The 57,671-nt window shown below is 52.0% G+C and carries 49 protein-coding genes, 1 rRNA gene and 1 pseudogene (1 of these 51 running past the window's edge); 29 read left to right on the top strand and 22 right to left on the bottom strand.

Annotated elements, in window-relative coordinates:
* From Q1L85_RS11930 to Q1L85_RS11910, 5 genes are all read right to left on the bottom strand, one after another.
* A protein-coding gene (locus Q1L85_RS11930) for a hypothetical protein (protein WP_300425913.1) crosses the window boundary here: on the bottom strand, nt 1-1,975 show its 5' portion. Its footprint begins 407 nt before the window's first position; the window shows 1,975 of its 2,382 coding nt (coding positions 1-1,975); the start codon lies at nt 1,973-1,975; its stop codon lies beyond the left edge, outside the window.
* 155 nt (nt 1,976-2,130) lie between these two features.
* The gene (locus tag Q1L85_RS11925; protein ID WP_300433220.1) at nt 2,131-4,140 is read right to left on the bottom strand and encodes a TonB-dependent copper receptor; all 2,010 of its coding nucleotides are present in this window, start codon (nt 4,138-4,140) and stop codon (nt 2,131-2,133) included.
* A 77-nt stretch (nt 4,141-4,217) separates the two neighbouring features.
* Nucleotides 4,218-4,412 carry a CPXCG motif-containing cysteine-rich protein gene (locus Q1L85_RS11920; RefSeq protein WP_300425909.1) on the bottom strand — a complete coding sequence of 65 codons (195 nt, stop codon included), beginning with the start codon at nt 4,410-4,412 and terminating at the stop codon, nt 4,218-4,220.
* A gap of 4 nt (nt 4,413-4,416) precedes the next feature.
* Nucleotides 4,417-4,959: a replication protein P gene (locus Q1L85_RS11915; protein WP_300425907.1), complete on the bottom strand. Its 543-nt coding sequence runs from the start codon at nt 4,957-4,959 to the stop codon at nt 4,417-4,419.
* A 22-nt stretch (nt 4,960-4,981) separates the two neighbouring features.
* Nucleotides 4,982-6,154 (bottom strand): DnaT-like ssDNA-binding domain-containing protein, encoded by a 1,173-nt coding sequence (locus tag Q1L85_RS11910; protein WP_300425905.1) that lies wholly within the window; start codon nt 6,152-6,154, stop codon nt 4,982-4,984.
* Nucleotides 6,155-6,261: 107 nt separating this feature from the next.
* On the opposite strand from Q1L85_RS11910, the gene alr reads away from it, so the two are divergent.
* The 6 genes from alr (at nt 6,262) to Q1L85_RS11880 (ending at nt 11,408) form a co-directional block, all read left to right on the top strand.
* A complete protein-coding gene (alr, locus tag Q1L85_RS11905) occupies nt 6,262-7,332 on the top strand; it encodes an alanine racemase (RefSeq protein WP_300425903.1) in 1,071 nt (356 codons plus the stop codon).
* 125 nt (nt 7,333-7,457) lie between these two features.
* Nucleotides 7,458-8,462 (top strand): NAD(P)-dependent alcohol dehydrogenase, encoded by a 1,005-nt coding sequence (locus tag Q1L85_RS11900; RefSeq protein WP_300425901.1) that lies wholly within the window; start codon nt 7,458-7,460, stop codon nt 8,460-8,462.
* A gap of 15 nt (nt 8,463-8,477) precedes the next feature.
* Entirely contained in the window at nt 8,478-8,993 is a 516-nt protein-coding gene (locus tag Q1L85_RS11895; RefSeq protein ID WP_300425900.1) for a PaaI family thioesterase, read from the top strand.
* Nucleotides 8,974-9,831, top strand: coding sequence for a patatin family protein (locus Q1L85_RS11890; protein WP_300425899.1), 858 nt, complete (start codon nt 8,974-8,976; stop codon nt 9,829-9,831). The genes Q1L85_RS11895 and Q1L85_RS11890 overlap by 20 nt, the downstream gene beginning before the upstream one ends.
* 118 nt (nt 9,832-9,949) lie before the next feature.
* Nucleotides 9,950-10,489, top strand: coding sequence for a hypothetical protein (locus tag Q1L85_RS11885; RefSeq protein ID WP_300425897.1), 540 nt, complete (start codon nt 9,950-9,952; stop codon nt 10,487-10,489).
* 94 nt (nt 10,490-10,583) lie between these two features.
* A complete protein-coding gene (locus tag Q1L85_RS11880; protein WP_300425895.1) occupies nt 10,584-11,408 on the top strand; it encodes a hypothetical protein in 825 nt (274 codons plus the stop codon).
* Between the two features lie 3 nt (nt 11,409-11,411).
* Here Q1L85_RS11880 and Q1L85_RS11875 read toward each other — a convergent pair whose 3' ends face one another.
* On the bottom strand, nt 11,412-12,893 hold the full coding sequence (locus Q1L85_RS11875) for a protein adenylyltransferase SelO family protein (RefSeq protein WP_300425893.1): 1,482 nt from the start codon (nt 12,891-12,893) through the stop codon (nt 11,412-11,414).
* 143 nt (nt 12,894-13,036) lie between these two features.
* Between Q1L85_RS11875 and Q1L85_RS11870 the strand changes: the two genes are divergently transcribed.
* A complete protein-coding gene (locus Q1L85_RS11870; RefSeq protein ID WP_300425891.1) occupies nt 13,037-14,059 on the top strand; it encodes an asparaginase domain-containing protein in 1,023 nt (340 codons plus the stop codon).
* Here Q1L85_RS11870 and Q1L85_RS11865 read toward each other — a convergent pair whose 3' ends face one another.
* Together Q1L85_RS11865 and Q1L85_RS11860 are read right to left on the bottom strand one after the other, a co-directional pair.
* Entirely contained in the window at nt 14,060-14,638 is a 579-nt protein-coding gene (locus Q1L85_RS11865; protein WP_300425890.1) for an NnrU family protein, read from the bottom strand. It abuts the gene before it with no gap.
* A gap of 224 nt (nt 14,639-14,862) precedes the next feature.
* Nucleotides 14,863-16,383 carry an aldehyde dehydrogenase family protein gene (locus Q1L85_RS11860; protein WP_300425888.1) on the bottom strand — a complete coding sequence of 507 codons (1,521 nt, stop codon included), beginning with the start codon at nt 16,381-16,383 and terminating at the stop codon, nt 14,863-14,865.
* A 220-nt stretch (nt 16,384-16,603) separates the two neighbouring features.
* Between Q1L85_RS11860 and Q1L85_RS11855 the strand changes: the two genes are divergently transcribed.
* A complete protein-coding gene (locus Q1L85_RS11855) occupies nt 16,604-17,530 on the top strand; it encodes a helix-turn-helix domain-containing protein (RefSeq protein ID WP_300425886.1) in 927 nt (308 codons plus the stop codon).
* 98 nt (nt 17,531-17,628) lie between these two features.
* Nucleotides 17,629-18,090 carry an SRPBCC family protein gene (locus Q1L85_RS11850; RefSeq protein WP_300425884.1) on the top strand — a complete coding sequence of 154 codons (462 nt, stop codon included), beginning with the start codon at nt 17,629-17,631 and terminating at the stop codon, nt 18,088-18,090.
* Between the two features lie 11 nt (nt 18,091-18,101).
* Here the strand turns inward: Q1L85_RS11850 and Q1L85_RS11845 are convergent, their stop codons facing one another.
* Nucleotides 18,102-18,749 (bottom strand): class I SAM-dependent methyltransferase, encoded by a 648-nt coding sequence (locus tag Q1L85_RS11845; protein ID WP_300425882.1) that lies wholly within the window; start codon nt 18,747-18,749, stop codon nt 18,102-18,104.
* Nucleotides 18,750-18,869: 120 nt separating this feature from the next.
* Here Q1L85_RS11845 and Q1L85_RS11840 point away from each other — a divergent pair, with 120 nt between their 5' ends.
* Together Q1L85_RS11840 and Q1L85_RS11835 are read left to right on the top strand one after the other, a co-directional pair.
* Nucleotides 18,870-19,889 (top strand): type I glyceraldehyde-3-phosphate dehydrogenase, encoded by a 1,020-nt coding sequence (locus Q1L85_RS11840; protein WP_300425880.1) that lies wholly within the window; start codon nt 18,870-18,872, stop codon nt 19,887-19,889.
* 20 nt (nt 19,890-19,909) lie between these two features.
* Nucleotides 19,910-21,580, top strand: a complete 1,671-nt coding sequence (locus tag Q1L85_RS11835) for a hypothetical protein (protein ID WP_300425878.1) — start codon at nt 19,910-19,912, stop codon at nt 21,578-21,580.
* Here the strand turns inward: Q1L85_RS11835 and Q1L85_RS11830 are convergent.
* Nucleotides 21,577-23,310, bottom strand: a complete 1,734-nt coding sequence (locus tag Q1L85_RS11830) for an ABC transporter transmembrane domain-containing protein (RefSeq protein WP_300425877.1) — start codon at nt 23,308-23,310, stop codon at nt 21,577-21,579. The genes Q1L85_RS11835 and Q1L85_RS11830 overlap by 4 nt on opposite strands.
* Nucleotides 23,311-23,560: 250 nt before the next feature.
* On the opposite strand from Q1L85_RS11830, the gene Q1L85_RS11825 reads away from it, so the two are divergent.
* From Q1L85_RS11825 to fba, 8 genes are all read left to right on the top strand, one after another.
* Complete coding sequence (locus Q1L85_RS11825) at nt 23,561-24,721, top strand: phosphoglycerate kinase (RefSeq protein WP_300425875.1); 1,161 nt, start codon at nt 23,561-23,563, stop codon at nt 24,719-24,721.
* 230 nt (nt 24,722-24,951) lie between these two features.
* Complete coding sequence (locus Q1L85_RS11820; RefSeq protein ID WP_300433216.1) at nt 24,952-29,643, top strand: RHS repeat-associated core domain-containing protein; 4,692 nt, start codon at nt 24,952-24,954, stop codon at nt 29,641-29,643.
* A 429-nt stretch (nt 29,644-30,072) separates the two neighbouring features.
* Nucleotides 30,073-30,468: a hypothetical protein gene (locus tag Q1L85_RS11815; RefSeq protein WP_300433214.1), complete on the top strand. Its 396-nt coding sequence runs from the start codon at nt 30,073-30,075 to the stop codon at nt 30,466-30,468.
* Between the two features lie 277 nt (nt 30,469-30,745).
* Nucleotides 30,746-31,240, top strand: a complete 495-nt coding sequence (locus tag Q1L85_RS11810) for a hypothetical protein (RefSeq protein ID WP_300426830.1) — start codon at nt 30,746-30,748, stop codon at nt 31,238-31,240.
* A gap of 69 nt (nt 31,241-31,309) precedes the next feature.
* A complete protein-coding gene (locus tag Q1L85_RS11805; RefSeq protein ID WP_300426828.1) occupies nt 31,310-31,699 on the top strand; it encodes a hypothetical protein in 390 nt (129 codons plus the stop codon).
* 170 nt (nt 31,700-31,869) lie between these two features.
* On the top strand, nt 31,870-32,160 hold the full coding sequence (locus tag Q1L85_RS11800; protein ID WP_300426827.1) for an ADP-ribosylglycohydrolase family protein: 291 nt from the start codon (nt 31,870-31,872) through the stop codon (nt 32,158-32,160).
* Between the two features lie 336 nt (nt 32,161-32,496).
* Nucleotides 32,497-32,799 (top strand): immunity protein Tsi6 family protein, encoded by a 303-nt coding sequence (locus Q1L85_RS11795; protein WP_300426826.1) that lies wholly within the window; start codon nt 32,497-32,499, stop codon nt 32,797-32,799.
* A 778-nt stretch (nt 32,800-33,577) separates the two neighbouring features.
* A complete protein-coding gene (fba, locus tag Q1L85_RS11790) occupies nt 33,578-34,642 on the top strand; it encodes a class II fructose-bisphosphate aldolase (RefSeq protein ID WP_300426825.1) in 1,065 nt (354 codons plus the stop codon).
* 76 nt (nt 34,643-34,718) lie between these two features.
* On the opposite strand, the gene Q1L85_RS11785 is transcribed toward fba, so the two are convergent.
* Nucleotides 34,719-35,549 (bottom strand): SDR family oxidoreductase, encoded by an 831-nt coding sequence (locus Q1L85_RS11785; protein WP_300426824.1) that lies wholly within the window; start codon nt 35,547-35,549, stop codon nt 34,719-34,721.
* A 149-nt stretch (nt 35,550-35,698) separates the two neighbouring features.
* Between Q1L85_RS11785 and Q1L85_RS11780 the strand changes: the two genes are divergently transcribed.
* The 3 genes from Q1L85_RS11780 to Q1L85_RS11770 all read left to right on the top strand — a co-directional run bounded on the left by Q1L85_RS11780 (nt 35,699) and on the right by Q1L85_RS11770 (nt 39,014).
* On the top strand, nt 35,699-36,064 hold the full coding sequence (locus Q1L85_RS11780) for a helix-turn-helix domain-containing protein (protein ID WP_300426822.1): 366 nt from the start codon (nt 35,699-35,701) through the stop codon (nt 36,062-36,064).
* A gap of 109 nt (nt 36,065-36,173) precedes the next feature.
* Nucleotides 36,174-37,385: an EAL domain-containing protein gene (locus tag Q1L85_RS11775; protein WP_300426820.1), complete on the top strand. Its 1,212-nt coding sequence runs from the start codon at nt 36,174-36,176 to the stop codon at nt 37,383-37,385.
* A gap of 396 nt (nt 37,386-37,781) precedes the next feature.
* A complete protein-coding gene (locus Q1L85_RS11770; RefSeq protein ID WP_300426818.1) occupies nt 37,782-39,014 on the top strand; it encodes an EAL domain-containing protein in 1,233 nt (410 codons plus the stop codon).
* Between the two features lie 52 nt (nt 39,015-39,066).
* Here Q1L85_RS11770 and creD read toward each other — a convergent pair whose 3' ends face one another.
* From creD to Q1L85_RS11735, 7 genes and pseudogenes are all read right to left on the bottom strand, one after another.
* Entirely contained in the window at nt 39,067-40,455 is a 1,389-nt protein-coding gene (creD, locus tag Q1L85_RS11765; protein WP_300426816.1) for a cell envelope integrity protein CreD, read from the bottom strand.
* A gap of 83 nt (nt 40,456-40,538) precedes the next feature.
* Nucleotides 40,539-41,966, bottom strand: a complete 1,428-nt coding sequence (gene creC, locus Q1L85_RS11760) for a two-component system sensor histidine kinase CreC (RefSeq protein WP_300426814.1) — start codon at nt 41,964-41,966, stop codon at nt 40,539-40,541.
* Complete coding sequence (locus Q1L85_RS11755; RefSeq protein WP_300426831.1) at nt 41,963-42,163, bottom strand: winged helix-turn-helix domain-containing protein; 201 nt, start codon at nt 42,161-42,163, stop codon at nt 41,963-41,965. The genes creC and Q1L85_RS11755 overlap by 4 nt, the downstream gene beginning before the upstream one ends.
* 216 nt (nt 42,164-42,379) lie before the next feature.
* A pseudogene (locus tag Q1L85_RS11750) lies at nt 42,380-42,672 on the bottom strand (response regulator); the annotation flags it as partial.
* 11 nt (nt 42,673-42,683) lie between these two features.
* Nucleotides 42,684-43,121, bottom strand: a complete 438-nt coding sequence (locus Q1L85_RS11745; RefSeq protein ID WP_300426813.1) for a SufE family protein — start codon at nt 43,119-43,121, stop codon at nt 42,684-42,686.
* Between the two features lie 9 nt (nt 43,122-43,130).
* A complete protein-coding gene (dapC, locus tag Q1L85_RS11740; RefSeq protein WP_300426811.1) occupies nt 43,131-44,324 on the bottom strand; it encodes a succinyldiaminopimelate transaminase in 1,194 nt (397 codons plus the stop codon).
* Nucleotides 44,325-44,411: 87 nt separating this feature from the next.
* Nucleotides 44,412-45,044 (bottom strand): TetR/AcrR family transcriptional regulator, encoded by a 633-nt coding sequence (locus Q1L85_RS11735; RefSeq protein ID WP_300426810.1) that lies wholly within the window; start codon nt 45,042-45,044, stop codon nt 44,412-44,414.
* A 77-nt stretch (nt 45,045-45,121) separates the two neighbouring features.
* Between Q1L85_RS11735 and Q1L85_RS11730 the strand changes: the two genes are divergently transcribed.
* Complete coding sequence (locus tag Q1L85_RS11730; RefSeq protein ID WP_300426809.1) at nt 45,122-46,069, top strand: alpha/beta hydrolase; 948 nt, start codon at nt 45,122-45,124, stop codon at nt 46,067-46,069.
* Between the two features lie 351 nt (nt 46,070-46,420).
* On the opposite strand, the gene Q1L85_RS11725 is transcribed toward Q1L85_RS11730, so the two are convergent.
* From Q1L85_RS11725 to Q1L85_RS11715, 3 genes are all read right to left on the bottom strand, one after another.
* Nucleotides 46,421-47,899: a hypothetical protein gene (locus Q1L85_RS11725; RefSeq protein ID WP_300426808.1), complete on the bottom strand. Its 1,479-nt coding sequence runs from the start codon at nt 47,897-47,899 to the stop codon at nt 46,421-46,423.
* 64 nt (nt 47,900-47,963) lie between these two features.
* The gene (locus Q1L85_RS11720) at nt 47,964-48,869 is read right to left on the bottom strand and encodes a serine aminopeptidase domain-containing protein (protein ID WP_300426807.1); all 906 of its coding nucleotides are present in this window, start codon (nt 48,867-48,869) and stop codon (nt 47,964-47,966) included.
* Nucleotides 48,870-48,889: 20 nt separating this feature from the next.
* Nucleotides 48,890-49,474, bottom strand: coding sequence for a TetR/AcrR family transcriptional regulator (locus Q1L85_RS11715; RefSeq protein ID WP_300426806.1), 585 nt, complete (start codon nt 49,472-49,474; stop codon nt 48,890-48,892).
* 101 nt (nt 49,475-49,575) lie between these two features.
* Here Q1L85_RS11715 and Q1L85_RS11710 point away from each other — a divergent pair, with 101 nt between their 5' ends.
* Nucleotides 49,576-51,846, top strand: coding sequence for a molybdopterin-dependent oxidoreductase (locus Q1L85_RS11710; RefSeq protein WP_300426804.1), 2,271 nt, complete (start codon nt 49,576-49,578; stop codon nt 51,844-51,846).
* A gap of 79 nt (nt 51,847-51,925) precedes the next feature.
* Here the strand turns inward: Q1L85_RS11710 and ilvC are convergent, their stop codons facing one another.
* The gene (gene ilvC, locus Q1L85_RS11705) at nt 51,926-53,416 is read right to left on the bottom strand and encodes a ketol-acid reductoisomerase (RefSeq protein WP_300433208.1); all 1,491 of its coding nucleotides are present in this window, start codon (nt 53,414-53,416) and stop codon (nt 51,926-51,928) included.
* Between the two features lie 207 nt (nt 53,417-53,623).
* Here ilvC and ilvY point away from each other — a divergent pair, with 207 nt between their 5' ends.
* The 5 genes from ilvY to Q1L85_RS11680 all read left to right on the top strand — a co-directional run.
* Nucleotides 53,624-54,499 (top strand): HTH-type transcriptional activator IlvY, encoded by an 876-nt coding sequence (ilvY, locus tag Q1L85_RS11700; protein ID WP_300428544.1) that lies wholly within the window; start codon nt 53,624-53,626, stop codon nt 54,497-54,499.
* A 60-nt stretch (nt 54,500-54,559) separates the two neighbouring features.
* Entirely contained in the window at nt 54,560-55,345 is a 786-nt protein-coding gene (pssA, locus tag Q1L85_RS11695) for a CDP-diacylglycerol--serine O-phosphatidyltransferase (RefSeq protein ID WP_300428546.1), read from the top strand.
* Nucleotides 55,346-55,425: 80 nt separating this feature from the next.
* Nucleotides 55,426-56,430: a protein-methionine-sulfoxide reductase catalytic subunit MsrP gene (msrP, locus tag Q1L85_RS11690; RefSeq protein WP_300428548.1), complete on the top strand. Its 1,005-nt coding sequence runs from the start codon at nt 55,426-55,428 to the stop codon at nt 56,428-56,430.
* Entirely contained in the window at nt 56,421-57,014 is a 594-nt protein-coding gene (locus Q1L85_RS11685) for a protein-methionine-sulfoxide reductase heme-binding subunit MsrQ (protein WP_300433205.1), read from the top strand. The genes msrP and Q1L85_RS11685 overlap by 10 nt, the downstream gene beginning before the upstream one ends.
* A gap of 583 nt (nt 57,015-57,597) precedes the next feature.
* Nucleotides 57,598-57,671 (top strand): 16S ribosomal RNA (locus Q1L85_RS11680); the annotation flags it as partial.

Here is a 57,671-nt window from a genome sequence, read left to right as displayed (position 1 = left end):
TGATGGTGGTAGGCGTCGTCACGTTGAAAGTAATTCTCTCACTGACTGAGTCACTCTCGCCGAAGATATTTTCGCCAGTGACCTGGCAGTGCAGAGTCAGTTCGCCCGTGCCACTGGTAGCGGTCAGCGTGGTGGACATCACTTCAGAATCGTCGGCGGTTTCCTCTGCTGCAGTAAGCGTCGCACTTGCATACTGTTGCTCCTGGATCAGGCGGGTAGATGCCGTGCTCCCTTCCCCCCAGGTTCCTGGCAGAGGCTCAGAGAGTGTTCCTGCAGCATCGCCAGAGAGAATCCGGCAGCTCGCGGTAACCCGACTGTACAGTCCACTGGCAGCGATGCTGATACCGGCAGAATCCCGGGCCGCGGATGACAGCTCAGTGGCAGAGACGCTGATGTTCATGTCTGGTTTGGCGACTTCACTGCTCAGGCTATAAGTGACATACGGTGCACGCAGGGTATCTTCAGAAAGAAACTGCAGTTCATTCGACTGCCAGCGCACGTCGGAGGCGATAGATCCAATCAGTCCTGGTGAGACTGAAATCGTTTCACCGCGAAGGAACTCCTCAAGAGCGCCAGACGTTGCTACACGTACAATCTTCTCGTTCACAAGTGCGGCAAAAGCCTGAGGCGTCATATCCGGGTCAACGCCCAGAGCGCTCAGGTCGTCCGGCAGGGCAGGATAGCTGTCTGCAAGAGCCGCAGGAAGGCTGTCGAGAACGGCAGCTCTGACGGCAGGAATAAAGCCTTCAGGAGTGGTAGCCTCCAGCTGTTTAACCGCAATCTGAGACAGATAAATAAAGCGCTCGTTGTCGAGGTTATAAATCACCGGCGTTGTGACATTCAGTTCCCCACCACCTGTGTATCCAAGCGCGAGCCAGCGCTTACTTTCCCGGTTGAACCAGCCCCCGCTTTCTGTTTCCAGGTAGTCTACGTTTTTGACAAAACCGTACGGCACGCCGGACTTCAGTCTGATCGGAAGCTCTTCGAACCCCCAGTCGTAATACGGTGGGAGTGCAGCTGAATTCCGCACCAGAATTTTCTCACCGTTCACGTTGGTAAAGTCTGAAAATCCTGTCCAGCCGGAGATAAACAGGAAGGATTCCGGATCGAGGTCATAGCCGCTCAACAGGGAAAAAGAAGTCATTTCATCCGATGCGCTGTTGGTATAACCGTTGAAGTCTCCCTGCGTGGCGGTGTGATCATAGACATCTCCGATAAACAGAGGATTCAGGAACTGATGTACTGCCAGCGTGCTGCCGGTTCCGCGCAGTGTCAGCTGCGATGAGTTGCTCCCATTATAGAAAGTCGCGGTATCACTCAGTGTATCGGTAAATACAAATTTGTTGCTGGTGAAGCGACCATTCGGTGCTGACATATATTCATGGTTATCGGTGCGTACTCCCGTGCTGAACACCTGACAGGCTTCCTGTTCAGTCGCGCGCAGCATAGGGCTGAATGACTCTGTCGCGCACAGGTAAATATCTTCAGCACTGCTTACGGTTGCATCAATCAGAACCAGGTGATCGGCTGTCTGAGTCAGAACCGACTGGCGGGTAACCGGAGCAATTTCAATCCCGCTGTATTTGTTTTCGGTCAGCCATGCCTCAACGGTAGTGAGAAACTCAGCATCAGTGGAGAGTGTGGCGCCCGTCACCGCCTGATAGGCCTGAATGCCTTCTGCACTGGTGGGTGCCGCCGGATAATTTTCCAGCATGAGGGCAGCGTCTGCATCGGGAGCGCTGCTCTGAATAATACCGACCGCTGCTGCGAAGTCTGATGCGGTTGAAATATCAATGCTGATCACGGCGGTGCGTTGATCTTCAATAAGAGGAATGACCGGCATTGCCATCCGCAGATGACCAGTTTTTACCTGTTGAATATCGGTACCAGCACTGAAGCTGACAACATGTGAGGCATAAGCGGTGGGGATAAGAGTTCCGGCGAGTATGGCAAGGGCGAGAGCTGAACGCTTCATAACAGAATCCTTCTGTTTGTTATTATTGAAGCGTTAGCTTACCTGCCTGAAATTTCACTGAAACTTGCCGGAGGCGACACCTTTATTTATTTACAGAACACTTAATAAAACTGGTACTCAGGCATTAGGGGAAGGCCGCACAGGCGGCACTTCATTCAGAGCGAAGCCTGCAACTGCAGCCACCAGGTCCGCCCTGGCTCGAAGACTCTGGTGGTGGTTTCATAGCCGCTGATGTCGGCGCCGCTTCTGGAAATATGCTCTGCATAAGCCCGGTCAAACAGGTTGTCTATGCCCGCATTTATGCGAAGGTTGTCACCGGCCTGCCAACCTGAATTGACGGAGAAAACAGCAAAGCCGGGGGAGCGTCCGATGTCCTGTCCGACGATATTTCCGGTACCGGGTGCAACCCGGTTCTGATCACCGACTACGCGCAGAAGGGCACCGGCAGACCAGGTTGTTTCAACATAGTTCAGGCTGAAGGTCGCCTGAGGCGGAGCGATCTGCCCCAGCGCTGTGTTGTCAGTGTCGTTCTCACCGCGCACCCAGGCGAACGACGACTGCGTGTTCCAGTGGGGGCTCAGTTGGTAGGTTGCTTCCGCTTCCGTGCCATAGCTGATGGCGCGGATGTTACGGGCATTGCTTGCGGCGGCACTGACGTCCGGGAGTTGTTCGATCAGAATGTAGTCCTGATGCAGCGCATAAAATGCGGAGACTGAACCGGTCAATGGCCCTCTGTTGAAGAGCAGGCCGGTATCCAGCTGAGTTGTGCGTTCCGGGCGGACATCAAAGGTGCTTGCACTGCCCGTCATCATAGGTGACTGCGCTGCAGGATTTTTATTCCGCTCCCAATAATCTGCCGCACGTTCACTGTGGCCCAGGCCGGCATACAATCGTTGATCAGGGGAGATCTGCCACTCATAACGGGCAAACATGCTGTGTAACAGGTTAATGTCTTTGTCGCTGCTTGTGGTGCGGTTCGCTCTCAGGTCTTCTGCCTCATCCCGGTTAATCCGTAGGCCAGTGTGCAGGCTGCTGCCGTCTGAGTATTTGTGGTCCAGTTCGACGAAGGCGCCCTGGGTCTCGAAGCGCATGTCTTCGTTCCGGTGCAGTTGATCAGCATCGGGCGTCTGCATCATATCCATCATGTTGTTCGCATTGCGGATGCGATGCTGGTTTTTCTGATAATCAATGCCAGTGCGGACGTCGGTTGCCAGCCCCGGCGTCCAGAGGCCTGTCAGGCTTGCGCCTGTGGTTTCGCGGTCTGGATTACTGACCATTTTCATTCCTGACGTACTGCGCAGGCTGAAGTTATCCATTACGTGATCGACATACTGACGGTAGATGCGTGCCTTTACGCTGGCCAGGCTGTCACTGATATTCTGTTGTTCGAACATGAGGGCTGCGTTGCTTCTGTCGAACAGCGCACCGTCCATGGCACGATCTGCGTAGCGGGCTTCACCGTCGCTGCGCCCGCCACTGAGCTCGATGCGTGAATCTGTGTGAGGGGTCCAGCCGATGGCGGCATTGCCGCTCCAGCGGGTATAGGCGGAATGCACTTCGTCACCGTTTCCATCGCGGTAGTTATTGGCATCTGAGCGTGTGCCGCTGAGGTCGAGGTAACCGCGCTGGTTGCCGGAGAGCAGGTGCGCCATCTGATCATTACGGTCGGCACTGGCCGCTAACAGGCTGGCGTCGCCCTGAATCTTAGCAACAGAAAAATCGGGTTTGTGGCGTTCAAATAATACGGTGCCTGCGCTGCTGCCGGGTCCATGCTGAACCGACTGTGGTCCTTTCAGGACAGTGACGCTGTCGTACGCCTGTGGAAATACGTAGGCGGTTGGCGGGTCCATGCGGTTACCACAACCTCCGAGTACGGTATCACCGTCCAGCAGGATACTGAGGCGCGATCCCGCCATTCCCCGGAAAACAGGATCGCCGTCGGTACCCCCCTTACGGATAACAGCGAAGCCCGGGATATTCTTCAGCAGATCGGCGCCATCGTGAGCAGGAACGGGCTGGCGGGGCGCTTTAGGGTCGGTCGTTACCGTCAGCACGGAATCGCTTTGGGGTGCGGTAATCACCACGTTATCGAGAGTGTGTTCTGCCATGACCGGCGATGAAGATAAAACAGCAACAGCAGAGAGTAGGGATGAAGTACGTAGCATTCTGGCAGAGTCGGTTGATGAAAACCGCTGCAGATTAGCAAACCCGCTGCTCACTGGCGTGTGACAGGATGTCGCAGTCAGGCGTCGTTTTCGTGAAATGCCATGACCAGAGGTTCATCGGTCTCAGGGTCTGTCGTCACCCTCAATACAATCGGCCGGCAGCAGACCTGACAGTCTTCGATGTATTCCTGTTCCGGCTCAGACGGATCAATAAGGACCGTCAGGTGTTCGCCGCAATAAGGGCAGGCGATATCAGCTTCTGACTGAAACATAGATTCAGAGTGAACTCAGCAGATGTTCCATCCGCTTTTTCTGTTCGTCGCGACTGACCGGAATACTGACGTTTTCAGGGAGGGCAACCGGAATATCCACTTCCAGCGTTTCACCATTCTGCAGTCGGTGCAGCAGGATATCGTAGTTGCGCTTAAATACCGGAAAGACTTTTTCTTCGGGCTCATTAGCAATAAAAAACCAGTCCGTGGCGCGCCCGGCAAAATACACAGCCGGATGGCTCCAGCGGTAGTCTTTTTTCGGCGACGGGGCGCGGCAGGCTTCTACGTACGCAGCGTGGGCTGAAGGTAGCCCCAGCACCTCGGCGACATCGCAGCGCGACAGCACCTCATGAACGTTTGGCAGCCAGCTGTTTTCTTTTACTGCGCGTTCGGCGGCACGCATGATGACTTCGCCACTGTAGTCACCCAGCAGTCTCAGCCACAGGCGTTTGGCCATATTCAGGGTGTCCAGATCCGGAAAGGCTTTCAGAAACTGGTTGTGATAATTAAAGCGGAACAGCTCAAAAATCTGATTGATGGCTGCCATCTGGCCGTCAGTCGGAGTCGCGTTATTTTGCCCAGCTTGTGTCACTGAGTCGGTGGACGCTTGCCTGAGCTGTTGTGTAACCCGGTTGAGCACCTGTTTGCTGTCCATTTGCTTCTCCTGTTGGCTGATCTTTCTGAGCCAGACGTTTACCCCACTGCTGTTTTACGTACTGCAGAAAGCGGCTGTTCCAGCTGTTGTGCACCTGATTGGAATCGCGCCAGTAAAGAACAAATTCCGGCACCAGTGAACTGGCAAAATCCCGGGGGATATGGCCCATCTTAAGTATGTCGTAGCAGTCTTCAGCGGGCTGCCATTGAGCATCTATGCGCACAGGCATGGGCGAATGCTCTACCGCAGCAGTATACCGCGCCCATTGTTGACGGACATGCTGAATAAATTTGCTGTTCCAGGTTTTAAACACGTCGCCGCGCTCACTCCAGTAGAGAATAAACTCCGGAACTGCATCATCAATAAACTGTGGATCGATGCCGGCGCGGCTGAGTATCTGGTGCGCATCCGGACTCGGGCGCCAGTCGCCGGTGATGGGCCTGGCTTCGTCCTGTACCGGGTTAAAGGCCGTACGCTCCTGTTCTCTGCGGAAGCGGCTGGCATCATTCTGTGTATAAACCCATTGGTTCTTCACATGACGGAAGAAGCGGGTATTCCAGTCGTTACGGTTGCTGCCCTGTTCCTGCCCCTGCAGGACAAAAGCATCCAGCTGGGCACAACTGAATGCCCGGGGCACACCATGTTGCTCCAGGCGCTGCAGAGTGTCTTCAGCCGGTTGCCATTTCTGTGGCATCGGGGCTGGGCGTGCAGGTGCTGGCTGGGCGCTGGTCGGAGTGCCGGACTGTGATCTCGCCGGTTGCGGGGTGGTCGCCGGACGGCTTGCCGGGGTAGCCGCCTCATCACCGAAATGAAAAATAATACCGCCGGCATCCGGGAACATCGGCCCCTGAATTCTCAGCAGACCTTTATCGGTCAGGCTGCGCAGCACACGTCGGATGGTAACGTCATCCCAGAAAGGTAACTGCTGACGCAGAATATCGTTATTCAGCCTGGCCTGTGGCTGGCTCTGCAGCCGTGCAGCGTCGTTCAGAACCGTCAGTAGCACTGCTTCTTCCAGACCGATGGTGGCGGCCAGTGTCGCAGAGAGGCTGATCGTGTGGTCGCTGAACAGCGGGTGGCTGGGCATGAATGACTTCCGGCTGATGGTTTGGGCTGACATAATGACAGACAACTGCCGGGAACCGACAGAGGCCTTCCGACATTGTACTCATTTTCAGGAATCTTCCCACGCTTATGACCCGACCTGCCCGAGCTTTGCTCAAGTGGTCAAACCTGCGCCACAACTATCGCATCGCCCGTCAACGTACACGCCATGAGGCTTACGCCGTGATCAAAGCCGATGGCTATGGGCATGGTATGACGGCCTGCGCGGATGCACTGGCAGGAGAGGCGGATGGTTTCGCCGTGGCGTGTGTTGATGAAGCAGTGCGTTTGCGCGACGCGGGTATCCGCCAGCCGATTCTTGTTCTTGAAGGTGCGATGGAGCCTGCCGAGTGGCAGCTGGCGTCGCGCTACCATCTTCAGCTGGCAATTCATCATCCTCAGCAGTTGCGGGACCGTGCAGCGGTCGTGTTCGACGAGGCCGTTGCCGTCTGGCTAAAAATCAACAGCGGTATGAACCGTCTGGGGGTACGCTTCAGCGACGCACCGGAAATGATTGCCCGTATCCGTAATGATCAGGGGCTGATACTGCGGCATGTGATGAGTCATTTCTCATCGTCAGATGAGGCAGACACCGCCTGTTACGAAGCGCAGAAAACCCGCATGCTGGGGCAGGCCTGGCCTGTACCACTTAGCCTCAGTAACAGTGCCTCTGTGTTGCGTGGCGGTGTTGAAGGCGAGCGCGTTCTGCGTCCGGGAATTATGCTCTACGGCAGCTCGCCACTCGAGGGAGTTACGGCCAGAGAGGCCGGGCTGCGCCCGGTGATGACGCTGCAGTCCGCTCTGATCAGTACTCACTCCGTGCCTGCCGGAGAATCCGTTGGTTATGGTGGTAGCTGGACGGCTGCCCGCGAAACACGGGTGGGGGTAGTTGCGATCGGGTACGGTGATGGCTATCCACGACATGCACCAGCGGGGACTCCGGTAAATGTTGCTGGCGTCAGGTGTCCGCTGATTGGCCGGGTTTCAATGGACATGATTACCGTCGATATTACGGACGCGCCGGAGGCCTGCATCGGATCGCCGGTTGAATTGTGGGGTGAGCTGGTGGACATAGATGAGGTTGCCGCTCTGGCCGGCACCATCAGCTATGAACTGTATTGCCGCCTGACTCCCAGAGTTCCACGAACGAATCTTCAGTAGTAGCTTTTTAAGACAACCACTGGAACAGTGCAGTGCATGAAAAGTAATCTGCGCAGCAGCATAATGCCCGGGTGCCGGAGGTTATTCCGGCATGCCAGCGCATCAATCTGTTTACCGGAGGCTCCATGATAAAAGCTTACGCTGCCAAGGCACCGGGTGCCCAGCTCGAACCCTTTGAATACGACGCAGGCCCATTGGGCGATCACGACGTTGAAATCGACGTCGAATACTGTGGAATCTGCCACAGCGATCTCTCCATGTTAAACAACGAATGGGGGATTACCCGCTATCCATTTGTGCCCGGGCACGAGGTCGCAGGTCGGATCGCAGCCGCCGGTGCGCAGGTAAAATCTCTGAAGGTAGGTGACCGGGTCGGCCTGGGTTGGCACTCCGGTTACTGTATGGAGTGCGCCACCTGCATGGGCGGTGACCATAACCTGTGTGACCATGCGCAGGGTACGATTGTCGGCCGTCACGGTGGCTTTGCCGATAAAGTACGGGCGCAGTCTGCTGCGGTTGTAAAACTGCCGGATAATATCAGCAGCGAAGTTGCCGGCCCGCTCTTCTGTGGCGGTGTTACGGTGTTTAATCCGATTGTGCAGTTTGATGTGACGCCAACCGCCCGTGTCGGTGTGATTGGCATCGGTGGCCTCGGACACATGGCTGTGCAGTTTCTTAATAAATGGGGCTGCGAGGTAACAGCATTCACCTCATCGGAAGCGAAGCGTACTGAAGCTCTGGAGTTAGGGGCACATAAGACGCTCGATTCCCGCGACGCAGAGGCCCTTAAAGCGGCAGCGAACTCTTTCGATTTTATTATTTCGACAGTCAATGTCTCGCTTAACTGGGGCGCCTATCTGGCAACCCTGAAGCCGAAGGGGCGGCTGCATCTGGTCGGTGCAGTTCTGGAGCCAATGGCGATCAATGTGATGTCTCTGATGGGGGCGCAGCGCTCGGTTTCATCGTCTCCGGTGGGAAGCCCAGCCGTCATTGCTGACATGCTGGAATTTGCTGCGCGTCACCACATTGAACCTAAGGTCGAAGTATTTGATCTGGCTGACGTGAATAAAGCCGTTGAGCGTCTCGAACACGGCAGCCCACGTTATCGTGTTGTGTTGAAAATGAAATAAACGGAGAAAACAGACATGAGCTGGCACCCGGTCAGTAAGGCAGATCATCGTTGTTTTGGCTGTGGCACTGAGAACCCCCATGGCCTGAATCTGAACTTTGAAACCGACGGCGAGAAGGTCAGAACGGTCGTTACCATTCCCGAGCATCTCCGTGGCTGGGCCCGCCTGGCTCATGGTGGCGTAACCTCAACGATTCTCGACGAAGTTATGGGCTGGGCCAGCATGTATTTTCTGAATAAATATCCTCTTACCCGGGATCTTAATGTGACATTCCGCAAGCCTGTCTATATCGGTCAGACAGTGGTTGCAACCGGCTGGATTAAGGAGCAGAAAAATGCCCGTAAATTCCTGATGGTCGGAGAACTTCGAGATGAAAATGATGAACTTCTGGCCAGCTCATCATCAGAATTTGCGATGTTCGATAAGGCGCAGTTTCTTAAGCTGGGGTTGGTGGGGGAAGACGACCTGGATTCCATGACGATTACTTTTTCAGAATCACACGATTATGGACATGGCTACAACAAAGACTGACACCGCACTGATTGTCGAAGGTGGTGCAATGCGCGGTATATACAGTGCCGGCGTGCTCGATGAGTTTATTGCTGCGGGGTTTTATCCTTTTTATCAGGTCTACGGAGTGTCTGCAGGCGCTTCAAATGCGGCAGCGTATCTCGGTAGAAAACATGGACGGAATTATCGCGTAATCACGGATTATTGTCGTCGCCCTCAGTTTAAATCACTGCGTCGTTTCTTACGGGGTGGGCATTTAATTGATATCGACTGGCTCTGGGATATTACTGAGAAAGAACTGGATCTTGGCCTGGATCATATTGATGCCGTACACGGTCGTTTTATTGTCGTCGCGACAGATGCAGAAACTGGCCAGCCTGAGTATCTTACACCTGAAAAGAACGATATTTTTCAGGCGATAAAATGTTCCGCTGCGATGCCTATTGCGTTTCGTAATGCCGTCAGCCTGTATGGACGGCAATGGCTCGATGGTGGCGTTGCTGACTCACTGCCCGTGCGGGAGGCCTACGAGCGTGGAGCCAGAAATATTGTGGTGATCCGCTCCAACCCTGCCTCTTACCGTAAACAGGCGTACCGGATGCGGCACCTGTTTCCGGTCATCCTGCGACGTTATCCGGCGGTTGCCCGACGGCTCCAGGAGCGGCACAGTGAATACAACGAGGCGCTCGATTTCATCCGTAATCCGCCTGCTGACTGTCGTATTACCGAGCTTTGTCCGCCAGAAGCATTTTCTGCCGGCCAGTTCACCACCGACATGCAGATACTGGACGAAGCCTATCAGATGGGAGTGGTCGACGGTCAGACGTTGATGCGCACTTGGTCAGCCTCCCAGGATTGATCTGACAAAGGCACGAATTTTCCCATTACCGCACCCGTCTGGGACGTTTCTTTACACCCGCAAGCAAAGCGGGCGTGTAGAATCGCGCCTGATTCTAATTATAAACCTGGAGCAGGTCATGAACCGTAAAACATTAGTTACTATCCACCTTTATCTGGCCGCGTTTTTCGCACCGGTAATGTTAATCCTGGCGACCTCTGGTGGCCTGTACCTGTTCGGTATCAAGGGCAGTGTGGAAAAAGGTGAGACGATCACGATTGCAGGCGCTGCTCTCTCAGAAGAAGGCGACAAGGTCGCTCAGGTGAAAGCACTGCTCGAACAGGCAGGTCTCGATTCTGACTTTGAATACCTGAAAGAGCGTGGTCCTATGATGCAGACCCGCCCAACCAGCCGCGACTACTATGAAATCAAACCGGTCGCCGAGGGCATTGAAGTGACTCCGGTGTCCCCTGATCTGGTTTCGGCACTGATGGAACTGCACATGGGGCATGGCCCGGGTCTGTTCCGTATTCTTGAGCAGATCACGGCCATTGGTCTGGTTCTGCTGCTGATCACCGGACTCATCATTGGTCTTAAGTCGCCGATGCTGAAAAAGCCGACCGTGGGTATTACCGCTGCGGGTATTCTGGTCTTTGTGGTTTTCGCTGCCGTACTCTGATAAAAACTTTTGCTGATCAGGGGCAGAAAATTTCATTTTTCAGCGCCTGATCCGTCATTATCATGCGGCGTTCTTTTGTTAACTGAACGCCCGTATGAAGCTCGTTTCCTTTGATGCCACCCGGACGCTACACATTGCGGGTGCAGGTTATATCAAACCCGATCACTTCTTTGATCACACCGATACCATTACTGCGGCAGATGTCGTTCTTTTCCCTGAATACTGGCAGATCAATACGCTGCTATACGGTCTCAAAGCCCGGGTATTTCCCAGCCCTGCGAGCTATCACCTGGGGCATGACAAAATTGAAATGACACGCGCCTTCAGGCTCGTTGCTCCACACAATCTGCCTTTTACCCTGATAGAACCGAATACTCCGGAATCTGCCGCACGTGTCTGGGCGGCAATGCCGTTACCGTTTGTGGCAAAGATACCGCGCAGCAGTATGGGGGATGGGGTGTTTCTGATCGACACCCAGAAAGACTGGCAGGCGTATCTGAATCAGACGTCGGTTATCTACGCGCAGGAATATCTACCCATCGACCGTGACCTGCGAATCGTCTGGATTGGTGACCGCATCGTCGGCGGTTACTGGCGAATTCAGTCAGACCGTAGCTTTCACAATAACGTTGCGAAAGGAGGGCAGATTGAGTCCGGGATTCTGCCTGCAGAAGCCTGTGCGCTGGTGGAGCGTCTGGCAACCGCGCTGGGGATTGACCATGGCGGCTTTGATATCGCAATGGTTGGGCATCACCCGTATGTGTTCGAGTTTAATCGTCTCTTCGGAAATCAGGGGCTGGAAGGTAAAGGGAGAGTGATCAGTCAGGCGATTGTCGACTACCTGAGCCGGACGGCATGCGGAAATGACCCGGACAATCCGGATGATCTGCCACCGGTGCCGCACCCGGAGGCCGTCTGATCTTCAGGTTCCGCAGAATGTCCGCAGTACTTCCTCACCAGACCGGGGCCCCTTACTGAATTCAGGGTGTTCCTGGTACGGTGATCTGAGGGCGTCGGCAAGCGCATAAAATACGGAGAAGTCCCCCTGTTCACCTGCGTTAATCGCCTCAGCAATCCGATGATTGCGGGGAATCACGGCAGGATTCACCGAGCGCATTTTCTGTGCGGCGGTTTCTGGCGACGTCCGGTTGCTGACTTCGTCCTGCCAGCGGTTTAACCATTCTTCCAGCTGTTGCCTGGTGGCGTCACCGGGGATGGCAGGATCAATCAGCAGAAACAGCGGTGTCCGGTCGGCATCCTGTTCGGTGCACTGTGCCAGCGCATGGAAAAAGTGACTGTAATCTATGCGACCTTGTTCCAGCAGCGTGAGCAGGTCTTCCGCCAGTTGCCGGTCCTGCTCTGCTGTTGTGCCCAGCCCGAGCTTTTCACTCATTCCTGATTCCCAGGCCTGTTGATGCCACTGGGAATAGTCGTTCAGAACCTGCGTGGCCGCGGCCACTGCGTCGTCTTCATCGCCCGGAAATAACCCCAGCAGCGCCTCGGCCAGACGGGCGAGATTCCACTGACCAATCGCTGGTTGGTTCTGATAGGCGTAGCGGCCCTGCTGATCAATGGAGCTGAAGACTTTGCTGCGACTGAAATTATCCATAAACGCGCATGGGCCGTAGTCGATGGTTTCACCACTGACTGTCATATTGTCGGTATTCATTACGCCATGGATAAAGCCGAGTAACATCCAGCGTGCGATCAGTTCAGCCTGCTGGCGTACGATCTCAGTGAAGAGTTCCAGATAGCGCGATTCGGATTCCGGTGAAATGTCCGGAAAGTGGCGCGCCAGAGTGTGATCTGCCAGTGCGCGCAGGGATTCCTCATCACGACGCAGGGCAAGGTACTGAAAAGTCCCCACACGGATATGGCTGGCAGCAACCCGGGTAAATACCGCACCGGGTTCACGTCGCTCGCGGTAGACAGTATCGCCGGTGGTCACCAGTGCGAGCGCGCGGGTCGTGGGCACGCCTAACGCATGCATCGCCTCGCAGAGAAGATATTCGCGCATTGCAGGGCCAAGAGGAGAGCGACCATCACCGTTGCGGGAATACGGCGTACGGCCACTGCCTTTTAACTGGATATCACGCAGTTGGTTGCGGTTGTCGCGCACATCGCCCAGCAGAATGGCGCGGCCGTCACCGAGCTGTGGGTTCAGGTGTCCGAACTGATGGCCACTGTATGCCATGGCGAGCGGGTCTGCGTTGGCGGGTACCTGATTCCCCGAGAACACCGCGGCCAGACCTGCGTCGTGTTCGCTGGATATTCCCAGACTGTCGGCCAGCAGATGATTAAACGCAACGAGCGTCGGCTGGCTTACCGGCGTGGGTAATACGCGGGAAAAGCAGGCCTCAGGCAGCTGCGAAAATTCATTAATAAATGGGATATTGACCGACATAACAGACCCCCAGTCAGCATCAGCGGGCTACCAGAATAGGATGAACGAAAGCGATTGAACAGGGCTGGAAGTGCATAAAGCACTTTTGAAATGCCCCTTAATGTCGGAGTATGTTAAGAATCTCGGGCCGGAGGGCGTACGCCATGGATAACGATAAGAAAAATGTCTGCGTGATTTATACAGGTGGCACCATTGGTATGGTGCATTCTGAGGCCGGATTAAGACCAGAGCCGGGATTTCTTTCGGGTGTTCTGCGTGACAGTCCGGTTTTTCATAGTGAAGGCTTTCCCCGGATTGACGTCGTCGAATATGAGCCGTTGCTGGATTCTTCAGACATGGCACCTGATGACTGGAATCGCATCGCTGGGGATATCTGCAGCCGTTACCGCGATTACGATGGTTTTGTTGTCGTGCATGGCACTGACACCATGGCCTGGACCGCCTCTGCTTTGTCGTTCATGCTGCAACACCTTGGCAAGCCCGTCATCCTGACAGGGTCGCAGATCCCGCTGGTGGATGAGGGTTCCGATGCTTTTGCTAACCTCAGCGGTGCATTACGCCTGGCCAGTTGCCCGGAGTTTGCCGGCGTGACGGTTTTCTTTGATGGGCAATTGCTGCGCGGCAATCGTACGGTTAAGACCCACAGCCGGAAATTCTCAGCGTTTTCCTCTCCAGACAGTCCGGCGCTGTCGGATATCCGGGCCGATGACGCCAGCCCGGCCCCGGCGGCGGATCAACAGGCGACGGTGACGTTTACTCCAATACAGCCGGTGAAATGTGGTGTGATCACGCTCTTCCCGGGTATTTCAGTTGAGCAGATTGAAACCATGCTGACGGCGATGCCGGACGGCGCCATTCTGAGGACGTTCGGCAGTGGCAACTCTTCACAAAGCGATGATCTGATGAAGGTGCTGAGACGCTATACCCTCGCTGGAGGCATCCTCATCAATCACAGTCAGTGCCTTGGTGGTGGCGTCGACGTGGGTATCTATGCCGGCAGTTCGGCATTGCAGCAGGCCGGGGCTATCCCTGCAGGCAATATGACGCTCGAAGCCGCTATGACCAAGCTGATGTTTCTGCTCAGTCAGGAGGGCGAGCGGGAGAGCGTGATTGCCACAGCCCGCGACCGGTATGTACTGAATATCGCCGGTGAGCTGATCGCCTGATCAGCCCAAAGGCGCGACACCGATTAATAGCTGATGCAGCCAGAAGGTAAACAGCGCCCAGACACCGACTGATACGGCGAGTGTTGCCAGGTCACGCCCGAGCCCTTTGTACTCAGCCCGAATCTGCAACGCTCGGTCGCGTCGTCGTGATATCGCAAATCCAGCGATTCCCCAGATGAGGAAACTGCCGAACAGTATCAGGTCGGGCAGGGCGCCATTGGCCAGCAGGTGAGCGAACGCCCAGAGTTTTATGCCAAGGTACATCGGGTGACCGACAGCCACCTGAAGGCGGTTGCCGGGTATCTGACTGGCAAACAGAAGCAGGAGTGCTGGCAGAGTAATCAGGACGGCCAGGTGCCGTGTCCAGAGTGGAGGTGTCCAGAGCCATTGACCTGCTGATCGCGCTTCTGCGTAGCCGAAAATCATCAGTGCCAGACCTGCAGCAGCAACCAGCGAATATATTCCTTTCCAGGGGAGCAGCCCCAACGATGAGATCATGCGTTGCCGGAATTGCGGAGCAACGAGGTTGATTGAGTGTCCGCCAATAAAGAGAACAATCCCTGCCAGTAGTAATGTCATCAGTAATCCCTCACGGTTTGTGGGGTGAGATTACGGAAGCCCGCGAACGGCGGCAAGCCAGGCTGATGAGACAATCCGTTTTACAGTAGGCAAAAAAGCGCACCCCGAGCGGGGTGCGAAAAAGGACTTTCGCGATACCTGCCCTCCCAATAAAGCAGGTACCAGTCCTGAGGAGACGCGCCCGGAACAAGAGATTCCCGGGCAACAGACTTACGGAGTGAGAATCAGAAGAAGCCCAGTGGACTGGTGGCGTAGCTCACCAGCAGGTTTTTGGTCTGCTGATAGTGCTCAAGGGCCACCTTGTGTGTTTCACGCCCGATACCGGATTTCTTGTAACCACCGAACGCCGCGTGCGCAGGGTAAGCGTGGTAACAGTTGGTCCAGACACGACCGGCCTGAATACCACGCCCCATGCGGTAGGCGCGGTTCATGTCGCGGGTCCAGACGCCGGCGCCCAGGCCGAATTCAGTATCGTTGGCGATTTCCAGGGCTTCGGCTTCGTCTTTGAAGGTGGTAACACTGATCACCGGACCAAAGATTTCTTCCTGGAAAACGCGCATTTTATTGTTGCCTTTGAATACGGTCGGCTGGATATAGAAACCTGTCTGCAGATCGCCTTCGAGTTTCTCTGGCGCGCCACCGATCAGAACTTCAGCGCCTTCCTGTTTACCGATTTCAATGTACTTCATGATGCGCTCGTATTGTTCCTGCGAGGCCTGAGCACCGACCTGAACGTCCGTATCCAGTGGATTACCGCGCTTGATAGTCTGAGCACGCTCAACGACCTTGGCGATAAATTCGTCGTAAATACTTTCCTGAATCAGAGCGCGGGATGGGCAGGTACAGACTTCACCCTGGTTAAAGAAGGCGAGCACAGTGCCTTCGACCGCCTTACTCAGGTAGTCATCTTCCATCTGCATCACGTCTTCGAAATAGACGTTAGGCGACTTGCCGCCCAACTCGACGGTGCTTGGAATCAGGGTTTCTGCCGCGCAGCGCAGAATGTGCTGGCCAACCGGTGTTGAGCCAGTAAACGCCAGCTTAGCGATCCGCTTGCTGGTGGCCAGAGCCTGACCTGCTTCTTCGCCCAGGCCGTTGACGATATTCACGACACCCGCTGGCAGCAGATCACCGATCAGTTCCATCAGAACCAGAATAGAGGCAGGGGTCTGCTCTGCAGGCTTCATCACCACGCAGTTACCCGCGGCCAGTGCGGGACCGAGTTTCCAGGCGGCCATCAACAGTGGGAAGTTCCACGGGATGATCTGGCCAACAACACCCAGCGGTTCATGCACGTGGTAGGACACTGTGGTCTCGTCCAGCTCGGCCATGCTGCCTTCCTGTGCACGCAGGCAACCTGCGAAATACCGGAAATGATCAACGGCCAGCGGGATGTCTGCAGCGAGGGTTTCGCGCACGGCTTTGCCGTTGTCCCACGTCTCGGCCACGGCCAGCATCTCAAGGTTCTGCTCGATGCGGTCGGCGATTCTCAGCAGGACATTTGAGCGTTCCTGAACTGAGGTTTTTCCCCAGGCCGGTGCGGCTGCGTGAGCTGCGTCGAGGGCTTTTTCTATGTCTGCGCTGTCGGAGCGGGCAACACGACAGAATACTTCTCCGTTTACCGGGCTGACGTTGTCCATGTAATTACCGTTTACAGGGGCAGCGAATTCGCCGTTGATGTAGTTACCGTACTTCTCTTTGAAAGTGACGACAGCGCCTGGCTGTCCTGGATTTGCATAGATCATCAGGGTATCTCCGTTGTTATTCTTGCCGGCTGAATGGACGCTTTAGACTAAAGTCGAAGGCTGTCCGCTCTTCCGGTGTTTTGTGTTGTGTGACTCCAGAGTATGTGGTCTATTGGTTCGATGACTTGCACGAGAGTCCGGATCAATGTTCTCTGAGTCCCGCCATTGTCAGAATGTGTCACTGGCCTGAAACAGCACACCCCGGACACAGGCCCTGCTTATGACGACCAGTACAAAACCTCACAGTTTCGCATCGCTGGCCAGCGCACACCGTCAGAAGGTAGCGCCGGGTCAGTTGGTGGAAAACCGCACTGTCTATGCCAGTCAGCTGGCAGAACTTTCTGTGTATGACACCTATGAGCAGGCTGAGCGCGTTCGTCTTGATGCCGGTGAGCTGCTCTACTGCGGTATGATGACGGGACGTAAAGTCATGCACGGTATGGACGGTTTTTCGACCGGTTTTCTTCCTCATGAGTCATTTGTTGTAGCACCGGGTGAATACGTCGAAATCGACTTTCCTGAAGCATCAATGACCACACCGACGACCTGCATGACGCTCGAGATACCGCGCGAAACTCTGCTGAAGGTATGTGACCAGCTGAACACGGTCAGCGAGCGCCCGAGAGAGTTGGGCGAGTGGGAGGTAGAAACCCGTCAGTGGCATCTGTCGCATACGGATGCCACTCAGCAGCTACTGGAGCGTATTGTTGCCAGCCACGTACACAAAGAAGATGACTGTGACCTGGTGCTGAACTTTGGGGTTAACGAGCTGGTGGCGCGCATGTTACGCCAGCAGGGGCGTGACTTTTTACTGCGTTGTGTGCAGCAGAATCCGACTCAGTCGGGTCTGACGAATGCAGTGGCCTACATTGAAGAAAACCTTGCTCAGCCGGTAGATATTGATCATCTTGCGCGGATCGCCTGTATGTCGCGTACGAAGTTGTTTCAGCAATTCAAAAGCAGCCTGGGCTGTAGCCCCGCGCAGTATCAGCAGCAGCGTCGCCTCGAACACGCCTGCAAACTGATTCGTAGTGGGCAAAGTATCACCAGCACCTGCTATGAGTTAGGCTTTTCTAACCCCAGTCATTTTTCCCGTCGTTTTCATCAGCAATATGGAATGACGCCGAGAGAATTTGCAGCCCGCTAATCAGCGCCTCTCTTTTCTCAGTTCTGACTTGATCGACCGTTATGTATTTCTGCTCTGCAATCTGAAATTAACTCGTAATTTTTATAAGGAGGCCAGGTATGGCTAACGAAGTTTCTCTGCATCGGGTTATTAAAGCGCCTGCGCAGCGTATTTATGACGCCTTTGTTATTCCTGAAGCATTAGTGAAGTGGAATCCGCCGCATGGATTTTTTGCAAAGATATATCACATGGATTCGCGGGTAGGCGGTACCTATAAAATGTCATTTGTAAATCTTTCATGTGGAGAAGAACACAGTTTTGGTGGTACTTATCGCGAGATGATCCCGGGTGAAAAACTGGTCTTTGACGATCAGTTCGATAATCCGGATCTGCCGGGCCAGATGGTGACTACTGTGAGCTTTACCCCGGTTCTGAACGGCACTGCCTTACATATTACGCAAAGTGGTATTCCCGAAGAAATCCCTCTGGAGTTCTGTTACGTTGGCTGGCAGGAATCACTGCAGTTACTTGCGCAACTGGTTGAACCAGATATTCCATCCCAGTTTGAAGGTGGTGAATAATCATCTGATGATCATGGCTTTCTGAAAATCACGACTCGTTTTTCGTCTGAAAAAACGCAGAATAAACCGTATTTATCTGCGATGAATTCCAGTGTTTTATCGTGCAGGAAAATGACGTGAGTCGGGTCCCGGTTGTAGTGCCAGTGCATGAATTTTTCAGCAGTGCTCCAGCGGCTGGTCATCAGTGCCAGACAGCCTCCTGGGTTCAATAGCGAGACCAGTTTCTCCAGCTCTTTCTCCGGCTGATGAAAGTGTTCAAAGCATTCTGTGGCTGTGATCACGTCGTAGGGCGGTGTTAATGCTTCTGGAAAGAAGAAAGGGTCGTAGTTGTCGCAGTGAATCCCCTTTTGTTCCAGCAAAAGAGACAGCGTCGGCCCCGGCCCACAGCCATAATCCAGAGCGTTGAGTGCTTTCTTCGGCTCAATGAGGTTCAGCAGTGGCTCCAGAAGAATATTCAGAAAGCCGACGTAGCCTTCGTCTTCAATACTGTTCTTATGGGTGGCGTAGTAGGCCTTCTCGTCCTCTGCGCTCAGGTAGTCGTCAGGATGCATAAATGCCAGATGGCAGTGCCCGCAGCTCAGGTAGCGGCGCGGCATGGCGCTATTGAGATCGGTAAGTTTCGCTGTTTCCTGACATAAAGGGCAGGCTGGGGAAGTCATGTCGCGTATTCCGTTGAGTGCGTTTTGCCTACGGCCCGTAATTCCGCGACAATAGAGCACATAGTATCCAGCTTCTGAGAAGCCCGGCAATCATGAGACATCAGTGAGGCGCACCAACCCATGACAACCCGTATCGCCATCAACGGTTTTGGACGTATCGGCCGCTGTGTGCTGCGTGCGCTTTATGAAAACGGTTACCGGCAGGACATGGAAGTGGTCGTGATCAATGAACTCGCTGACATTGATTCACTGAGCTACATGCTACGTTACGACAGTACCCACGGTCGTTTTAACGGCACCGTCAGTATCGCGGATGAGCAGCACCTGATGGTCAATGGCGATCGTATCCGGGTATGCCATATCGGTGATCCGGCAGAGCTCGACTGGGCCGCGTTGGATGTCGACCTGGTGTTGGAGTGCAGTGGTCAGATCCGCTCGCGCGAAGATGCTGAGCTGCACCTCAGTCGCGGCGCGAAAAAAGTGCTTATTTCAAACCCAGCCGACAGCGCGGTCGACAATACCGTGATTTACGGTCATAACCACGATTCGCTTTCGGCAGATCAACGTATTGTGTCTAACGGCTCCTGTTCGACCAATGCGCTGATTCCGGTGCTGACGTTAATCGATCAGGCCTACGGCATTGAAGCGGGTGTGACGACCACGATTCACTCGGCCATGAATGATCAGCCCGTGATTGATGCCTACCATTCGGACATGCGCCGCACCCGTTCGGCGGTGCAGAGCATTATTCCGGTAGATACCGGCCTGCCAGCGGGGATCGAGCGTCTGATGCCGCAACTGGCCGGCAAAATAGAGAGCCTGCACGTGCGTGTGCCGACGATTAATGTCTCAGCACTGGATATCAGCCTGCAACTGACTGACGCCACCGACGCCAACGCCGTTAACGCCCTATTGGCCGGAGCGTCGAATGAGCGCTTCGACGGCATTCTGGGACTCACCCGGGAAGCCCACGCCTCTATCGATTTTAACCATGATCCTCGTTCGGCGATTGTCGATGCCACTCAGACCCGGGTCAGCGGCGGTCGCTTGCTAAAATTGTTGGTCTGGTTTGATAACGAGTGGGGCTTTGCCAACCGTATGCTGGATACGGCCAGCGAGATGCTTAACTGCTATCAGTAAAAGAGCATAAGAGGGATGACATGAGAGGTAAGGGAATCGTCGGTAATGCAGCTGTTTGGTGCCTGTCCGGTGCCGTGCTTCTGTTGACTGGGTGTGACAGTGCGCCTTCATCGTCAGATGACGGAGTTATTGTTATTGATGATCTCTTCATGTCCGTTCAGCTTAATCGTCAGGACAGTATCGAAGGCCTCGACAATATATCAGTCACGGTTGAGTTATTACGTGGTTCACAGCCCGCTACCGGTCTGGAAAGCTCACTGGAGCTTACTCTGCCAGCAGACATGACGGCGTCTGATTTTTCTGAAACTGAGGATGGTATTTACCAAACACTGCTGACGCCTTCCCGCACCGGTGAGTTTGAAATTACCGTCAGCGAGAACACCGTATTTGGAATTTCAGAAACCCTTCATCCACTGGTACTGGCCGACGTTCATGAAGACTGGGGCCAGCCCATGACGGTTGAAGGCCTGGTTAATACTGAAGGCTACGAAGACGGTATTGCGATATCGCCTGATGGCGAATATCTGTTTGTGCAATATTCGCCCGCGTACTTCAGTGGATTAATTCTCTTTAATTTTTCTCGTGGAGACGGCGGTTGCGGCGGAGATCGCCTGTCTCCTGAACGTTGCACACACCCCTGGATAGATAACACCATTGGTCCGGTCAGTGCTCCAGAACGTCCGGACTTTTACACCGCGCGTATCAGTAGTGATGGTACCTGGCGCCATAACTCTGTCTCCTGGGGAATGGGCGATGACACACTGAACCTGTTCAGCGTGTCGAATGTATTTTACGGTTTTAAACGCCAGCTCGACGGTAGCTACCGGGAGCCGTTTATGATCGCTTTTGATGATGAAGGCGATGGCATCAGCAGCCCGTTTGGATTGAGTGTCTTACCTGATTACGGCAGTTCAGATAATTACCTATTAGCCTTGTCGTTTAACGCCCCAGACGATACCGAATCAGTAGATTTTGATGACAACGGAACCGCCGATGCCGAAAGCCTGCTCGATGTCTATACGCTTCAGAGCGCTCTGGGAGACCCTGTCAATCTCGGTAATTTTAATTATTCGGGCACGCCCGGTACGCCACCCCAGCGGGACAGTAGCTTTGGTCTGACCAAAGTAGGCTTTTCTGATGTAGGCATCGAGGGCATAGCAGGAACGCAGGGAAATCCGCATTTATATCGTGAATCATCGACGGTCAGTAGTATCTGGACTGATGACGAATACGATGCGAAGGGCCCGGGCAGCGATCACGGCGAGCTTTCGGTATATGTGAATCTGACGGACAGCTACCCCTCTTCCAGCTGGCAGAAGGTGGTGCTACCTGCACCGGTTAATCTGGCTGACCCTTCGCAGGAAATACAGCCGTTTTTTACTGGCTCCGAACTGTATTTTACCCGCTCAGACGACACTGAGTTACCCGCGGTCTGGATGTCGCAATACAGCGGTACGCACACGCAAGCGGACTTCGGCAATACGGCGCTCTGGGCGACACCCGTTAAGGTACTGGCAGCGAGCTCAGATCAGGAAGTCGGGAATATCATCGCCATTGGTGAACCTACGGTGGGGACCATCGATGGCGACGAGGTGATGTTCTTTGTTTACGGGGTTGTCCGTGGTTTCGACGAAACCAGCGGCCTTGCCGACATCAATATGCAGGCGGGTTATGTTCGCAGACGCGATTAACTCCGATCACTGAACTGCAACTCGGCCAGCCGCTTATACAAGGGCGAGCACTCGAGAAGCTCTTCGTGCGTGCCGACAGCCACGATACGCCCTTGATCCATGACGACGATGCGGTCGACGTGCTTAATGGTCGACAGGCGATGCGCGATCACAAAACTGGTGCGGTTCTGCATCAGTTTATCTAACGCCTGTTGCACAAGGTATTCGCTCTGGGCGTCTAAGGCGCTGGTGGCTTCATCAAGCAGGAGTATTTTCGGATCGTGCAGAATCGCTCGTGCGATGGCTAGCCGTTGCTTCTGACCACCCGATAGTTTTACGCCGCCTTCTCCCAGATACGATTCGTATTGTTCTGGCAGCTGCTGAATGAATTCATCGGCATGTGCGGCCTGAGCAGCCGCGAGAATGTCTGCTTCGGTGGCACTAGGTTGGCCGTAGCGCAGGTTTTCCAACACGTTAGTGCTGAACAGCACCGGCTGCTGAGGCACCAGAGCAAACTGACTGCGCAGGCTTTGTAACTGCCATTCAGGTAATGGTGTGCCTTCCACCAGAATTTGCCCATGTTGCGGATCACGAAAGCGCAGCAGCATATCGAACAGTGTGGATTTGCCCGCCCCGGATGGCCCGACCAAGGCAATGCGCTCGCCAGCGCGTACCTCGAGATTGAGCTCGGTTAAAGCTGCTTTGTCGGGGCGGGAAGGGTAGTGGTAACTGACCTCTTGAAACGCAATCTGAGTATCGCTTTGCTTTATGGCAGGCGTCATATTGTTGGTGGGTGACTGTATGTCCGATTCCGCTGCCATCAGTTCACGAATACGCTCCGCCGCGCCCGCCGCGCGCTGCACTTCTCCGTAGACTTCGGTCACTGCCGCCAGCGAGCCGCCGACCATGATGGCGTAAAAAACAAACGCGGCCAGATCGCCGCCACTCAGGCTGCCGGTAATCACATCGTGACCGCCGACGTACAACATGCCAGCGACCGATCCCATCACCAGAATCATCACCAGCGCGATCATAAACGCGCGTTGGCGAATGCGCAGTAAGGCGACATCAAACGCGGATTCTGCCGCGTCGCCAAACTGTTTATTCACGCTGTCTTCACGAGTAAAGGCCTGCACGACCTTGATGTGTTGCAGGCTTTCCCCGGCCCAGGCGCCGACGCTGGCGACTTTGTCCTGGCTTTCGCGCGAGAGTTTTTTCACTTTGCGCCCGAAAAACACCATAGGAAACACCACCAGAGGCACGGCTACTAGCACGATCAGGCTGAGTTTGAGGTTGGTGATAAACATCAGGGTAATGCCGCCCACAAACGTGAGGGCATTGCGCAGAGCAAAGGAAAACGACGAGCCAATCACGGTTTGCAGCAGGGTGGTGTCGGTGGTGATGCGGCTCTGGATTTCGCCGGACAGATTGTCCTCAAAAAACGACGGTGGCAGCGTGACTAAGTGCCGGTAGAGCGTTTTACGGATATCCGCGACCACCCGCTCGCCGAGCCAGGACACCATATAAAACCGGAAGTAGGCACCGACAGACACGGCGACTACTAAAATCGAGAAGAAAACGACGGCGTCCTTCAAGCCCTCTACGGAACTTGCGGCAAAGCCCTCATCCACCATCAGGCGCACGCCCTGCCCCAGACTCAGCGTCAGCCCGGCCGTGGTGACCAGGGCAATGATGGCGATGATCAGACGAAGTTTGTAAGGGCGGATAAATTGCCAGAGCCAGCGCAGCATCAGAGATCCTCTGAACCGTAATTACACAAAAGGGTAAGCAGGCTATCGGCACTGACCGAGGTAAACAAGGTAAAGGTCAGTTCTGGGCGGTGATTGTCATGTGTGTGCCGATGAAACGCACTGTTCATGCTGGTATACTCCCGCGCGAATTTTGATCGATCTGGCTGGTTCTGGAACAGGCACCGCCAGGTCAAGAAGGCTTATCCGCAACGCCTGATAAACAAACGACTCCATTATCTGGGACATGACTATGACTGTTTTGAAAATGACCGACCTGGACCTGAAAGGAAAACGGGTTCTGATCCGCGAAGACCTGAACGTGCCGGTAAAAGACGGCAAGGTGACTTCTGATGTGCGTATCCGCGCGTCACTGCCAACCATTCAGCACGCGCTTGAAGCCGGTGCCAAAGTCATTGTGATGTCTCACCTGGGTCGTCCGACCGAAGGCGAATACGCTGAAGAATTCTCAATGCAGCCTGTGGCTGATCACCTCGCTGGCCTTCTGGGTCGCGACGTCGACGTTGTTAAAGACTTCCGCGCTGGCATCGAACTGGCTGACGGTGAACTGGCACTGCTCGATAACGTGCGCTTTAACAAAGGCGAAAAGAAAGACGAAGACGAACTGGCTAAAGCCTATGCCGAACTGTGCGATATCTTCGTGATGGACGCTTTCGGTACTGCACACCGCGCTCAGGCATCAACTCACGGTGTCGCTAAGTTCGCACCGGTTGCCTGTGCAGGTCCTCTGCTGGCGGCAGAACTCGATGCACTCGGCAAAGCACTGGATAAACCAGCTCGCCCGCTGGTCGCCATTGTGGGTGGTTCTAAAGTGTCGACCAAGCTGGAAGTACTCGAAAGCCTGTCTGACATCTGTGATCAGATCATCGTGGGCGGTGGTATCGCTAACACCTTCCTGGCGGCAGCAGGCAAGCCAGTCGGTAAGTCACTGTACGAAGAAGACCTGATTCCAGCGGCGAAAAAGCTGATGGAAAAAGTCTCTATTCCAGTACCAACCGACGTTGTGTGTGGTAAAGAATTCTCCGAAACCGCAGCAGCGACTCTGAAGTCTGCAGATGAAGTAGAAGCCGACGACATGATCTTCGACATCGGCCCGGATTCCGCCAAAGCACTGGCTGAACAGTTGAAAGAAGCGAAAACCATCATCTGGAACGGCCCGGTGGGTGTATTCGAATTCGACCAGTTCGGCGAAGGCACCAAGGCGCTGTCTCTGGCGATTGCTGCGTCTGACTCTTTCTCCATCGCAGGTGGCGGTGACACCCTCGCGGCAGTAGACAAGTACAACATCGCTGAGCAGGTGTCTTACATCTCTACCGGTGGTGGTGCATTCCTTGAATTCGTTGAAGGCAAAGTATTGCCAGCAGTAGCGATTCTGGAAGAGCGCGCGAAGTAAGAGAGGGTTCCCTTCTTAACCTCAGGAGACCCCAGCCAGGCTGGGGTTTTTTGTGCCTGACAATCAGAGTGGGAGTTCTCTCTTTGCCAGTTTGCGTCATCTACCGCCCTGATGCTGAAGTGACGCTCTGTGCAGTCGGGACCTGCTTAGCAATATCGGTAATTTCTACTTAAGTCTGAGAGGACAAATTGCTACATTAAGCACCTGTACAAATCAGGGACGAATCAGCAATGTCTGGCTATGAGTTTGAAGACGACAAAGGAAACCGCTACCGGATCACCAAAGGAGCTGGCCCCGGGTATGTTCATCCCGAGAATATCGGCGCCGGAAGCACCTTAGTCGCATCGGATATCTTCCGTGATGTTCCATTTCAATCTGTAGCCGGAGCAGGCAACCACTTCTGGTTCGATGTTCTGAGCAAAATACCTGATCTCCCTCTTCCACCCAAAGACGCACTGTCTACTGCGGTCGCCGGGTCTTATCTGACCGTTGAAAAGCTCGATACCGCGCTGGCCGTGGATGACGATGTAGCGGATACCCGACCAATCCTGCGTATTCAGATTCAACAGGCGCTTACTGAGATCATCGCGGGGGAACGCGCCGAAGCTGCTATGCACCAGCGCCAGATGGACAAAGAAGGAGCGGTCACCAAAGGCCTGATTTATACCGGTGCCTTTATGCAGGGGATCGGCAGTTCCGCTTGGGGAGCAGTGCTCTGGGCGAAAGAAGTCAGCGATCTTGTTAATCCCGTATTACTCATCAACCAGCAGGCGAAAGCCATTCAGGAAGGTTGGGAGTCCGATAGTTTCTACGACAAATACCGCGACAGTGTGCTCACAGCGCAGAAGCGTGAGTTGGTGGAGGTACTGGGCTTTGATCCAACTGCCATTACCGAACAACAGATTGACGAAGCCATCGCCATGGCGCAGCTGGTGCTCGATGATCCAACCTTGCGTGACATGCTCTATCGCTTTGTTAAAGACTACGCCGAAGCTCAGCATGCAATTGAAGTTACCGAGGTCGCGGGGTCCGGTGCATTTGAACTCATCCTCACGATAATTCTGGCAGCAGCGACCGGCGGCGTTGGTGTTGTTGCTGCTGTTGGTAGCAAGACGGCATTGATCCGTAAATTCCGCAAAGTCGGTGACTCATTAAGTGATTTCGCTAAAGTCAGCCGCAAGCTCAAATTGCAGGGTAAAAAGCGTAAGGCGAAAACCGGTAAAGCGGACTTTAAACAACTGGAACAGAGTCCAGTTGCGGTCAATAAAACAAACACCGACGGCGCAAATTCCGGAAAAAGCAGCCACGCCGATGCCGAGGCGGCGAAGTCATCCCCGGATGCCGAAGGCGCAAGCCATACCGAAGCCAGTAAAACCTGCACCAATGGCTGTCCGATCAGCATGGTTAACGGTGAAGAATTACTGGAACTGGTCGACTTCGAAATGGCAGGCCCGATTCCTTTCACCTGGAAACGTGTCTACCGCAGCAGCAATCTCAAACAGAATAATGGCCTCGGCTATGGCTGGAGCTCACCATTAAATCGCCGCTTATTTGTAGGCCAACAGGATATTCAGTACTTCGATGACCAGGGTCGATCCATTAATTTCAACCCGGTAAATGTCGGCGGCAGTTGTCGCAACAGAACTGAAAAGTTAATCCTGACCCGCACTGCAGAAGATGAATATCAGGTAGCCAATGCCAACGGCCAGGGCATTACTTACCACTTTGCCTCAGGCGCTGCGCGCGCTACCTATCGCGTGACGCGCTGGACGGATAATAGCGGCCATCAGGTGAATTTTGAATATCAGAATAATCTGGTTAAGCGCATCACGACCTCTGAAGGCGAAGAGTTACAGCTGACCCACGATAACAAAGGTCATGTAACGGCCGTAGATCGCGTATTCCGCCCTGAAAGCCGCCCACAATATGTGAGCCGTCAGGTTGCCTATGAGTTTAATGAAAGCTCAGATCTGATTACCTCATTTGATGAAATGGGGCATACCCAGCACTTCCGCTACGAGCAGCACCTGATTCAACAGCGTACGCTTAAGTCTGGCTTCAGTTATTACTTCGAATGGACGCATATCGGTCCGGATGCACGCTGCCTGCGTAACTGGGGCGACAAAATTAATGGCGAGCACGTCTACGACTATAAATTCGAGTGGGATCTGGATAACCGCACCAGCCATGCGACCGACTCCCGTGGTGGCCGCCTTTCTTACAAATTTAACCGCTTGGGTTTGCCTGTCTGGATTCGTCAGCCAGAAGGCGACGAAACACGTTACGAATACGACCGCAGCGGTAACCTGATCAAACTGACTGATCCGGCCGGCAACACAGAGCTGTTCCAGTACAACCACAATGGTCACCTGATCAGCCACACCAATAAACTGGGTTACACGCAGAATTTCCGCGTTAATGGTACTGGCCAATTAATCGAAGCCAAAGATCCGACCGGAGCAACATGGCAGCGTAAATACGACGCGCAAGGCCGTCTGATCAGTACCGCTGATCCAGCCGGGCGCTCCGTGCGAATGGATTACACCCCAGAAGGGCTTCTTGCGGGTGTCACAGATGCTGACGGCAATAAAACCAGTTATGTCTGGGATAACCACCGCCGTATTACTGCCGTGCGCAATCCATTGGGTTCGCATACCCGTTACTCCTACAACGAACGTGGACAGGTTACGCGGGTGGTTTACCCGAACCAGCAATCGCAGAACTTTGAATATAACGATGCAGGTCAGTGCATTGCGGTAACTAACAGCGACGGCAGCCAGACCAATTACCAGTACACGCCACATGGCCAGCTCGCGGCTGTGTCAGATCATACGGGTCGAACCACCCGCTACGAATACGACTGGCTATCTCAGGTCAGCCGTCGTGTAGACGCCAGCGGCCAGGCATTTAATTACCACTACGATGCTGAGCGGAACCTTGTTGGTTTAACTAACGAAAATGGCGAACGTTACCAGCTGAAATACGATGGCAACGAACGCCTGATCGAAGAAATTGGCTTCGATGGCCGGGTACAGCGTTACCAATACAATATTGCGGGTCACCTGATTCAGAGCGAAGAATACCGCTACATTAACAGCGAAATTCTGCCGGTAACCCGTATTGCCTACCGTCGTGATGCCGAAGGTAAATTGCTGTCTCAATGGCAGGAGCTGGGCCGAGGAAAAGAAGTAAACGAGCTGATTGCCGAATACGGCTACGACCCGGTAGGCCGACTGCTCAGCGCCAATAACCCGCACCGTCAGCTTAGCTGGGCGTATAGCCCGACGGGGCAGGTGATCAGTGCGATGCAGGACAAGCACGAGCTGATTCATAATTACGACAGCTCCGGTCGTCGCAGTGCGACGCAATTGCCGGGTGGTGATGCCATCCATTACGGCTTTAATCCGTTAGGTCAGACCGCATCGGTTCACTGGAATGACCAGCTGATCGCCAGCTTCACTCACGACGATGCGGGCCGCGAAGCGCTGCGTCAGTTAGGTAATGGCTTACAGCAAACTCAGAGTTTTGATCCGCAGGGGCGTTTACAACAACAGACCCTGATGAAAGCGGGCGCCACCGACGGTCACCAGCAACCACTGAACAAACGTAGCTACCACTACAGTGCAGCAGGGCAGATCAGCCAGATCGATGATCAATTGCGCGGCAGCACCCAATATCACTACGATCAGATTGATCGCCTGATAGAGGTCAGTGGCCCGCAGCCAGAACAGTTTGTACACGACCCGGCGGGCAACCTGCTTGGCTCACCGGACGAAGTAAATGGCCAGAACCGTAGTGGGCAGGTCACTGGTAACCGCCTTAATTTTCAGGGAGACCGCCATTACAGCTACGACGACCAGGGCAACCGCGTTGAAGAACGCCGTGGTAAAGACGGCCGCCAGACCACGCGTTACCGCTACGACCATCAGAACCGACTAACCGGCGTAGCCAAAACCATTGGCGACACCATGCGCATTACTGAATATCAGTACGACGCACTGGGCCGCCGTATCCGTAAGGTAAATAAAGACGAATCAGGCAACGTCACCGGCGGTACTGAATTCTACTGGAATGACGACGTACTCCTGAGTGAACAACCGGCAGGCATCAGTGCTGAACAGCAAGGCACCACCAAGGTGTACGTTTTCGAGCCTGGCACCTTTAAGCCGCTGGCGTTTGTTCAAGGTAGTAAGATCAACCACTACCACCTTGACCACCTGGGCACACCACAGGAAATCACCAACGCCAATGGCGAACTGGTCTGGACCGCACAATACAAAGCCTACGGCTCGTTAGCGCTTGCCGCCGTGCAGCAGGTAGAGAACAACCTCCGATTCCAGGGGCAGTACTACGACGAAGAAAGTGGCCTGCACTACAACCGCCACCGTTACTACGACCCGGAATGCGGCCGGTTTATCAACCAGGACCCGATTGGGCTGTTGGGTGGGGATAATAACTACCTGTATGTGCCTAACCCAGTGACTTGGGTGGATCCGCTAGGGTTGAGTTGTAAGGAGATGCCGATTACTGATCCGTCCAGGTTGCTTCCGGCGCCAAACTCATTGACCCCCGAGATGCCAGGTGCGGAAATTGTTAGTGATATTCTTCCTGAAGGATTTACCTTCAATCAAGCTGTATCTCCAGGGCAAAAAGCCCCCGGAAAATTCGGTACGACAGACAATATACCAAATGTTGACTATGTTCGAAACGAACTAGCTGTTATTCCCGATTTTAAAGCGGAGATATCTGGTGTGCGGACGGTTAGGGTTAAGCGCCCAGTTCGAGCTCAAATGAGTACAGTTGGCCCGCAAGTTCAAGATGGTGTTGTATATCCGGGCGGCGGATCTCAGATTGATGTTCTGGAGTATGATCGGAATAATCCATTTGTTGAGTTTGTAGGTGATGAAACTCCAATTAAATAGGGTGTGAATATGATAGATAACTGTATTTCTACTGACTCAGGCAAGACTATCGAGTGGGAGTTTAACTCTCGTAAGATTGTAAAAAAATACGACTACCAAGTTTATTTTGAGATTGGAGGGGCCGGGGATTATATTGTGGTTGTTGAACCTGATAATGAATTTAGCCCAAATAATGCGATAATATTCAACCCGGATGGGACGGAGCGAAAGAGAATAATTAATCCATTGTCGAATGACGGTGCTATATGTTTTGGTGACGTATATCGTGAGCGAGGATCAATTGTTCTTGTGTCTATATGTCCTCGTGCAAATTATGTTTGCGTTATAGATAGTGATGGTGGAATTACGAGCTTTCACGAGACGAGATAGTAACTACAGGGAATATTCCTTTCCCTTGTTTACACGTTGTGGATGTGAGTCCTATTTGAAATGACGAAGATTACTTATCCGAAGTATTCAGATGATTATGATCCTATCTCAGTTGCTTGGAGTTGTGATGAATCGGAGGTTGAGATTGATTTTTACAAGCCTATTTCTGCAGTTTTTTCAGAGTCAATGAACAAGGTTGTAGTGGAAGTTTTCGATGATGGGGTTATAAATTTCTATGATTTAAATGGGATTCTTAGTAACTCATTTTCTATTCCAGAGTTGGATGGATACAAATACAGAGGGATAAATAAGAATCTTAAGTCTAAAACGGGTGTTTCACTTCTTTTTTACCCGGTCAGGAAAGATGTTGGCAGTGAATGGCGGGAGATTGAGCAGTACGAGTTGGTGCCTGTAGAGGAGACGTTGCTGGGAAGTTATCTAGGAATTTACCGATAAATCTGAAATCCGGAAGATAACTGCTAAGGCATATATGGACGCTCCACCGGAAACTACTAAGCGAGTTACAGTTAGATCTTGGCTCGTTCTCGAGTAAGATGTTGAATATTACCTTTGATAATCTCGTTTTTGTTGTTGAAAGTAATCCGTCTTTTAAGGTTACTCCTAGTTTCTAGATGCATGTAGCAGTCGTTGCGAGTTTTTTAGTGAGTTTTGGAGCGTTATGGGGCTTTTAAAGGATATTGAGGATACGTTCGAACTTTGGAGGAGATCATCCTTGGTTTATAAGATTTTATCTTTCTCTTTCGCTATGGCACCTTTGGCATCTATTTCTGATTCTGTTTTTCAATGGAAAGGTTTTATTTTATCAGGAGTTGAGTTTTATCGGACAGGCGTACAATTTTGGTTTCGAGAGGCTCTTTTTTATGTTGGTTTTGAAAGAAGTGTTCAAGTTGTTGATTACTTGATTTTTATTGGTGTTTTATACTTATCCTCAATTTATTCTGTTTTTATGATTTCTGAAATTTCTGTTAAAAGTAGATTGCTTTTGTCTATTAATTATATTTCCGCATTTTTTGTTTTGTTGCTTTTGACCTCTTCATCTTCGGGTGTTGCGTGGCTTCAATGGTTAGTCCCTATTGTTATGTATATTTCAATTCCGATTATTTTAGATTATCCGTATAAAATATCATGGTATGCGCCATTCATTTTTGCGATCGCCTCAGTTCCCATCTTGGCAGCTGTGAATATTGGGCTGACGCGTACCTCTTGAAGGGAAGTGGCAACTATTAAGACATATATAGATGTCTCCAGTGGTGCTGCAAAGCGGAGGATAACGTGTATGGGATATGAACCGCCAAAGCCTGTGCCTGCAAACGAGGTAATATTTGAAGCGACAAAGGAGCATCAAGGCGAACCTGTCTCGACAGGATCAATGTTTCATTTAAGCCCTCAGCAGTTGTTGGCTTGCCGGGATAGGGCATTGCAAGGTGACGTAGATAGTGCTGTGAAATTGTATGAATTCTATACATTCTCGGAAGTTAATAATAATGAACGATTATTTTGGATGAAAATATCTTCTGAGCTTGGTAATGCTACCTTGCAATACAACTACTCATTGTATCTATTAGAAGAAGGTGATCGAGAGGAAGCGATTAAGTGGGCCAATATCTCATCCTCAAACGGGCATGTAAAATCTAAAGAAATGCTTGATGATCTGACATTGAAATGAAGCTGCGTTGTATCTATCTTGAGAGTAATTACAAATATTTAAAATAAACAGGATTGGTTTTGTCGAACGTCAGTATCCAAGAAAGAATCACGCACCTCGCTAATCAAGGCCTATGGTTTCCTCATTCGTCTGAAAATATAGTGGGTAGTGAAGTCGGCCAGGGGACTCTGTTGGATAGAGCCCGAGGGGCAATGATCGGCTGTGCGGTTGGCGACGCCTTAGGGACGACTCTCGAATTTACACAGCCAGGCACATTCGATCCTATCAGCGATATCGTCGGTGGTGGCCCATTCAATTTGCAGCCCGGAGAGTGGACTGACGATTCCAGTATGCTTCTATGTCTGGCCCACAGTCTGACGAGAAGTCGTGGGTTTAATTTGCAGGATCAGATTGAACTCTACGTAAAATGGTGGAAGGAAGGCGCATTCAGGAAACTACTGGAACTACTGAGACAGTCATAGTAAGAGAGAATGGCTGGTTTCTGAAGCGTAAAACTTACCGATAGAAAATAGTTTATGGAAAACTAAAGTGCTGGCAACTTTTTGTGTTGTTTTGAACAGAAATTACGAATAGGAAGCGAGTAAAATTCTCAGAGTATCTGATGATGTTGCGGCTTAGGTTTTTTGCTTCAGGAAAGACGCAATTTACAGGCGGCAATGCCAGCAGCCCGCCTGCGTTCTCGTTAGTCGTCCCAGAATTTTGTGATTTTAGATTTTACTTCGTGAGCGGCACCGACAATACCTTTGAACTCCGATTCGAAATTTTGGCTAGTTTACAGCTGGCATTGTGAGATCTATATGAGTGATTACAATGAAAAGTACGATTTACTGGTATCCTCTGCGGTAGCTGCCCTAGAAGAACTAAAGAAATTTGAGAATCAAGGTTCTTCTTACCCTTGGGTTGAATCTATAAAGAATCAGATCGAATTCATTAAGACCCATGCCGAAAATAGAAAGAACCCCGTAAAAGAATTGGGTAATGGTAAAACCTTCAATTACGGTATTGTGTCTTCCCGGAATTTGACCTCGCCAGATGAGGAGGTCTTGAAAGACAAGTTGGATGATGTGACCGAAAATTTGCAAAATGTATGGGACGATTAGAGTGGTATCATTCTGACGGCAGCGGAAGACGGGCAATGTTAAGTATAGAGAAGCTTAAGCTTGAAGCGAAAACTTTAGAGAAGATGCTCTTGGCAAGTAAAAGTAGCTTTGCGCCCGAAGCATATGAATCACTCAAGCCATATTTTTCAAAAATTCAATCTATGGATCATTATGAGCCACTAGGAAGAGTAAGATTAGTCAGACTATTCATGGAAACCGATCTTAGTGACGATAAGAATCTTTTTGAATGCTACGGGAGGTTTGCGAATCTAGTAGAGGGGGTTAGTGTTTAAGTATCATATTATCCATATATTTAAAGGAAATTATTCAATAGCCTTGGTCAGGCGAGCGAATACCATAGTTATTTTCATGGGGAAGCATGTCGCAGAAGATAGCCATAGTTAGGCTGTTAGCGAGCGTGACCGGCTTCTGTAACCTAACACTTACCGAGAACAAATTGATTGTTGAACATTCAACTGCTGTCGGCGTTTTGTGTCTTCCCAGCGGAAATCTCGAATTGGAAGCGAGTAAACGTCTCAGACTCACCTGATGATCATACGGAGTGAGGGATTACTTCAGTACAGGCGTATTTCGCGGGCCGCAATATCAGCAGCTCTCGTCGATCTTAAAAGAACGGTCAGATTCAATGACTCTGTGTCACAGTAGCGCTTCCGCTCTTTGACCACCTTGCCGCCCGACATTCCTCCCCTGAGGTTTCTATCCCATCCTTTAGTGGTTAGAATACGCCCAGATTTCAAAACCGGTTAAGGTAACTCTCATGGCATTAATCAGTATGCGTCAGATGCTGGATCACGCAGCCGAGTTCGGCTACGGCGTACCAGCGTTCAACGTAAACAACCTCGAACAGATGCGCGCCATCATGGAAGCGGCAGACAAAACGGACTCTCCTGTAATCGTACAGGCCTCTGCAGGTGCTCGTAAGTACGCAGGTGCTCCGTTTCTGCGCCACCTGATTCTGGCTGCCATCGAAGAATTCCCGCATATCCCGGTATGTATGCACCAGGATCACGGCACCTCTCCGGCGGTATGTCAGCGCTCTATCCAGCTGGGCTTCAGCTCGGTAATGATGGACGGTTCTCTGGGTGAAGACGGTAAAACTCCGACTTCCTACGAGTACAACGTTGATGTGACTAAGCGCACTGTGGATATGGCTCACGCGTGTGGCGTATCGGTAGAAGGTGAGCTGGGTTGTCTGGGTTCTCTGGAAACCGGTCAGGCCGGTGAGGAAGACGGTATCGGTGCGGAAGGTATCCTGTCTCACGACCAGATGCTGACTGACCCTGAAGAAGCGGCTGACTTTGTTAAGAAAACTGGCGTTGATGCGCTGGCGATTGCTTGCGGTACGTCTCACGGTGCCTATAAGTTCACTCGTCCACCAACGGGTGACATTCTGGCTATTGACCGTATCAAAGAGATCCACAAGCGTATTCCGGGTACTCACCTGGTGATGCACGGTTCTTCTTCTGTGCCTCAGGAGTGGCTGGCGGTGATCAACGAGTTTGGTGGTGAGATTCCAGAAACTTACGGTGTGCCGGTTGAGCAGATTGTTGAAGGTATTAAGTACGGCGTTCGTAAAGTGAACATCGACACCGACCTGCGCCTGGCGTCTACTGGTGCGATCCGTCGCTTTATGGCTCAGAACCCATCTGAGTTTGACCCACGTAAGTACCTGAAAGAATCTGTGAAAGCGATGACTGAGATCTGTATCGCACGTTACGAAGCGTTCGGTACTGCGGGCAACGCTTCTAAGATCAAAGCGATCTCTCTCGACGATATGTTTGAGAAGTACCAGAGCGGTGCACTGGATCCAAAGATCGGTTAATCCGGCTTTCGATCTGAACTGAAAGAGGCGCCTCGGCGCCTTTTTTATTGCTTGGTCTAAAGCTCTGGTACGAGCGTTACAACGCAGTTTTATGATCTGCGAGGTACTGTGCCAGTGAACGTGGCGCATTGCCTGTGACCTTTTCAACAGCATCGGTTACGGTTGCCGTCCAGCCTTCACGGACCGGATAGAAGATTGAGGTCAGGAATTCGGCGTAATCCTTCGGCAGTCCGGCATCGACCATGCCGTCGATAAAGTCTGCATCGCTGATGGCGTTGTAGCTGACGGCTTTGCCGGTTGCTTCACTAATCATGCTTGCCGATTCCGCGTAAGACAGTGCTTCGGGCCCGGTGAGATCCAGCGCCTGGTTATCGAAGGCATCGCTGGTGAGGGCTCGAGCTGCGACCGCTGCGATATCGCGTACATCAATAAAGGCTGATTTGCCTTCACCTGCGGGCAACGCAATGACGCCCTGATCAATGCCAGCTTTCCAGAAGGTATGGAAGTTATCCATAAACCAGTTCGGACGCAGGATCACGTAAGGAATACCTGCGGCTTCTAAGGCCAGTTCAACTTTACGGTATGGGATGCTGTCGTCGGCGTTCACGCCGAAGGCGGTCTGAAGCACGACTTTCACACCATGTTCTTTTGCCGCGGCAATGACGGGTAGCAGCAGTGTGTCGGCACCGGTATAGCCGCCAGCGAGCATGACGTAAGCAGCGTCAATGCCTTCGAAGGCCGGACCAATCGTTGCCGGATCGAAATAATCAAACACGACGCCCTTTGCTGCACCGATATCTCTACCTGAGCGTGAAGCCGCTTTAACAGTGACGCCCTTCTCCAGCAGTGCGCTGACCAATGGCTGGCCAACATGGCCGGTTGCGCCGAGTACGAGTACGTTTGTCATAGAAGTATCCTCTATTGGTTAAGTAAGTATCTAAAAGAAACCATATGAGTAATGTATACTCATGCAGACTCGAACGTAAGAAGGCACTTTTACGTAACATGGTTTCCTCTGGGTAACCCAGGGTGAGATGCAGACTGAGGAGTTATCACTTGGAATTTGCTTACGATATATACGAAAACCGCTGCCCAACGCGGTTAGTACTGGACCGGCTTGCGGATAAATGGGCATTGCTGATTCTCGACCGGCTCCAGTCAGGCCCGGTGCGCTTCAATCAATTGAAGCGAGATATCAAAGGAATCTCACAGAAGGTATTGTCGCAGACACTTAAAAAGCTGGAGCGGGATGGACTGTTGGTACGGGAGGTATTTCCAACCGTTCCAGTGACCGTTGAGTATTCGCTGTCGGAACTCGGGACCACCCTGAACGAGAGTGTCTCTGCGCTGGCTCACTGGGCCGAACATAATATGGATGCGGTGCTCGCAGCTCAGTCAGAGTACGATAACCGAGCACCATGATAGCTGGCAGGTAATAACTAAGAAAAGAAATGCCAGTTTGAGGTTTGTCTGGTTTTCCTATCGGGACAGCGTGCTATATTTCAGTAAAGTCTGATCTGGAGCCATTCGGATGGCGTCGCTAAACGATGATTCGGTTAATCTGGCGGATTTGCTGGATGCCAGTCTTGCTCTCAAAGGTGAGCAGGCTATTGCTGTGGTGATTACCAGTCTGATTCGTTCAGCGCGAGAAAAGCTCCGGATGGAAGTCGGTTTTGTTTCGCAGCTGGTCAGTGGTATGCGCGTATTCCGTTATGTCGACGCTGCTATGTCAGTGTCTGTGATTCATCCCGGAGACGCTAACTTTCTGGAAGAAAGCTTCTGTCAGCGGGTCATCGACGGCCGGCTTCCTCAGCTTATGCCCGATGCCAGAGCACATCCTGCCGCATCTAAACTGAAAGCGACGCAGGAGATGCCTGTCGGAGCACATATCAGTGTTCCTGTAACTCTGTCAGATGGGTCAGTTTTCGGGACCTTCTGTCTGTTCAGCCGTTATGCGATTCCCGGATTGAATCATCGCAGTCTGGCGATGGTAAGGATATTTGCCGACATTATTGCTGAGCTGGTCGATAAAGCCTCGAACAGTGACCCTCAATCGGTACACCTCAGGCATGAAATTACAGGGTTATTTGCAGAGAAAGCGCTCACTTTTGAGCCGCAGGCAATACTCGACCTGAATACCAGGAAGGTACTGGGCTACGAGCTGAAGCCGGTGCTGAGCCACAGTGGCGGGAGTCTGCGCTGTGCAGAGCTCATGATTCGTGAGGCGGACCGGCTTGGGTTATCCAGCATGACCGGCGTTGTTCTGATGGAAAGCATGTCAGCGGAGATCGCGCGCCTAGAGAGCTCTGCGTATTTCGTGATCAATATTACACCGGCCATGCTGCTGAAGTTTGATTTTACAGAATGGCTTTCCCCTGAAGTGAGCCGAAGGGTAGTTCTTGAGTTTTCGGAGCATGATCAGATATCCGGGTACCTGGAAATTAATCAGCGACTTCAGGAACTTCGTGATGCGGGGATGCGGGTTTCTGTCGATGGTGCAGGGGCTGGATATGCGAGCCTTCGTCATATATTACAACTGCGTCCCGAGTTCATTAAGCTTGATTCCAGTCTGATCAGGGGAGTATCAGAAAATCGTGATCAACAGGCGCTTGTTGAGGCGGTACTGCTTTTTGCGAGGAGTCAGGGGTGTGAACTTCTCGCTGAGGGTATTGACGATAATAGGGATTTAGAATACCTGATTCACGCCGGACTCAGCACTGGGCAGGGACCTTATTTCTCCTGAGCCAGAAAGTTCCGTTCAGATGGGGAATTATCCGGTCATTTATGTGGTATTTTGCGACAAGATGATATCTGTGGCGCTTTTTTGTTATTGCTGTATGGGCATGAGGGATGTTTCTCTGGCCGGTCCTAGTCGGCTTATGTGACAACAAAATGACGCGAATATGTCACGACAACCCCCTACTTCAGTCGTATTCGGACACTATGCCATCCACAGTCTGAGCAATTTCTCTCTAATGTCGTGATTTGTAGCCCTTTTAGCCTCATCGGCTGACTCTTTGCGCCATCCACCATTTTTTGATCTGACTTCGTCTCGGTAAGAATTGGGCGCTTGTGGCACATGTTTAATTACGACAGAGTGCTATAGTTCTCCAGTAACACAGTCCGAGGGCAACGTAAGATGGACAGACACCCCGATGTCGCGAGGCAACTCGCGGAGGTGATCAATGACCAGTCTCCACAGAGTGCGGAGACTTTGAAAACGGCAATATCGAGCCTGATACGCTCGGTACGTGACCGTCTGGATATGGAAGTCGGTTTCCTTTCAGAATTCAATGAAGACCAGCGGGTTTTCAGGTTTGTTGATTGCGCGCGGGATGCCAACCTGGTGTCTGCGGGCAGCTGTGGACCGCTGAAAGACAGTTTCTGCGAGATGATTGCCGACGGCCGCCTCAGTCAGTTAGTGCCTGACACCGCAGCCAGCGGTGAGATGGATCTCGTGCCAGAATTTTCTTTGATTCCTGTGAAATCTCATGTGAGCGTGCCCGTCGTATTATCTGATGGTCACACGTTCGGAACTTTCTGTATTTTCAGCCGCGAAGTAAAACCTGAGTTAAACAATAAAAGCCTGTTGCTGGTGCGGGTCTTTGCCGATGTCATCGCTGCGCTGATAGAAGATGCGCGGAAGGGCAGTGAAGAGAACCGCAAGCGTCAGGATATGATTCTTGGGCTGCTGGAGCGCGATGAATTACTACTGCATGCCCAACCCATCTGTGGCTTGCATGATAAGGGTATCCAGGGGTTTGAGCTTCTGGCCCGCCTCTCAACGGATCTGGATCTTTCTCCCGCTCAGCTATTTATTGATGCTGACCGTCTCGGTTTGTCAGCAGCCATTGGAATGCGGGTGATTGAGAAATCCCGCCATGCTCTTGCTGTTCTGCCCGAAGATGCGTATGTCTCAATCAATGTCACGCCAGCGTTTCTCGAGGCATGCGATATTACCGGGATATATTCCCCAGAAGAGAGTCAGCGCATTGTTCTTGAGCTGACAGAGCACGAAGAAATCGCAGATTACGATCTGCTCAATGAGAAGCTCCGCCCATTACGGGAATCCGGTATGCGTCTGGCGATTGACGATGCGGGTGCTGGCTACGCAAGTATGCGTCACATCCTGCTTCTCAGTCCGGATATGCTTAAGCTTGATATGAGCCTGATCCGGGACATCGATCAGGACAGAGACAAACAATCGCTTGTTGCAGCACTTCGTGGGTTTGCTCAGGTGCAGGGTTATAAGGTGGTGGCAGAGGGAATCGAAACCGAAGCCGAACTGGCCGAGCTCGAAACCCTTAATGTCTGCTGTGGCCAGGGTTACCTTCTGTCACGGCCTCAGCCTTTAGATACATTCCGTAAGTAGTACCTGCCCCGAAGTTGATTGCACTGCGCCTCAACTTCGGGAGCACTTTTTCTTAATTTCGCCCTGAATGTGCGTCGCAGATCAGTTGAGATTTACTTTGAGTCTGTTTCAGCGAGATCGTATCTCCTATCTCATACCAGTCAATCCGCCTTGTCATAATCATAAACACACTAAGCATCATAAAGAGAAGTATACTTCCCATAAGTAACGCATAGTCCTCTGCGGATATGATCCCGTACAGCAATCCATACAAGATTGTGATCATTGTGGTGAAACTAACAACTCCCTTCCAACTTGCGAGTAATGATGACAGGTAGCTTGAAATGAGCAGGGTTGATGCCAGCGAAGCAAGCAGGTAAGAAAAGGCGAAACCAAAGTGTTCAGATAGTGACAGAAGCAGAAGATAGAACACCGCCAGTGCCAGCCCTACGAGAACGTATTGCACCGGATGTATCTGGATGCTTTTAAGCACTTCAAACAAAAAGAAGCCAGTAAATATCAACACAATAAAAAGAACAGCGTATTTAGTTGCACGTTCGGTTTTTACATACTCATCTACTGGTTCAATAAAGCTGACACTGAGATTATTTGATTTAAATGCCTCGCAGGTCTCGTGGATAAAGCATTTATCAAATGTATCTTGATAACTATTCGAAAGGTAGCTGGTTGCCCAGTCAGCGGAGAAACCATCCGGGGAAACATCTGACGCTCTTGGTAATAGTTGTCCCTGAAAGCTTGGATGTGGCCAGTCTGATGTCATAGACACGTGGGTTTCTTTTCCTGTCGGTGAAATACTTAGGCTGGATGTGCCCTGTAATTTAAGTGGAATTAGTATATCCAGAGTCTGGGATGCGCTGTCACTGTTCAGTGGCAATATGGAGTGCACTCCTTCTGATAGCTGTGGCAGATGGCTGCCAGGGATGATAGCCAGTGACTTGCTGTTAACCGTGAGGCCGGGGAGGCTTTCGATTCCACGGACATCGCTTATACCCAAAGATACGATAGCGGTTTTGAACTGATAGTCATCCAGCTCTTCTGTAATTCCGAAGTTAGCAGGAATGACGAACTTTGCTCTTATTGTGTTATCGGAGTGGTACAGTCGTGCTGAGTAGATTCCCCGGTAACGCTCTTCTGTCCAGAGGGCTGACTCGATTTCCAGGTCGTCGGGAGAAAAATAAAGCTGACCGTCGGTGTAGGTGTAAGAGATCTGTTTACCACCATCTTTGTTGAAGTAAGTCGTGCTGGACCTCTTTACATACGGGACGACTACTATCGGTCCCGTAATAATCTGAGCTTCGCTTGAGCTTTGGGAAATGTTGTGAAGTACAGATGCCTTGAAGGTCTGGCGCTCGTAAACCTTACTATTGATCATGCTTATTGGCAGCATGAGAAACAAAGATATAGCCGCGATGGTCAGTATCTTAATCGTTAATGTACGCATGGAGTTCTCCTCTTTCATTGTTAAGAGGATAGTGCCAGTAGAACGTGAGGTTTATATGAGGGTTGTGTGGAGAATTAATGAGCTTATGTCAGGTGAAATCTAAGTGTCGCGATTACCCCCTCACTGGTGTTCTCTACGGTCACATCCCCCCTATGCAGCGCCATAATTTCAGCGACAAAATTGAGACCTAACCCTGTACTTTTTTTGCTTGTGCCGGGGCGTGGCAGTGAGTAAAAACGCTCGGTAAGACGTTTAAGTGCATAGTCGGGGATGTTCTCACCTTCGTTGAATACAGTTACACACTTTCTGTCAGGATTGATAGTTACCACTATTTTCCGGTATGGAGGGGTAAACTCGATGGCATTATCCAGCAGGTTACTCAGGCACTGTTCCAGAAGAAATTCTTCTCCTTTCACATAAAGATCACCCATGTAGGCTTTCTTTATGCTGATGTTTCCCAGCGTGGTACGCGATGAATAGCTACGTATCAGACGATCTGCTACATCGTTGATAAGAACGTCCTTCGCATTTTCCAGATGTTGCTGCTGCTCAAGCTGAGATAACCTGAGCAGCTTTCCGATCAGATGTTCGAGCCTGATCGTTTCGCTGTTAATGTTTCTGATAAATTTTATCTGCTTCTCACGTGGCATGGGCTCCTGCAAGAGTTCAGATGCTGCGTGAATACCTGCCAGGGGACTTTTCAGTTCATGGGTCAGTGTTTGTATGTAGCGCTCGATATAGGCTTTGCCATCGAGCTCTATTCTCATTGACTCAAGAGCACCTGCGAGTTTTCTAAGTTCGTTGCTATGCACTTTAGAGGCCGCCAGAGATACTTTCTGACCACTGGCAACCTGATGAGCGTATGAGGTCAGCCTTTTGAGTTCTTTGCTAAGCCAGAGTGAAAACACCCAGCCAAATGTTATTCCAAGCGCAATAATGAATACGCCTGTGGTCATCAGACGTTTCTCTGCTTTATCGATATATGGCTGTAGTGTGCGGGTTGGCTTTCCTACACTGACGACACCTATGATTTTATCGTCATCTTTAATTGGTGCGCCTACATACATCACGCTGGACGTATCGTCATCAGGATTATCCCGCGTAGATCTAGCTCCGTACTTCCCCTGAAGCGTTAAATAAACGTCATTCCACTGAGAGTAGTCTTCCCCGACTGCCGTGTTTGCTGAATCGAGCAAGACGATGCCATGCGCGTCAGTGACATAAATACGATGGTTGACCTGTGATTTCGCGACGCCCCAGATGGATGCTCCGGGTTGTCTCATTCCGTATTTCTTGAGAAGGGCGGTTAACTGCTCAGAGGCGATACTACCGTTGCTGACTGGCTCTTTCAGAAATTCAGCCAGGAGGTTTGCGGTATCTACGAGAGTTTCTTCCGTCGACTGACGGACTCCTGGTTCGATTTCTTTCTGTATGGTATGTAGCACAAAATACCCACAGACAATGATAAAGACGACATAGCAAGCAAAGATGCGCGATGTCAGAGATTTCATCTCTCGCTTTCCTGATACATGTATCCAAAACCCCGTTGGGTTTTGATCGGCGACAGCTCAGGATTAATGGTTCGTAGTTTCGAGCGAATCTCTTTAATGTGAGTGTCGATACTTCTCTCGTAGTTTACGTCGCAAGGAATATTGAGCGTGTTGAGTAGCTTTTGCCGGCTAAACACTCTGCCCGGATGAGCGAGCAACGTATGCAGTATTTCATATTCGGAGCGGGTGAGCGGGACTGTCTGCTGACAGAAAGAGATGCTTTTATTGGCATCATTGATCTCGAATTTCGCCTTAGCTTCAGTGTCATCCGTCAGAGTTGGCGGGGCGATAGTGACACGCTTCAGGATTGTCTTAACTCTTGCGGCAACTTCACGAGGACTGAAAGGCTTAACTACATAGTCGTCTGCCCCAACTTCCAGACCGACGATTCGGTCTATTTCATCGGATCTGGCAGTCAGGAAAATTACCGGAACATCTGAGGTCTTGCGCAGCTGTTTCAGAGCCTCAAGCCCACTGATGTCTGGCAGCCAATATCTAAAATTACAAGCGCTACCGGATGTTGGAGAAGATATTTTAGTGCGGCTTCTGCCAGGTTAACCCAGTGGGTAGAAAACCCCTCGTTCTGGAGTACAAACTCAAGGCTTTCCGCGATCGAAGCCTCATCTTCGACGATCAGAATCTGGAGTTTCGAGTGGTAACCCTTCACCAGTTCTGTACTCACTCGTGAGAGGCCGCTGCCGCAGTATCTTTAATCTTCTGTACCATCGCCCGTAAGCCATTGCCCCGCGTCGGACTAAGGTGCTTGACGAGATCAACCTGAGAGAAATATTCGTCGACATCAAAGGCAATAATCTCGGCAGGAGTCTTATAGTTAAAGGCCGCTAACACCATGCCGAGCAGTCCCCGCACAATGTGGGCATCCGAATCAGCTTCAAACACCAGTGCTCCGTTCTCTGCTGATGAGTCGATCCAGACCTGACTCTGACAACCGCGTAGCAGGTAGTCATCCGTCTTTTTGGCGTCATCCATTGCTGGTAATTCTTTGCCAAGATCGATGATGTATTTGTATCTCTCTTCCCAGTCGTCGAAGAAGCTGAGGGTATCTACGATATCTTCGCTGGTAATGCTTTTACCAAAAGGACTTTCGAAGGACATGTTGGCTCCTTACAGCGTTTCGATGAATGAGCGGATACGGCGGGCGGCCTCGATGCACTCGGATGTTTCTGCAACCAGAGCCATCCGGATGCGATCAGCGCCCGGATTAATACCGTCAACCGTCCGGGACAGGTATGAGCCCGGTAATACAGTCACGTTCTGCTGCGCAAACAGTTGTTGTGCAAACGTTTCTTCGTTGATTGGTGTTCGCGGCCACAGGTAGAAGCTGGCTTCAGTCTGTTTTACATCCAGTACAGGGCTGAGGATTTCCAGTACGGAGCGGAATTTCTGGGTGTACTCAACGCGGTTAGCGATGACATGTTCTTCATCGTTCCAGGCAGTGATGCTCGCCAGTTGGGTGTGAACCGGCATAGCACAGCCATGATAGGTACGGTACAGGAGGAAGGGCTTCAGCAGATCTGCATCCCCCGCTATAAACCCGGAGCGCAGACCTGGCAGGTTCGAGCGTTTCGACAACGAGTGGAAAACGACGCAGCGCTTATAATCATGGCGGCCGAGCTGTTCGCAAGCTTCCAGCAGGCCCATCGGTGCATCTGCGCCATCCACATAAATTTCTGAATAGCATTCATCGCTGGCAAGGATAAAGTCATGCTCGTCGGCCAGCTCAATCAGTTTTTTGAAATCATCCAGCTTCAGAGTCGAGCCCGTTGGGTTGCCTGGTGTGCAGACAAACAGCAACTGACAGCGTTGCCAGACATCGGTGGGCACGGCATCAAAGTCGGGGTTAAAGCCATTCTCTTCGAGACAAGGAAGAAAGTGGGGTTCAGCGCCGGACAGGTAGGCAGCTCCTTCGTAGATCTGATAGAAGGGATTCGGAGAAACAACCAATGGGCGGTACTCGCTACGGTTAACGGCTGCCTGGGTGAACGCGAATATAGCTTCGCGGGTGCCGTTGACGGGGATGACCTGAGATACCGGATCCACGTGCTCCAGCGAGAAGCGACGCTCCAGCCAGCTGGCGATCGTTGAGTTCAGCTCAGGCAGACCCTTTGTCGTTGGGTAGTTTTCGACGCGCTGAAGCTCGGTGCGCAGGGTATTGAGTACAAACTCAGGCGCGGGGTGTTTGGGCTCACCAATCGACAAGGCAATATGCTCAAGATCTGCCGGTGGGGTGACTGCGCCTTTCAGTTTAGCCAGTTTTTCAAAGGGGTAGGGCTGGAGTTTGCTCAGATTTGGGTTCATGCCGCGTCCGGAGTACCTGTTATTCAGAGAGCGCGCATTATACCCCCTTTGGAACGACAGCGGACAGGCCTCACTAAGTGCCCGGTCTCACTGGCCTGAGAGGTAGTTTGTGAACAATCTGATGAGGTGTCTGCGAAGTGAGGCGTTCGATATCCACTCATTTTGTTGTGGATCGGTTGATGCAATGGCTCTGTGAGTCAGCGTTTCGAGTGAGTGTACGAGTATAAAGCTGGCCAGTTTCAGGTCATCACAGCAGATCTCTGCTGAGCGCTGATTCAGATAGCCCAGCACCAAGTCGGTATACAGGTTTTCAAGTCGATTCTGTTCTTCTCTGGGGAGTATCTGCGATGCATGCTCCGTCAGCACCGCATGCAGGGCTGGGTCCAGTGCATGTGCGTCCAGCATGACGTCCACCATGCTGGCGATGGCTTCGGGTACGGGCATAGAAAGGCTATCACTCAGTCGAACGGCAATCTGCTGCTGCATTTCACTAAGATGCTTTTCCGTCAGTGCCCGAAGCAGAGCCTGCTTGTTGGGAAAATACTGATACAGGCTGCCAATGCTGACTCCAGCGCGTTCTGCAATGTGGTTGGTGGTGGCTTTTCTGAAACCTTCGCTTCTCAGAATGTGAGCAGTAGCTTCCAGGATGCAATTTACTGTGTCCTGTGAGCGCGCTTGAGATGGGCGTCGGCGGGGCTTTGAGTGTGTGCTTCCGGTCATCTGGATCTTCCATAAAATGCGAGTAAACCGCTTCCGGGGCGGACGTTAATATGTTCTCCACTTTGAGGGGAACGAACGTGAAAGAACTAACTTACCGCAATCATTCATATTGGAAAAACTATCTGAAGTATTTTCCGGAAGCTTTGAGGCGCATGGACGCTGAAAAGATTCAGGAAGAATGGTGGCGCTGGGGGAGATCAGATATTCATCTGGACCGCTATGTGCCTACTAACGATGTTCAGAGTCCAGTAAAAGCGATCCTGCTTCATGGTGGGGGAGGTTACAGCCGCTTACTTGCACCGTATGCGCAATCCTTGTGTGAAGAAGGTCATGAAGTCGTGGTCCCTGATCTGCCCGGGTTTGGCCTGACGCGGGCAGATGTCGATGATATCGATTACCGTCGATGGGTTGCGCTTGTCATCGACCTGATAAAACGTGAAGCAGAGCTAAGTGAAGCGCCGGTTTTTGTGATGGGCGCCAGCCTCGGAGGCATGGTGGCATACGCCGTTTCGCGAAATAACCCTGATGTCCGCGGAGTTATTGCGACAACCTTATGTAATCCTGAAATGCATGACGTCCGTGAAGCGTTCGTAAGGTCGCCATGGATTGCCCGATATCTATGGCCCCTCTCTCGCCTGATTCCAGGCTGTGTAGCGCAGCGGATAAAACTGCCGATAAAGTGGTTCGGTAAAATGAAAGCTATCGCCAATAATCCGGATCTTTCTCTGATGGTGAGCAAGGATAAACTCGGTGGTGGCCGCTGCCTCCCATTGTCATTCCTTGACTCTATTTTTCGCTTACAGCCGCCTTCGTCGTTATCAGGCGATGCCCCTGTTCTTCTGATTCACCCTGCAGAAGACGTGTGGACGCCCGTTGCATTAAGTGATCATTTCTTTGCTGGGATTCCGGGACGGAAGTTCCGGGTCATTCTGCCGGAATGTGGTCATTACCCAATAGAAGAAGAGGGCCTCTCAGTTATGAAAACAACCATACTTAAATTTATCAGGAGCGAATGTGAAAGCTGAAAATATTATTGTTTATTTATGGATGTGTGGATTTATAGGCTCAGCGTGCATTCAGCTCATATTTCCGGAACCGTTCGCAAGCTATTCTACCTGGGACTACAATTCCGGATGGCAGTCTGAGCTCGCCATTTGGAACATAGGGATAATTTCCGTTCTGGTAGCATTAATACGAGTAGGTGTAACTCTGTCGCCCGTACTCCCCGGCCTTGCTTTCATGTCATTCCTTTTTGGTATGAATCACCTGGTCGCGCTTGTTGGTAACCCTGGTGCCTGTAGTCACTGGGCTGGAGTAATCGCCAACTTTGCGATAACCGGTATATACCTTATCTGGCGAATGAGCTCGTATGTCCCTCAGCGCAAATGAATCAGAACTGTTTCGAGGCGCGCCACCTGAATGTCACTGAGATTGAGGAGCAGTTCATCGCTGTTATTGCTCACAGTGACACCGATAGGCGTCGTTAAATCTCTGGCATACAGAGTGGCGCCGACGACCTCCCGGTGGGCGAACTGGTCCTGTATATCCTGAGGCAATTCGAGGTGTGTCAGGGTCTGGCTGTTTTCGGAAAATACGGACGCCAGTACAAACACCTCTGCGCCACTGTCTGTGGTGATGGCAAAGCTGCGTACTTCCGTCGTGTCGTCCGGTGTCAGAGTTCCTTGATATATGATGTCCCGGCCTCCGGTGAGGCTATAGAGGCTCGCCATTGCGTCACTGATTCTGTGATCTTCATTGCCTGCCTGAGTGCCGTAGTAAAACCAGCGTGACTGCTGTGGAGAGAGCTGCCGGTCGGCGATCCATTCCAGGTAGCGACCTGCGATTGCGAGAGCAGCGCCTGCCCCCAGTCCCCCGGAGGCAAGGTTGATCCCCACTTCTTCTGTGGTCCAGACTCCGAGGATGTTTGAGTGTACCCAACGATCATAAAGCCCTTCGAGCGTTGATTTCCAGTGATCAGGCGTGTTGGCATCGTAAGCGTGTGCGAGGTAATGAATGGTGATCAGATCGATGATTTCGTGCACCTGCTTCCCGGCGAGGTCCGGTGCATACGTCCCCTCAATTTCGTACGTAAGCAGGTCATCAAGAAACGCCTGTGAAGAGGGGGCGGAAAAAGCGGATACAGATCCCAGCGCGACGTTTACCCTATCACCGGTGGCGTTTTCTGCTTCCTGGAATGCCTGAACTGTTGGCGCGAGAAAGTACTCAACGTACGTCTGCATAGCAAATTCTGAATCACTCAGCCCATTGGTATCGCCATCAAAGTAATAAACGGCATTACGGGTGTAGCTGGAAGCATTTACTTCGTTACCTACTTGCCAGAAAAACTGGCTTTCTTCTCCCAGAGACGCGATGACTTCAGTGGCCCTCTCCCGCACCGCGGCCCGCCACTGTGTTCCGTGGTCTGCAATGATACTGTCCATGTAGTCTGAAAACTGATCGCTCGCCTGTGTCGCGTCAGGAGCAAGTTTGGCGGATCCCATTCCGCCGATTTGAGCGATGATGTCGCGCTCGGATGAGAGTTGGCTCAGTGTCTGTTTTTCCGCTTCCGTCATAGCAACGAAGGTCGCAGCATTCTGAATTTCAAGTTCATCACGCATTGGATCCCGTATGGGACCCGACCAGTCAAACGCCTGATACAGGCTGCCGAGATGATCGCTCAGACGAATCGTCGTTTCCGTGATTGGGTCGTCTTCAACCTGTTCTCCGCCATCGGCAATGGCTGTTGGCGGAGCTTCCTCATCATCACCTATGAGTGGGCCAGGGGATGATTCCGATTCTCCTCCACACCCGGACAGCAGCAAACAGAAGACAACAAATATGCGCAGCTCTGACATGATCCTTTCCTTGATTGCATCAGATAGCGACTGTACGACATTCCGGAGCGCAGGCCTGTGACCATCAGAGACAAATTTTCTGGCTGCTCGCAGGTTGAGTCTTATGAGTCATGGTGTTGTTTTTAAGCTGCGGCAGTATCTGCGACTCCCATAAACTGTCGCGGAATTTATCTCTGAACCAGTTCAGGTGGCCGATGCGCTTTTCGCCGATGTCTTTCGGGTTAATACGAATCATCTTGCGTTCACTGCTGGTGAAGAATGAATGCAGGTTTTCGATATTGCGGGCCGACATCATTTCATCGTCGCTGAACGAGATAGAAGTGATAGGAATGCTCACCGAGGCAAACTGATCACGCAGCCATTGGCCTTCGTACCCGACGGCATAGTCTTTGTTTTTGCACCAGCGCCACCACTGGCGCATCGCATTCGCGGGCAGGTCGCCCACCATGTTCAGGCGATCGCCTGGAAAGTATCCCTTCAATGTCACCGCCAGGGGGGCGATGCCGTACCACAGGGCCCAGACGAAACGTTTGGTTGCCGGAGAGTTATGGCGCCAGTAACCGCTGCCACTGGCCATGGTGATCGCTTTATCTATCAAGTTGGTCGATGGTGTCATTCCGAGTAGCTGGCCGCCAACACTGTGGCCGACCCAGTAGAACGTCTGGTCTGGGTAATTAGCACGAACAAAACGGATGATGGCTTCGCAGTCGTATTCGCCCCATTGCAGCATATTCGTTTTGATCTGCTTCAGAGGCTTATCAACAGATGCGCCCATACCGTAGTAATCAAAGGTGATGGCAGACATTCCCTGTTCATTCAGCCAGAGCGCGAACTTTTCGTAGCAGGCTTGTGGAACGCCCATTGCGCCGGCAATCACAACGACCTGCTTGCTTTCATGTTTGTTAAACAACCGGATCTGAAGTTTACGTGTTGGGTCGGTTGTCTGCAGTGTTTGTTCTATCAGTGCCATATTACTTCTCCGGCATCAGGTCAGGCAGGGATGGACATGCGGATCAGTGCGAGCAATTGCTCTTCGACATGATCCAGGGGTTCAGCTGAACGCTGCGCACGACACATAGGCACGGTGCCTTCAATAGACGCGACTATCATGGTGGCCAGCGACTGTGCCTGTGCCGACGGTGCGCCATGTTTCTCAAGCTGATCGGCGAGCAGCGCGCGCCAGCGGGCAAAGGTTTCTGCGGCAACATCAAGTGCGGCGTAGCCGTCTTCATCGGCGGGTTCGTCTACCGAGACAGCTAATACTGGGCAGCCATTACGAAAATCCGATTTTACAGCGTCGTCGCGCCAGTACTGAACAAACGCGCGGATCCCTGGCTCCAGACCCAGCGCAAATGCCTTCTCCAGTTGTTTCTCGATAAAGCGACCTGACATCTGTATTGCCTCGATAATCAGTTGATTCTTTCCATTGGGAAAATAGTGATATGTCGACCCGAGTGGCGTGCCAGAAAATTTGGCGACTTCACGGATACTGGTGCGGCTGACGCCCCGCTGAGAGATCATCAGTGCCGCTCCACCGACCAGGCGGCGTCGCACGGCGGGATCATTCTTAGCCATAAAGCCATACCTTCATAAAATCATCTTGTTATAACGAGTGTTATAATTTAGCATCAGTTCAAATCGTAAACAATTGCCTGTGTCAGGTGAGAGAGGCTTGAGTGAATATTTCAGTGACGGAAACCCGGGAAGACACGACGGCCTGCATTCTGTGTTCGCGCAACTGCGGGCTGTCTGTCGAGGTTGATGCCACGGGCTTTAAGAAAATCCGCGGCGATGACGCGCACCCGATGTCACAAGGCTATATCTGTCAGAAAGCTGCGCGGCTGGAGTACTATCAGAACAACGCGGATCGTCTGAGTCAGCCCCTAAAAAGAAAAGAAGACGGCACCTTCGAAGAGATCTCATGGGATCAGGCGATCAATGAAATCGCGGTAAAAATGACGGCTATCCGTGATACCCACGGTGGTGAAGCCTTTGCGACCTGTGGCGGTGGCGGACAGGGGAATCACCTCGGCGGTGGTTATCTCGGGCAGCTGCGTGCGGCGATGAAGAGTTACTTCAATTACAACTCACTGGGGCAGGAGAAGACCGGTGACTTCTGGCTGAATGGTCGACTGTTTGGCAGTCAGACATGCCACATCACCGAAGATGTCGAGCACTCTGATTTTGTGATTTTTCTCGGCTGTAATCCGTTTCAGGCTCACGGCATACCTAATGCCCGCCATACCCTGAAGGAAATCAGTAAAGATCCGGCACGGACTATGGTGGTGATTGATCCGCGCCGTACCGAAACCGCGAAGATGGCCGATATCCATCTGCAGCTCAAGCCCGGTACGGATGCCTATCTGCTCAGTGCGATTCTGGCCATCATTGTGAATGAAGGCCTTCAGGCAAAAGAATTTCTGGCCGAACACTGTACCGGTTTTGCCAGTGTGGAGCGTTACCTGAAATCGGTGCCTGTTGCAGAGTTTATCCGCCGTGCCGATGTAAACCCCGACGACGTGTACGCTGTAGCACGAGGTCTGGCGACAGCAAAGTCCGGCTGCGTGCGTGCTGATCTGGGTATTCAACACTCTATCCGCACCACATTGAACGGATATTTCGAAAAGCTGCTGTATCTGGTGACTGGGCAATTCGGTAAGTGCGGCGCCAACAACCTGCACACCACCATTGTTCCGATTCTTACGGATACCGATGAGCGTAATCCCAAGTATCGCCGCAGCGTCTATCACAAGATGTTCGCAGTCTCGGGCATTCTGCCGCCGAATATTCTGGCTGATGAAATTCTGCTGGCAGGGGAGAAATGCATCCGCTCAATCTTTGTCGACAGCTGTAACCCGATCAATACCTGGGCCGACAGTGACCGCATGACGGAAGCTTTTAAGTCGCTGGAGTTGCTGGTGGTCACGGATGTTGCGTTGACCGAGACAGCCCGCCTTGCACATTACGTTCTGCCGGCGGCATCGCAGTTCGAAAAGTGGGAGTTCACAGGGTTCAATCTCGAGTTTCCGGTGAATGGGTTTCATCTTCGCCACCCATTATTTCCGGCGCACGGGAATACTTTACCAGAGCCTGAGATCTACACCCGGATTCTCGAAGCTATGGGTAAAATTCCCAAAGACTTCCCGGTGATGAAGGCGATTGCGAAAAAAGAACCGAAAGGAACTTTCCACCTCGGCTTTCTGATTTCGCTGGCAGCGAAGTTAATGACTGATAAAAAGCTGCAGCCGTTTGCCGCATCCATTCTCTATCGCACGTTAGGGAGTACGTTGCCGAATAAGGGAGCCGCCGCTGCCATTATGTTGCCGCTGTCGATTGTGACCTCTATGCGCTATCACGATGGCGTGAAGCGGGCGGGCTATAAAGGCAATCGCTTTACCTCAGGCGTCCGACTATTCCGCGCAATTCTGCGTGAACGTTCGGGGCTGGTGTATATCCGTCAGAACTACGAGGACGTCTGGTCGTTGGTGGCCAATAAAGATCAGAAAATTCATCTGCGTATTCCTGAAATGCTGGATGAAGCGTTGGCGCTGTTAAGAGAGCCAGTAGACCACGACAAACCCTTTACCCTGATCGCGGGTGAGCGTCGTGCCTATAACGCCAATCAGATTTTCCGTGATCCTCAGTGGCGCAAAATCGATAAAACCGGTGCCATGCGCATTCACCCTGAGGATGCCCAAGAGCTCGGGCTGGTGGCGGGCGATCAGGTGACTTGCGATTCCGGCTACGCCAACATCAGGGTTGATATCATGATCGACGACACCATGCGCAGACGTGTTGTGGCCTTGCCCCATGGCTATGCCATTACCTACGATAATGGCGAAGAAGTCGGTCCGGCGCTCAACCGTCTGATGCCGTCGACCCATTGTGATCCGTTCTCGCGCACGCCGTCGCACAAGTACACACCGGTATCGCTGGCGAAAGCCTGATCTGTGTTTTATTCAGACATAAAAAAAGCCCCGCCAGTCTGCACTGGCGGGGCTTTTTATGTGCTAGTTAAAGCAGGTCTTACTTAGACGCTTCAACGATACGCTTCATGTCAGTCATGTAGCCACGCAGCTCGGCACCAACCCACTCAACTGGGTGGTTACGGATAGCTTCGTTAACTTCGATCAGACGAGCGTTGTCGACAGAGTTAGACTTCAGCTTCAGGCCTTTACCAATCACGTCAGTGCTGATGTGTGGCATGAACTTCTCGCGCAGCAGAGGTACGGCAGCGTGAGAGAACAGGTAGTTACCGTATTCAGCCGTGTCAGAGATAACAACGTTCATCTCGTACAGCTTACGACGTGCAATAGTGTTCGCGATCAGTGGAGTTTCGTGCAGAGACTCGTAGTAAGCAGACTCTTCAACGATACCGCTTTCAACCATAGATTCGAACGCCAGCTCAACACCGGCTTTGATCATAGCAACCAGCATGATGCCGTGGTCGAAGTATTCCTGTTCGTCGATCTGAACGTCAGACGCTGGTGCTTTTTCGAAGCCAGTTTCTGCCGTCTCTTCACGCCATTTCAGCAGGTTAGCATCGTCGTTCGCCCAGTCTTCCATCATGGTACGGGAGAATTCGCCTTCCATGATGTCGGCCTGGTGCTTGCGGAACAGAGGGCGCATCAGTTCTTTCAGTTCTTCAGCCATGTCGAACGCAACGATTTTCGCTGGGTTAGACAGACGGTCCATCATGTTAGTGATGCCGCCGTACTTCAGAGCTTCAGTCACAGTTTCCCAACCGTACTGAATCAGCTTAGCTGCGTAGCCTTCGTCGATACCGTCTTCAACCATTTTCTCGAAGCCCAGGATCGCACCAGTCTGCAGCATACCGCACAGAATGGTCTGCTCGCCCATGAGGTCAGACTTAACTTCAGCAACGAAAGAAGATTCCAGACAGCCAGCGCGGTGACCGCCAGTTGCTGCAGCCCATGCTTTAGCGATGTCCCAGCCTTCGCCTTTAGGGTCGTTTTCTGGGTGAACAGCGATCAGAGTCGGAACACCGAAACCACGCTTGTATTCTTCACGTACTTCAGAACCTGGGCACTTAGGTGCAACCATAACAACAGTCAGGTCTTCACGGATCTGCATGCCTTCTTCAACGATGTTGAAGCCGTGGGAGTAACCCAGGCAAGCGCCTTCTTTCATCAGAGGCATAACTGCAGTTACTACAGAAGTGTGCTGCTTGTCTGGAGTCAGGTTCATAACCAGGTCAGCAGTCGGGATCAGCTCTTCGTAAGTACCAACGTTGAAGCCGTTCTCAGACGCGTTTTTCCATGACTGACGCTTCTCAGCGATCGCAGCTTCACGCAGAGCGTAAGATACGTCCAGACCAGAGTCGCGCATGTTCATGCCCTGGTTCAGGCCCTGAGCACCACAACCAACGATGACAACTTTCTTACCTTTCAGGAATTCAGCTTCAGAAGCGAATTCAGAACGGTCCATGAAACGGCAGCGGCCGAGTTGATCCAGCTTTTGCTGGAGGTTCAGGGTGTTGAAGTAGTTCTGACCCATTTCGTTATCCTCTATGTGTTGAAGCTACCTGCCTCGCCTACGCTTCTCATACGATGATGAAAGTAATAGGTTCAAAGCAGCTTCGTTATATGGTTGATATAAAAATTCGGGGCGAATGATAGGTGATGAGCATCGTTGCGTAAAATGCTATTATTGCGCGCATCTGTTGCAAAATTTGCAACGACATTCTTCTCCCGGAAATAGGTTATGGAATACAAAGACTTACAGGTCTTTCTCAGCGTGGTCGAGGCTCAGCATCTGGGTAGAGCGGGCCAGCACTTGCATATGAGTTCGTCGACACTGAGCCGTCGTCTTTCGCGTATGGAGAAGGATGTGGGTGCTCAGTTACTGATTCGTGACAGTGGGCCTTTGACTCTTACCCCGGCAGGCGAGCTGTTCCGTCAGCATGCGGAGCAGACTCTTGAAAGCTTCCAGGCGCTGCGGTCTGCTGTGAACTCTGAGGTGAGCGACATGGAAGGATCGCTGACTCTCTATTGCTCCGTAACGGCGAGCTACTCCTTTCTTGCTGACTTGCTTGCCCGCTTCCGCGAGCGCTACCCTCGTGTAGATCTGCGCATTCATACCGGGGATGCTGCCGAGTCGATTCCACGTGCTGATTCGGGGGATGCCGATGTCGTGATTGCAGCTCGCCCTGAGCAACTTCCCTCCGATCTGACTTTCAGGGCAATGGCGTCATCGCCGTTGCTGTTTATTGCCCCCAGGTCTATCGGTACTGTGCCACAACTCGCCCGGCCTGATATTGACTGGAGCGAAGTACCGATGGTGTTGTCTGAAAGTGGTCTGGCACGCTCGCGGGTAAATCAGTGGTTCAGCGCCCGGGGCATACGTCCACATATTTATGCTCAGGTAACAGGTCACGAGGCTATTGTCAGTATGGTGGCTCTGGGGGTAGGTGTCGGGGTTGTCCCTGAACTGGTATTGCAGAACAGCCCACTGGCTGGTCGGGTGCGGGTGCTTGCCGTCAGGCCAGAGCTGGAGCCATTTGCTATTGGTTTATGCGCCCAGACTCAGCGCCTGAACGAGCCACTCTTACAGGCTTTATGGCATACCGCTGTGCGATGACATGGCAGGGTCATCAAGTTTCCCCCATAATAGGCGGACTCTCGGGTTCCGGTAAGAATAATGAGCGAACAGGATCAGAAGGTAGTTAATGTGAGTGAGCACGACGAAAGTACTTCGGCAGAACAGGCAGTGACGCCAGTCAAACGCGACCGGAAAGGGATCTACCTGCTTCCTAATCTGTTTACGACGGGCGCATTGTTCTCTGGCTTTTATGCCGTTGTCGCAGCCATGAACGGCCATTTTGAGAACGCAGCAATAGCGATCTTTGTTGCTATGGTGCTCGATGGCCTTGATGGCAGGGTCGCCCGGATGACGAATACACAGAGTGACTTTGGCGCCGAGTATGACAGCCTTGCTGATATGGTGTCGTTTGGTGTTGCTCCCGCGCTGGTGGCCTTCAGTTGGGCGCTGCAGGACCTCGGCAAGGTCGGGTGGGTTGCTGCTTTCGTATACTGTGCCGGTGCGGCCCTGCGCCTTGCCCGTTTTAATACTCAGCTGGCGGTCGCAGATAAGAATTACTTCACCGGACTGGCCAGTCCTTCCGCCGCGGCCATTGTCGCGGGTAACGTCTGGGTATTCAGCGAAACCGGGACTCTGGGGGCTGATGTTGCCTGGTGGATGGCTATTATTGTACCGGCCGCAGGCCTCTTAATGGTCAGCAACTTCAAATACCACAGTTTCAAAGGTCTCGATCTGCGCGGGAAGATACCATTTATGGCACTGCTAGCGATCGTTCTTGGATTCGCTATAGTGTCTATTGATCCTGCGACTGTGCTTCTGGGGGTATTCATGTTGTATGCCCTGTCAGGACCTGCAGTCGCAGTGAAAGAAAAGCTGTTTGATTAACGACAGACTTTTAAATGAAAAAGCCCGGCAACTTCACCGGGCTTTTTTGTCTGAGCTATTCAACGAGATACGGGGTGGTTATGTTGATCCGTAAAAACAGGTTTCCCTCGATTTCTGCCACAGAAATCACACCCAGAGAGGTCTTCCTTAACCGCCGTAAGTTTATGCAGGGAGGGCTGGCCGCCGCTGCAGGGCTGAGCGCAATGAAGGCATCGGCCCTGGTCAGGCCCGCTGATGCGTCAGTGAATGTGACAGGACCCGAGTGGCTTGAGCGAATGGTCGTTAATGCCAAAGAATCTCCGTTTGGCCGGGGTGAGAAAGCGGCACCGTATAGCGCTGCGACTCAATACAATAACTTCTATGAGTTTGGCATGCGCAAGACAGACCCCTATGAGAATGCTTCGGAGTTCAAAGCATCACCCTGGGTGGTCACAATTGAAGGTGAGTGTGAGAACACTGGTAGCTTCGCACTTGAAGATCTTATCCGTGGAATTGATCTTGAAGAACGAACCTATCGTCTGCGCTGCGTCGAAGCCTGGTCAATGGTTATTCCCTGGGTCGGGTTCGGGTTGTCTGAACTGATTAAGCGATGTAAGCCGCTTTCGTCCGCAAAGTATGTTGAGTTCGTTACGGTAGAAAGACCCGAAGAGATGCCAGGGCAGCGCTCAGTGTTCTCGACTATTGACTGGCCTTATCGGGAAGGGCTGCGGATGGATGAAGCGATGAATCCATTAACCATTATGGCGGTAGGCATGTATGGCGACGTGCTCCCCAATCAGAATGGCGCGCCACTCAGGCTCGTGGTCCCCTGGAAATACGGTTTTAAAAGTATCAAGTCGGTCGTGAAGCTGCGTTTCAGAGAGACGATGCCTGCGACTACGTGGAATGAACTGGCGCCGCAGGAATATGGGTTCTACGCAAATGTTAATCCAGAGGTTGATCACCCCCGCTGGAGCCAGGCCTCCGAGAGACGATTGCCGAACAGCCTTTTTTCTCCGAATCGCATTAAGACAGAAATGTTTAACGGTTATGGAGAACAGGTTGCCCACATGTATAAAAACATGGACCTCCGTAAATGGTACTGAACCTGACCATCCGTCGCTGGGTGATCGGGCTGCTGTGTCTTTTTCCTCTTATCTATATGGTACAGGCGATGGTGCGTGTACAGCTGGGAGAGTGGGACCTGTTGGGGCCAGAGCCGGGCAAGACACTGACACATTTCAGTGGGACCTGGGCGTTTAATTTTCTTCTGGGTGCGCTGGCGGTTACTCCGGTTGTGAGGCTGGGCAGGCAGAAGTGGTTGATGCCGCATCGGCGTATGCTGGGTCTGTATGCCTTCTTCTACGTCACATTACATGGAGTCGCTTATCTATGGTTTCTGCTCGGCTGGCGCTGGCAGGATCTTGCGGAAGAGGTTGTTGAGCGTCCTTATCTGCTTATCGGGACACTGGGGTGGTTGTTGCTGGTGCCATTAGCAATAACCTCTACCAAAGGATGGCAGCGCTCACTGGGGCGAAGATGGAAGGCTCTCCATCGTTTGTCTTATATAGTGGTGGTGCTTGCCTCTGTTCACTATTTATTACAAATCCGGGCTGGATGGTTTGAGCCGGTTGCCTACACTGTCCTGACGGTCATCCTCTTGTCGTTACGGACTAAGAAATCTTTCTGAAAATTTTTTACAGAAATCGGTTGACCCAAATCGCCGCATCTCTATAATGCGCCGCTCCTGATCGTTACCCAGCAAGCGCTGACAGCGACCAGGAAAACGGGTCAAAAAAAGGTGTTGACCAAGTCTGAAAAGACTGTAGAATGCGCCGCCTGATCCGACAGAGACCTCCTCGGAGTGATCTGGTTTAAGGTTCGCAACTTGTTGATTTTAAAAGATTTTTTGAAAATTAACGGTTGACACAGTGAAGCGATCTGATAGAATGCTTCGCACTGATCGGGGTGGCAAAGTCGACACGGTCAGCAAGGTTTGAAAGGGCTTCGGCTCAGAAAGAAAGTTGAAAAAAACTTCTTGACCTTGAAAATAAACGCTGTAGAATATGCAGCCCGCTTTGAGAGAAAGCCTTCGGCAAATCAAGGCAACGTTCTTTAAAAATTAGCATTAAGTAATTCGTGTGGGTGCTTACTGAGATGGCGTGGAGACACAAAATTTCAAGTAAGAACTCGTCGAAAATTCATTTACGTGAATGTTGACAGTTTTATTCTTGAGCAAGATTTAGATTGGTTTTCGAATCAGTCGAACTTTTAAACTGAAGAGTTTGATCATGGCTCAGATTGAACGCTGGCGGCAGGCTTAACACATGCAAGTCGAGCGGTAACA

The sequence above is a fragment of the uncultured Thalassolituus sp. genome (assembly GCF_950066645.1).
Classification (GTDB): Bacteria; Pseudomonadota; Gammaproteobacteria; order Pseudomonadales; family Oceanobacteraceae; genus Thalassolituus.
The sequence above is the reverse complement of the archived record's forward strand: the minus strand, read 5'-3'. Positions and strand labels throughout refer to the sequence as shown.

Coding starts and splice junctions, on each gene's coding strand:
- Q1L85_RS11925 (WP_300433220.1), bottom strand. CDS start 4,140: ATGCTACGTACTTCATCCCTACTCTCTGCTGTTGCTGTTTTATCTTCA.
- Q1L85_RS11920 (WP_300425909.1), bottom strand. CDS start 4,412: ATGTTTCAGTCAGAAGCTGATATCGCCTGCCCTTATTGCGGCGAACAC.
- Q1L85_RS11915 (WP_300425907.1), bottom strand. CDS start 4,959: ATGGCAGCCATCAATCAGATTTTTGAGCTGTTCCGCTTTAATTATCAC.
- Q1L85_RS11910 (WP_300425905.1), bottom strand. CDS start 6,154: ATGCCCAGCCACCCGCTGTTCAGCGACCACACGATCAGCCTCTCTGCG.
- alr (WP_300425903.1), top strand. CDS start 6,262: ATGACCCGACCTGCCCGAGCTTTGCTCAAGTGGTCAAACCTGCGCCAC.
- Q1L85_RS11900 (WP_300425901.1), top strand. CDS start 7,458: ATGATAAAAGCTTACGCTGCCAAGGCACCGGGTGCCCAGCTCGAACCC.
- Q1L85_RS11895 (WP_300425900.1), top strand. CDS start 8,478: ATGAGCTGGCACCCGGTCAGTAAGGCAGATCATCGTTGTTTTGGCTGT.
- Q1L85_RS11890 (WP_300425899.1), top strand. CDS start 8,974: ATGGCTACAACAAAGACTGACACCGCACTGATTGTCGAAGGTGGTGCA.
- Q1L85_RS11885 (WP_300425897.1), top strand. CDS start 9,950: ATGAACCGTAAAACATTAGTTACTATCCACCTTTATCTGGCCGCGTTT.
- Q1L85_RS11880 (WP_300425895.1), top strand. CDS start 10,584: ATGAAGCTCGTTTCCTTTGATGCCACCCGGACGCTACACATTGCGGGT.
- Q1L85_RS11875 (WP_300425893.1), bottom strand. CDS start 12,893: ATGTCGGTCAATATCCCATTTATTAATGAATTTTCGCAGCTGCCTGAG.
- Q1L85_RS11870 (WP_300425891.1), top strand. CDS start 13,037: ATGGATAACGATAAGAAAAATGTCTGCGTGATTTATACAGGTGGCACC.
- Q1L85_RS11865 (WP_300425890.1), bottom strand. CDS start 14,638: ATGACATTACTACTGGCAGGGATTGTTCTCTTTATTGGCGGACACTCA.
- Q1L85_RS11860 (WP_300425888.1), bottom strand. CDS start 16,383: ATGATCTATGCAAATCCAGGACAGCCAGGCGCTGTCGTCACTTTCAAA.
- Q1L85_RS11855 (WP_300425886.1), top strand. CDS start 16,604: ATGACGACCAGTACAAAACCTCACAGTTTCGCATCGCTGGCCAGCGCA.
- Q1L85_RS11850 (WP_300425884.1), top strand. CDS start 17,629: ATGGCTAACGAAGTTTCTCTGCATCGGGTTATTAAAGCGCCTGCGCAG.
- Q1L85_RS11845 (WP_300425882.1), bottom strand. CDS start 18,749: ATGACTTCCCCAGCCTGCCCTTTATGTCAGGAAACAGCGAAACTTACC.
- Q1L85_RS11840 (WP_300425880.1), top strand. CDS start 18,870: ATGACAACCCGTATCGCCATCAACGGTTTTGGACGTATCGGCCGCTGT.
- Q1L85_RS11835 (WP_300425878.1), top strand. CDS start 19,910: ATGAGAGGTAAGGGAATCGTCGGTAATGCAGCTGTTTGGTGCCTGTCC.
- Q1L85_RS11830 (WP_300425877.1), bottom strand. CDS start 23,310: ATGCTGCGCTGGCTCTGGCAATTTATCCGCCCTTACAAACTTCGTCTG.
- Q1L85_RS11825 (WP_300425875.1), top strand. CDS start 23,561: ATGACTGTTTTGAAAATGACCGACCTGGACCTGAAAGGAAAACGGGTT.
- Q1L85_RS11820 (WP_300433216.1), top strand. CDS start 24,952: ATGTCTGGCTATGAGTTTGAAGACGACAAAGGAAACCGCTACCGGATC.
- Q1L85_RS11815 (WP_300433214.1), top strand. CDS start 30,073: ATGACGAAGATTACTTATCCGAAGTATTCAGATGATTATGATCCTATC.
- Q1L85_RS11805 (WP_300426828.1), top strand. CDS start 31,310: ATGGGATATGAACCGCCAAAGCCTGTGCCTGCAAACGAGGTAATATTT.
- Q1L85_RS11795 (WP_300426826.1), top strand. CDS start 32,497: ATGAGTGATTACAATGAAAAGTACGATTTACTGGTATCCTCTGCGGTA.
- fba (WP_300426825.1), top strand. CDS start 33,578: ATGGCATTAATCAGTATGCGTCAGATGCTGGATCACGCAGCCGAGTTC.
- Q1L85_RS11785 (WP_300426824.1), bottom strand. CDS start 35,549: ATGACAAACGTACTCGTACTCGGCGCAACCGGCCATGTTGGCCAGCCA.
- Q1L85_RS11775 (WP_300426820.1), top strand. CDS start 36,174: ATGGCGTCGCTAAACGATGATTCGGTTAATCTGGCGGATTTGCTGGAT.
- Q1L85_RS11770 (WP_300426818.1), top strand. CDS start 37,782: ATGGACAGACACCCCGATGTCGCGAGGCAACTCGCGGAGGTGATCAAT.
- creD (WP_300426816.1), bottom strand. CDS start 40,455: ATGCGTACATTAACGATTAAGATACTGACCATCGCGGCTATATCTTTG.
- creC (WP_300426814.1), bottom strand. CDS start 41,966: ATGAAATCTCTGACATCGCGCATCTTTGCTTGCTATGTCGTCTTTATC.
- Q1L85_RS11745 (WP_300426813.1), bottom strand. CDS start 43,121: ATGTCCTTCGAAAGTCCTTTTGGTAAAAGCATTACCAGCGAAGATATC.
- dapC (WP_300426811.1), bottom strand. CDS start 44,324: ATGAACCCAAATCTGAGCAAACTCCAGCCCTACCCCTTTGAAAAACTG.
- Q1L85_RS11735 (WP_300426810.1), bottom strand. CDS start 45,044: ATGACCGGAAGCACACACTCAAAGCCCCGCCGACGCCCATCTCAAGCG.
- Q1L85_RS11725 (WP_300426808.1), bottom strand. CDS start 47,899: ATGTCAGAGCTGCGCATATTTGTTGTCTTCTGTTTGCTGCTGTCCGGG.
- Q1L85_RS11720 (WP_300426807.1), bottom strand. CDS start 48,869: ATGGCACTGATAGAACAAACACTGCAGACAACCGACCCAACACGTAAA.
- Q1L85_RS11715 (WP_300426806.1), bottom strand. CDS start 49,474: ATGGCTAAGAATGATCCCGCCGTGCGACGCCGCCTGGTCGGTGGAGCG.
- ilvC (WP_300433208.1), bottom strand. CDS start 53,416: ATGGGTCAGAACTACTTCAACACCCTGAACCTCCAGCAAAAGCTGGAT.
- ilvY (WP_300428544.1), top strand. CDS start 53,624: ATGGAATACAAAGACTTACAGGTCTTTCTCAGCGTGGTCGAGGCTCAG.
- pssA (WP_300428546.1), top strand. CDS start 54,560: ATGAGCGAACAGGATCAGAAGGTAGTTAATGTGAGTGAGCACGACGAA.
- msrP (WP_300428548.1), top strand. CDS start 55,426: ATGTTGATCCGTAAAAACAGGTTTCCCTCGATTTCTGCCACAGAAATC.
- Q1L85_RS11685 (WP_300433205.1), top strand. CDS start 56,421: ATGGTACTGAACCTGACCATCCGTCGCTGGGTGATCGGGCTGCTGTGT.